At 59.7% G+C, this 55,371-nt stretch carries 54 protein-coding genes and 1 pseudogene (1 of these 55 only partly in view); 30 read left to right on the plus strand and 25 right to left on the minus strand.

The annotated features are described in order from the left end of the window. Positions 1–118: 118 nt before the first annotated feature. Positions 119–463: a GIY-YIG nuclease family protein gene (locus ACB040_RS16430; RefSeq protein ID WP_005363060.1), complete on the minus strand. Its 345-nt coding sequence runs from the start codon at positions 461–463 to the stop codon at positions 119–121. 44 nt (positions 464–507) lie between these two features. Between ACB040_RS16430 and ACB040_RS16435 the strand changes: the two genes are divergently transcribed. After that, the gene (locus tag ACB040_RS16435; RefSeq protein ID WP_371155661.1) at positions 508–1,242 is read left to right on the plus strand and encodes a substrate-binding periplasmic protein; all 735 of its coding nucleotides are present in this window, start codon (positions 508–510) and stop codon (positions 1,240–1,242) included. Here the strand turns inward: ACB040_RS16435 and rarD are convergent. After that, positions 1,224–2,114, minus strand: a complete 891-nt coding sequence (rarD, locus tag ACB040_RS16440) for an EamA family transporter RarD (RefSeq protein WP_371155659.1) — start codon at positions 2,112–2,114, stop codon at positions 1,224–1,226. The two genes, ACB040_RS16435 and rarD, sit on opposite strands and share 19 nt — an antisense overlap. Before the next feature lie 99 nt (positions 2,115–2,213). Between rarD and ACB040_RS16445 the strand changes: the two genes are divergently transcribed. Further along, complete coding sequence (locus ACB040_RS16445) at positions 2,214–2,801, plus strand: uracil-DNA glycosylase family protein (RefSeq protein WP_371155657.1); 588 nt, start codon at positions 2,214–2,216, stop codon at positions 2,799–2,801. 3 nt (positions 2,802–2,804) lie between these two features. Here the strand turns inward: ACB040_RS16445 and ACB040_RS16450 are convergent, their stop codons facing one another. Next, positions 2,805–3,662, minus strand: coding sequence for a DMT family transporter (locus ACB040_RS16450; protein ID WP_201953473.1), 858 nt, complete (start codon positions 3,660–3,662; stop codon positions 2,805–2,807). 91 nt (positions 3,663–3,753) lie between these two features. Between ACB040_RS16450 and ACB040_RS16455 the strand changes: the two genes are divergently transcribed. Next, positions 3,754–4,644 carry a LysR substrate-binding domain-containing protein gene (locus tag ACB040_RS16455; RefSeq protein ID WP_371155655.1) on the plus strand — a complete coding sequence of 297 codons (891 nt, stop codon included), beginning with the start codon at positions 3,754–3,756 and terminating at the stop codon, positions 4,642–4,644. A gap of 12 nt (positions 4,645–4,656) precedes the next feature. On the opposite strand, the gene znuB is transcribed toward ACB040_RS16455, so the two are convergent. Together znuB and znuC are read right to left on the minus strand one after the other, a co-directional pair. Then, on the minus strand, positions 4,657–5,436 hold the full coding sequence (gene znuB, locus ACB040_RS16460; protein WP_033115078.1) for a zinc ABC transporter permease subunit ZnuB: 780 nt from the start codon (positions 5,434–5,436) through the stop codon (positions 4,657–4,659). Between the two features lie 21 nt (positions 5,437–5,457). Then, positions 5,458–6,234, minus strand: a complete 777-nt coding sequence (znuC, locus tag ACB040_RS16465; protein ID WP_005363049.1) for a zinc ABC transporter ATP-binding protein ZnuC — start codon at positions 6,232–6,234, stop codon at positions 5,458–5,460. Between the two features lie 93 nt (positions 6,235–6,327). Here znuC and znuA point away from each other — a divergent pair, with 93 nt between their 5' ends. Both znuA and ACB040_RS16475 read left to right on the plus strand, forming a co-directional pair. Further along, positions 6,328–7,266 (plus strand): zinc ABC transporter substrate-binding protein ZnuA, encoded by a 939-nt coding sequence (gene znuA / locus ACB040_RS16470; RefSeq protein ID WP_323896567.1) that lies wholly within the window; start codon positions 6,328–6,330, stop codon positions 7,264–7,266. Positions 7,267–7,333: 67 nt separating this feature from the next. Continuing rightward, entirely contained in the window at positions 7,334–8,008 is a 675-nt protein-coding gene (locus ACB040_RS16475) for a transglutaminase-like cysteine peptidase (RefSeq protein WP_323896564.1), read from the plus strand. Here ACB040_RS16475 and ACB040_RS16480 read toward each other — a convergent pair. Both ACB040_RS16480 and ACB040_RS16485 read right to left on the minus strand, forming a co-directional pair. Continuing rightward, the gene (locus ACB040_RS16480) at positions 8,003–8,944 is read right to left on the minus strand and encodes a TAXI family TRAP transporter solute-binding subunit (RefSeq protein WP_338773672.1); all 942 of its coding nucleotides are present in this window, start codon (positions 8,942–8,944) and stop codon (positions 8,003–8,005) included. The genes ACB040_RS16475 and ACB040_RS16480 overlap by 6 nt on opposite strands. Then, positions 8,941–10,239, minus strand: coding sequence for a LapD/MoxY N-terminal periplasmic domain-containing protein (locus ACB040_RS16485; protein WP_338773673.1), 1,299 nt, complete (start codon positions 10,237–10,239; stop codon positions 8,941–8,943). The genes ACB040_RS16480 and ACB040_RS16485 overlap by 4 nt, the downstream gene beginning before the upstream one ends. A 260-nt stretch (positions 10,240–10,499) precedes the next feature. On the opposite strand from ACB040_RS16485, the gene mepM reads away from it, so the two are divergent. After that, a complete protein-coding gene (gene mepM / locus ACB040_RS16490; protein ID WP_005354854.1) occupies positions 10,500–11,837 on the plus strand; it encodes a murein DD-endopeptidase MepM in 1,338 nt (445 codons plus the stop codon). A gap of 71 nt (positions 11,838–11,908) precedes the next feature. On the opposite strand, the gene ACB040_RS16495 is transcribed toward mepM, so the two are convergent. Then, entirely contained in the window at positions 11,909–12,853 is a 945-nt protein-coding gene (locus ACB040_RS16495; protein WP_005363043.1) for a D-2-hydroxyacid dehydrogenase, read from the minus strand. Positions 12,854–13,015: 162 nt separating this feature from the next. Between ACB040_RS16495 and ACB040_RS16500 the strand changes: the two genes are divergently transcribed. Further along, positions 13,016–13,597, plus strand: a complete 582-nt coding sequence (locus ACB040_RS16500; RefSeq protein ID WP_021231718.1) for a YjaG family protein — start codon at positions 13,016–13,018, stop codon at positions 13,595–13,597. A gap of 71 nt (positions 13,598–13,668) precedes the next feature. On the opposite strand, the gene ACB040_RS16505 is transcribed toward ACB040_RS16500, so the two are convergent. Continuing rightward, entirely contained in the window at positions 13,669–14,148 is a 480-nt protein-coding gene (locus ACB040_RS16505) for a MarR family winged helix-turn-helix transcriptional regulator (RefSeq protein WP_368176775.1), read from the minus strand. A gap of 162 nt (positions 14,149–14,310) precedes the next feature. On the opposite strand from ACB040_RS16505, the gene ACB040_RS16510 reads away from it, so the two are divergent. Both ACB040_RS16510 and ACB040_RS16515 read left to right on the plus strand, forming a co-directional pair. Then, positions 14,311–14,838 (plus strand): hypothetical protein, encoded by a 528-nt coding sequence (locus ACB040_RS16510; RefSeq protein WP_368176776.1) that lies wholly within the window; start codon positions 14,311–14,313, stop codon positions 14,836–14,838. Between the two features lie 9 nt (positions 14,839–14,847). Then, on the plus strand, positions 14,848–16,446 hold the full coding sequence (locus ACB040_RS16515) for a BCCT family transporter (protein ID WP_371155649.1): 1,599 nt from the start codon (positions 14,848–14,850) through the stop codon (positions 16,444–16,446). Between the two features lie 118 nt (positions 16,447–16,564). Here ACB040_RS16515 and ACB040_RS16520 read toward each other — a convergent pair whose 3' ends face one another. Next, positions 16,565–17,803 carry a multifunctional CCA addition/repair protein gene (locus tag ACB040_RS16520; RefSeq protein ID WP_005335833.1) on the minus strand — a complete coding sequence of 413 codons (1,239 nt, stop codon included), beginning with the start codon at positions 17,801–17,803 and terminating at the stop codon, positions 16,565–16,567. A gap of 237 nt (positions 17,804–18,040) precedes the next feature. Between ACB040_RS16520 and mutY the strand changes: the two genes are divergently transcribed. The 3 genes from mutY (at position 18,041) to mltC (ending at position 20,595) form a co-directional block, all read left to right on the plus strand. Next, the gene (gene mutY, locus ACB040_RS16525) at positions 18,041–19,093 is read left to right on the plus strand and encodes an A/G-specific adenine glycosylase (protein WP_100652745.1); all 1,053 of its coding nucleotides are present in this window, start codon (positions 18,041–18,043) and stop codon (positions 19,091–19,093) included. A gap of 8 nt (positions 19,094–19,101) precedes the next feature. Beyond that, positions 19,102–19,374: an oxidative damage protection protein gene (locus tag ACB040_RS16530; protein ID WP_005335828.1), complete on the plus strand. Its 273-nt coding sequence runs from the start codon at positions 19,102–19,104 to the stop codon at positions 19,372–19,374. A gap of 117 nt (positions 19,375–19,491) precedes the next feature. Beyond that, entirely contained in the window at positions 19,492–20,595 is a 1,104-nt protein-coding gene (mltC, locus tag ACB040_RS16535) for a membrane-bound lytic murein transglycosylase MltC (protein WP_368176778.1), read from the plus strand. 85 nt (positions 20,596–20,680) lie between these two features. Here mltC and ACB040_RS16540 read toward each other — a convergent pair whose 3' ends face one another. Continuing rightward, positions 20,681–21,067, minus strand: coding sequence for a YgiW/YdeI family stress tolerance OB fold protein (locus ACB040_RS16540; RefSeq protein WP_005335826.1), 387 nt, complete (start codon positions 21,065–21,067; stop codon positions 20,681–20,683). A 254-nt stretch (positions 21,068–21,321) separates the two neighbouring features. Here ACB040_RS16540 and ACB040_RS16545 point away from each other — a divergent pair, with 254 nt between their 5' ends. Continuing rightward, complete coding sequence (locus ACB040_RS16545) at positions 21,322–22,359, plus strand: SGNH/GDSL hydrolase family protein (protein ID WP_069526899.1); 1,038 nt, start codon at positions 21,322–21,324, stop codon at positions 22,357–22,359. Between the two features lie 265 nt (positions 22,360–22,624). Further along, positions 22,625–23,662, plus strand: coding sequence for a porin OmpA (gene ompA / locus ACB040_RS16550; protein WP_005335824.1), 1,038 nt, complete (start codon positions 22,625–22,627; stop codon positions 23,660–23,662). Between the two features lie 130 nt (positions 23,663–23,792). On the opposite strand, the gene ACB040_RS16555 is transcribed toward ompA, so the two are convergent. Further along, complete coding sequence (locus ACB040_RS16555; RefSeq protein WP_019445736.1) at positions 23,793–24,815, minus strand: GGDEF domain-containing protein; 1,023 nt, start codon at positions 24,813–24,815, stop codon at positions 23,793–23,795. 134 nt (positions 24,816–24,949) lie between these two features. Between ACB040_RS16555 and rnr the strand changes: the two genes are divergently transcribed. From rnr to ACB040_RS16575, 4 genes are read left to right on the plus strand one after another with little or no spacing between them, the layout of a single operon-like run. Beyond that, entirely contained in the window at positions 24,950–27,343 is a 2,394-nt protein-coding gene (gene rnr, locus ACB040_RS16560; RefSeq protein WP_005354835.1) for a ribonuclease R, read from the plus strand. Then, positions 27,340–28,089: a 23S rRNA (guanosine(2251)-2'-O)-methyltransferase RlmB gene (gene rlmB / locus ACB040_RS16565; RefSeq protein ID WP_139741691.1), complete on the plus strand. Its 750-nt coding sequence runs from the start codon at positions 27,340–27,342 to the stop codon at positions 28,087–28,089. Before rnr ends, rlmB begins: the two co-directional genes overlap by 4 nt. A 2-nt stretch (positions 28,090–28,091) precedes the next feature. Then, positions 28,092–28,664 carry a Crp/Fnr family transcriptional regulator gene (locus ACB040_RS16570; RefSeq protein ID WP_371155643.1) on the plus strand — a complete coding sequence of 191 codons (573 nt, stop codon included), beginning with the start codon at positions 28,092–28,094 and terminating at the stop codon, positions 28,662–28,664. 56 nt (positions 28,665–28,720) lie between these two features. Further along, positions 28,721–29,176: a GNAT family N-acetyltransferase gene (locus ACB040_RS16575; RefSeq protein ID WP_338773678.1), complete on the plus strand. Its 456-nt coding sequence runs from the start codon at positions 28,721–28,723 to the stop codon at positions 29,174–29,176. Positions 29,177–29,248: 72 nt separating this feature from the next. On the opposite strand, the gene srmB is transcribed toward ACB040_RS16575, so the two are convergent. Continuing rightward, positions 29,249–30,472, minus strand: coding sequence for an ATP-dependent RNA helicase SrmB (gene srmB, locus ACB040_RS16580; protein ID WP_338773680.1), 1,224 nt, complete (start codon positions 30,470–30,472; stop codon positions 29,249–29,251). A gap of 119 nt (positions 30,473–30,591) precedes the next feature. On the opposite strand from srmB, the gene ACB040_RS16585 reads away from it, so the two are divergent. The 3 genes from ACB040_RS16585 (at position 30,592) to brnQ (ACB040_RS16595) (ending at position 34,527) form a co-directional block, all read left to right on the plus strand. Continuing rightward, on the plus strand, positions 30,592–31,302 hold the full coding sequence (locus ACB040_RS16585; protein ID WP_338773682.1) for a tRNA1(Val) (adenine(37)-N6)-methyltransferase: 711 nt from the start codon (positions 30,592–30,594) through the stop codon (positions 31,300–31,302). Positions 31,303–31,493: 191 nt separating this feature from the next. Beyond that, positions 31,494–32,798, plus strand: coding sequence for a branched-chain amino acid transport system II carrier protein (brnQ, locus tag ACB040_RS16590; protein ID WP_005335813.1), 1,305 nt, complete (start codon positions 31,494–31,496; stop codon positions 32,796–32,798). Positions 32,799–33,249: 451 nt separating this feature from the next. Beyond that, positions 33,250–34,527, plus strand: coding sequence for a branched-chain amino acid transport system II carrier protein (gene brnQ / locus ACB040_RS16595; RefSeq protein WP_338774958.1), 1,278 nt, complete (start codon positions 33,250–33,252; stop codon positions 34,525–34,527). Between the two features lie 73 nt (positions 34,528–34,600). On the opposite strand, the gene ACB040_RS16600 is transcribed toward brnQ (ACB040_RS16595), so the two are convergent. From ACB040_RS16600 to zur, 3 genes are read right to left on the minus strand one after another with little or no spacing between them, the layout of a single operon-like run. Then, a complete protein-coding gene (locus tag ACB040_RS16600) occupies positions 34,601–34,831 on the minus strand; it encodes a hypothetical protein (protein ID WP_005335809.1) in 231 nt (76 codons plus the stop codon). Between the two features lie 4 nt (positions 34,832–34,835). Next, the gene (locus tag ACB040_RS16605; RefSeq protein WP_005335807.1) at positions 34,836–35,297 is read right to left on the minus strand and encodes a chemotaxis protein CheX; all 462 of its coding nucleotides are present in this window, start codon (positions 35,295–35,297) and stop codon (positions 34,836–34,838) included. Further along, positions 35,287–35,745 carry a zinc uptake transcriptional repressor Zur gene (zur, locus tag ACB040_RS16610; protein ID WP_005335805.1) on the minus strand — a complete coding sequence of 153 codons (459 nt, stop codon included), beginning with the start codon at positions 35,743–35,745 and terminating at the stop codon, positions 35,287–35,289. The genes ACB040_RS16605 and zur overlap by 11 nt, the downstream gene beginning before the upstream one ends. 137 nt (positions 35,746–35,882) lie before the next feature. On the opposite strand from zur, the gene dusA reads away from it, so the two are divergent. Continuing rightward, positions 35,883–36,869, plus strand: a complete 987-nt coding sequence (gene dusA, locus ACB040_RS16615; protein WP_019445726.1) for a tRNA dihydrouridine(20/20a) synthase DusA — start codon at positions 35,883–35,885, stop codon at positions 36,867–36,869. 63 nt (positions 36,870–36,932) lie between these two features. On the opposite strand, the pseudogene ACB040_RS16620 reads toward dusA, so the two are convergent. The 3 genes and pseudogenes from ACB040_RS16620 to ACB040_RS16630 all read right to left on the minus strand — a co-directional run bounded on the left by ACB040_RS16620 (position 36,933) and on the right by ACB040_RS16630 (position 40,652). Continuing rightward, positions 36,933–38,492 (minus strand): annotated as a pseudogene (locus ACB040_RS16620) (methyl-accepting chemotaxis protein). Positions 38,493–38,629: 137 nt separating this feature from the next. After that, the gene (locus ACB040_RS16625; protein WP_005335795.1) at positions 38,630–38,929 is read right to left on the minus strand and encodes a hypothetical protein; all 300 of its coding nucleotides are present in this window, start codon (positions 38,927–38,929) and stop codon (positions 38,630–38,632) included. A gap of 118 nt (positions 38,930–39,047) precedes the next feature. Then, positions 39,048–40,652 (minus strand): ABC transporter substrate-binding protein, encoded by a 1,605-nt coding sequence (locus tag ACB040_RS16630; protein ID WP_371155638.1) that lies wholly within the window; start codon positions 40,650–40,652, stop codon positions 39,048–39,050. A gap of 184 nt (positions 40,653–40,836) precedes the next feature. Here ACB040_RS16630 and ACB040_RS16635 point away from each other — a divergent pair, with 184 nt between their 5' ends. Next, complete coding sequence (locus tag ACB040_RS16635; RefSeq protein WP_331377750.1) at positions 40,837–41,544, plus strand: ParB-like protein; 708 nt, start codon at positions 40,837–40,839, stop codon at positions 41,542–41,544. Between the two features lie 95 nt (positions 41,545–41,639). Here the strand turns inward: ACB040_RS16635 and ACB040_RS16640 are convergent, their stop codons facing one another. Beyond that, positions 41,640–42,299 (minus strand): CatB-related O-acetyltransferase, encoded by a 660-nt coding sequence (locus tag ACB040_RS16640; RefSeq protein WP_371155636.1) that lies wholly within the window; start codon positions 42,297–42,299, stop codon positions 41,640–41,642. A gap of 285 nt (positions 42,300–42,584) precedes the next feature. On the opposite strand from ACB040_RS16640, the gene ACB040_RS16645 reads away from it, so the two are divergent. Continuing rightward, the gene (locus ACB040_RS16645) at positions 42,585–43,013 is read left to right on the plus strand and encodes a DUF2753 family protein (protein ID WP_005335785.1); all 429 of its coding nucleotides are present in this window, start codon (positions 42,585–42,587) and stop codon (positions 43,011–43,013) included. Positions 43,014–43,030: 17 nt separating this feature from the next. Here ACB040_RS16645 and ACB040_RS16650 read toward each other — a convergent pair whose 3' ends face one another. Further along, positions 43,031–43,780 (minus strand): enoyl-CoA hydratase-related protein, encoded by a 750-nt coding sequence (locus ACB040_RS16650; RefSeq protein ID WP_371155634.1) that lies wholly within the window; start codon positions 43,778–43,780, stop codon positions 43,031–43,033. A 90-nt stretch (positions 43,781–43,870) separates the two neighbouring features. Between ACB040_RS16650 and ACB040_RS16655 the strand changes: the two genes are divergently transcribed. The 3 genes from ACB040_RS16655 (at position 43,871) to ACB040_RS16665 (ending at position 45,760) form a co-directional block, all read left to right on the plus strand. Beyond that, positions 43,871–44,320, plus strand: coding sequence for a copper chaperone PCu(A)C (locus tag ACB040_RS16655; RefSeq protein WP_274161126.1), 450 nt, complete (start codon positions 43,871–43,873; stop codon positions 44,318–44,320). 95 nt (positions 44,321–44,415) lie between these two features. After that, on the plus strand, positions 44,416–45,048 hold the full coding sequence (locus tag ACB040_RS16660) for a TIGR04219 family outer membrane beta-barrel protein (protein ID WP_005354809.1): 633 nt from the start codon (positions 44,416–44,418) through the stop codon (positions 45,046–45,048). 31 nt (positions 45,049–45,079) lie between these two features. Beyond that, a complete protein-coding gene (locus tag ACB040_RS16665) occupies positions 45,080–45,760 on the plus strand; it encodes an SDR family oxidoreductase (RefSeq protein WP_206901103.1) in 681 nt (226 codons plus the stop codon). Between the two features lie 90 nt (positions 45,761–45,850). Here ACB040_RS16665 and ACB040_RS16670 read toward each other — a convergent pair whose 3' ends face one another. Then, complete coding sequence (locus ACB040_RS16670; RefSeq protein ID WP_075116001.1) at positions 45,851–47,575, minus strand: proline--tRNA ligase; 1,725 nt, start codon at positions 47,573–47,575, stop codon at positions 45,851–45,853. 274 nt (positions 47,576–47,849) lie between these two features. Here ACB040_RS16670 and rlmD point away from each other — a divergent pair, with 274 nt between their 5' ends. Further along, the gene (gene rlmD / locus ACB040_RS16675; RefSeq protein WP_371155630.1) at positions 47,850–49,202 is read left to right on the plus strand and encodes a 23S rRNA (uracil(1939)-C(5))-methyltransferase RlmD; all 1,353 of its coding nucleotides are present in this window, start codon (positions 47,850–47,852) and stop codon (positions 49,200–49,202) included. 102 nt (positions 49,203–49,304) lie between these two features. Here the strand turns inward: rlmD and araA are convergent, their stop codons facing one another. Genes araA through ACB040_RS16690 form a run of 3 tightly spaced genes read right to left on the minus strand, consistent with a single transcriptional unit; the run spans position 49,305 to position 53,204 of the window. Continuing rightward, on the minus strand, positions 49,305–50,804 hold the full coding sequence (araA, locus tag ACB040_RS16680; RefSeq protein ID WP_371155628.1) for an L-arabinose isomerase: 1,500 nt from the start codon (positions 50,802–50,804) through the stop codon (positions 49,305–49,307). Positions 50,805–50,817: 13 nt separating this feature from the next. Next, the gene (locus ACB040_RS16685) at positions 50,818–51,516 is read right to left on the minus strand and encodes an L-ribulose-5-phosphate 4-epimerase (RefSeq protein WP_371155626.1); all 699 of its coding nucleotides are present in this window, start codon (positions 51,514–51,516) and stop codon (positions 50,818–50,820) included. Continuing rightward, positions 51,513–53,204 (minus strand): ribulokinase, encoded by a 1,692-nt coding sequence (locus tag ACB040_RS16690; protein ID WP_371155624.1) that lies wholly within the window; start codon positions 53,202–53,204, stop codon positions 51,513–51,515. Before ACB040_RS16690 ends, ACB040_RS16685 begins: the two co-directional genes overlap by 4 nt. Before the next feature lie 361 nt (positions 53,205–53,565). Between ACB040_RS16690 and ACB040_RS16695 the strand changes: the two genes are divergently transcribed. Then, the gene (locus tag ACB040_RS16695) at positions 53,566–54,549 is read left to right on the plus strand and encodes an arabinose ABC transporter substrate-binding protein (RefSeq protein ID WP_107682776.1); all 984 of its coding nucleotides are present in this window, start codon (positions 53,566–53,568) and stop codon (positions 54,547–54,549) included. A gap of 72 nt (positions 54,550–54,621) precedes the next feature. Beyond that, positions 54,622–55,371: the 5' end (the start) of an L-arabinose ABC transporter ATP-binding protein AraG gene (araG, locus tag ACB040_RS16700; RefSeq protein WP_371155622.1), read on the plus strand. It continues 750 nt past the right edge of the window; 750 of the gene's 1,500 nt are visible here — the first part of the coding sequence; it begins with the start codon at positions 54,622–54,624; its stop codon lies beyond the right edge, outside the window.

Genomic DNA, 55,371 nt, shown 5'->3' on the forward strand with positions numbered 1-55,371 from the left:
GGAGCGGCCGCATCATGCGTTGAAATACAGAACCCCCGATGCGGTACATAGGGGGTTCTGAGTAGAGAAATGCTAGTTGAAAATGTGTAAACCTATTTCAGGACTAGACATGTCGTCCTCAAGGCTGGGTGGCTGCGGGTAACCACTGGGGGCTCCAGCTCTGCCAGAGTGCCGGGCTTTTTATCAGCTGTTCCTTGAAGGATTTTGGCTGCTGTTTGAGGCGATATTCGATGCGCAGGGCCGCCCCCTTCTCGCCGACTTCCTGTTGCCACGCCAGCGTCAGTGGCCCCTTGCCGCGCAGGGCGCGAGCGCCCTTGCCACTCTGGTGCTGACGCAGACGGCGCAGCGGGTCTGTGCTGATCCCGGTATAGAGCAGGCCGGTGGCGGTGCGCACCATGTAGACAGACCAGCGGGAAGGGGTGGATGGTTGCTGTGCCGGTGTGGTGGTCGCGGGTTCTCTCATTCAAATTCTCTGTGCCAAACTCAGAGGCAGCTCAAGGAGGTGCGATGAGAGTCTGGTTTTGGTTGTGGTTATTGTTGTCGGTCCCAGCCCTGGGGGAGACGCTCCGTCTCTACGATTACCATCAGCATCCCCCCTTCAACACCGGAGTGGATGAAGGGCTGAGCCGCGAGCTGGTCAAGTATCTCAATGAAAAGCTGGGGGGTGAACCCAGAATAGAGCTTTGGCTGGTCAATCGCGCCCGGCTGGCGCTGGAGATGGCGGATCCCGACTTTGATGGTCTGGTGGTCTGGGTCAATCCCGCCTGGGTGGGGGATCCCCATCGCAAACGCTATCTCTGGACTTTCCCGGTGATGCGCGACACCAACGAGCTGGTCTCGAACATCGATAACCCGGTCACCTATCGCGGGCCAGACTCCCTCAAGGGGCTGGTGTTTGGCGGGGTGGAGGGTTACCGCTATCAGGGGATCGATGATGCAGCTGGCCGCGGGGAGCTGGTGCGTCAGGATGCCAAGAAGGTGAAGACCAATCTTGAGCTGCTGGTGCGCGGCCGCATCGATGTGACGTTGGTGAGTGGTTCATCGCTGGGCTTTTTCATCGATTCACAGCACTATCAGGGCAAGCTGTTTATCTCGCCCTTCCCCCAATCCAGCTATACCCGCCATATCCTGCTGCCAAAATCTCGCCCAGAGCTGCATGCCACCCTCAACGACATCGCCGAGCAGATGGACAGGGATCCCCGCTGGCACAAGGTGCTGGAGTCCTATCGCGGTACGCCATGAGGGCGGAGCTTGAGCCGGTGCAGCGGTAACAGGCTCACCAGCAGACCTGCCCAGACAAAGGCGAAACCGACTGCCTTGATGGGGTCCGGCGCCTCACCAAACCAGTAGATGGCGAGCAGGAAGGCGAGGCTGGGCTCGATATATTGCAGCAGCCCCACCGTGCTCATCCGGGTTCTCGCCACCGCGTAGCAGAACAGCCCCACCGGCAGCAGAGTAGCGGGCGCACTGCCCATCAGCAGCAGCTTGTCAGCCAGCTCCCCGTTCACGAATGCCCCTTCCCCGTGCCACGCCAGCGTGCCGATGATGATCAGCGCGACGGGCAGTTGGACCATGGCTTCCAGATAGAGGCTGGAGCCGGTGTCGTAGTGGATCTTCTTCTTGATAAGGCCGTAGCAGGCGAAGTTGGCCCCCATGATGAGGGAGAACCAGGGGAGTTGGCCGTAGCAGAAGAGCATGTAGGCGAGCCCCGCCAGCGCCAGGGCGACCGCCAGATGCTTTTGCGGGGTGAGTCGCTCTTTGAGGAAGATGACGGCGAATACGATATTGAACAGCGGGGTCATAAAGAAGGCGAGGCTGGTGGTCAGCACTTGCCCGGTAGTGAGGCACCAGGTGAACATGCACCAGCTGATGGACATGACGGGGCCCGCCAACAGAATGAGGCCGAGCTGGCGTGGCTCGCTGCGCAGTTGTGCCCAAGGCACCTTGTGGCCAAGCAGCAAAAACAGGGCTCCCAGCAGCACCACAGACCAGAGCACCCGGTGGGAGATCAGCTCCCACATGTTGACCTCGGGCATGAATTGATAATAGAGCGGCAGCATCCCCCACAGGATGAAGGAGAGGGTTGCGGTGCCGGTACCTAGCCAGTTTTTCATTATTGTCCGTTTATTAAATTAAACATCCATGGCGATAGTAGGGGGCGCGCCCTGTTTCCACAAGAGGGAAAACAGGGAAATGCTGGTACTATCAACGTCATGCAGCGAATCGATAAGTTGTTTGAGCAAATCAGGGCCTGCCGTCTGTGCGAGGCTCACCTGCCGCTGGGGCCTCGTCCGGTGATCCGCGGGGCCGAGAGTGCCCGCTTGCTGATCATCGGTCAGGCACCCGGCACCCGGGTGCATGCCAGCGGTATCCCGTGGGATGACCCCTCCGGTGACAGGCTGCGCCAGTGGCTCGGGGTCGATAAGACCACCTTTTACGACGAATCCCGCATCGCCATCATGCCGATGGGCCTCTGCTATCCCGGCAGGGGAAAATCCGGCGATCTGCCGCCCAGACCCGAGTGCGCGCCTAACTGGCACGACAAGGTATTGATGCTGCTACCCAACATCGAACTGACCCTGCTGATCGGCCAGTATGCACAAGCCCATTACCTGCGGGGGGCGGCCAAGGGGTCGCTCACCGACACGGTGCGCAGCTGGGCCGACTATGGCCCCGGCTGGCTGCCGTTGCCGCATCCCTCCCCACGCAACACCCTCTGGCTCAGGAAGAATCCCTGGTTCGAGCAGGAGATCGTTCCCCATCTGCAGCAAAGGGCCGCCCCGCTTCTGGGGAGACCCTGAGTATTAGAGCGCTGGCTCGGCCAGCGGTTTTGGCTTGCTGCGCGCCATGGCGATGAGCGGCAGGACGATGCAGATACAGCCCAGCAGCAGCGGCAGGCCCGGCTGCTCGTCAAACAGCCACACCCCGATGGCCACCGCCATCAGCAGACCGGTGTACTCCGCCGAGGCGATCTTGCTCGCCTCCGCCTTGCGATAGGCCACCACGCACAATCCCGCATAGACCATGATCAGCGCCGAGGAGCCAAAAGCGGGCCACCACATCTGCCACTGCCAGTTGCCCCCTTCCCACAATGCCAGTGCCAGAATGAAGGGCATGCTCAGCACGTTGGTGAAAAACAAGGTCTGGGCGATGGGCTGCTTGAGCGGGATCCGCTTGATCAGCAGATTGTTGAGCGCCATCGACAGCGCCACCCCAAGCGCCGCCAGCGCGGCCCAGTTCACCTCGGTCGGGCGCAGCACGATCAATACCCCGATAAACCCGATAACCGCAGTCAGCACCTTTTGGCGCGAGATCGCTTCCCCCGCCATCCACACCGCCAGCGGCACCATCATCAGGGGGGCGGCATAGAAGAGGGCATTGGCGGTAGCGAGCGGCAAGCGGGTGAGGGCCACCACCATCAGGCAGACGCCGACCGCCCAGATATGGGCCCGCAGCAGGTGCCACTTGAAGGCCACTGGCGGGTTGCGGCGCCATGACCAGAGCAGCCAGGGCATCAGCAGAATGGCGGCCGAGAGCTGGCGGAAAAAGACAAACTGGAAGATGGGCTGATCCGGCTCCAGCACCTTGACCAGCGCATCGGAAAAAACCGCCACCATATTGCCCAGCACCAGATAAAGGATGCCGATCCCTACTGCATTCATACCACCTCCCACTTCAGATGAGCGGAGGGTAGCGTGCCGGTTGATATCCAGTAAAATGATAAAAAATGACCACTCATGAGATATTTAGATAATGAAGCTTCCTCCTCTGCGTGCGGTGCAATATTTCGAGGTAGTGGCCCGGCTGCTCAGCTTCTCCCGCGCCGCCCTTGAACTGAACGTCAGCCAGAGTGCGGTCAGCCACCAGATCCGCCTGCTGGAAGATTTTCTGGGTGAGCGCTTGCTGCTGCGTCAGGGTCGGCTGCTCTCGCTGACAACCCAGGGGGAGAGCTACTTCGAGGGGATTGCCGCCGGGCTCAGCCAGATTGCCCAGAGCAGCGAACAGCTGCGTGGTGGTGGCGAGATGCGAGTCCGGCTCGCGGTCTACAGCTCGTTTGCGGTGAAGTGGCTGATCCCCCGCCTGGCCGGATTGCGCCAGCTCTATCCCGAGCTGGATTTGAGTCTGGAGATGGTGGCGGAAGATCCCGAGCTCTCTGATCGGGTGGCGGACTGCTTTATCACAGTCTCACCCAACGGACGCGGCTACTGCCACGATCTTATCTATCAGGAGCGGCTCTTTCCGGTCTGTAGTCGCCGCCTGTTGCAGCAGAGCAGCGGGGAGTGGCCCGAGGCCATCTGGCAGCTGCCGCTGCTCTCGGTGCAGTCCATTTACAAGGCGCGGGGGGAGGATTGGCTGCGCTGGGCCAAGGCAGGTGGCTTGGTGATCCCTGACGAGGCGCGGATGCACCACTTCAGCCATGTGCTGTTGGCGATGGAGGCGGCAGCCTGGGATCAGGGGGTGGCATTCGTGAATGATTACATGCTGCGGCCCGATGATCCCCAGCTGGTGGCCTTGCCGGTACACCAGCTGGAGACGGGGGATGCCTTCTACTTTACCTGCAAGCGCTCGCGGGCCCATGAGCCCGCCATCAGCCGGTTGCGCCAGTGGCTGATGATGGAGACACGCCAGAGTATGCCGCTGTAATGGCTCGGGTTATCAGGCTTTTTTGAACTGGCTCAGCACAAACAGGCTGGTGGCACAGACCACCACTGACGGGCCCGCCGGAGTATCCTGATACCAGGAGAGGGTCAGCCCGCCGAGTACGGCGAGGCAGCCGATCAGCGCGGCAAAGCCGGCCATCTGCTCCGGCGTCTGACTGAAACGGCGGGCGGTAGCGGCGGGAATGATCAGCAGGGAGGTGATGATCAGCGCCCCGACAAACTTCATCGCCACGGCAATCACCAGACCAATCAGCAGCATCAATACACAGCGCAGCACATCGACCCGGATCCCCTCTACCCGTGCCAGCTCTTCCGAGATGGTCATGGAGAGCAGGGGGTCCCACAGTCGCCACAGGGTGAGCAGCACCAGTGCGCCACCGCCGTAGATCCAGAGCAGATCCATTGGTTGTACCGAGAGCAGGTCGCCGAACAGGTAGGCCATCAGATCCACCCGCACGTTATCCATAAAACTCAAGGTAACCAGACCGAGGGACAGGGCGCTGTGGGCCAGAATGCCGAGCAGGGTATCGGTGGCCACCTGCTGGTTGCGACTCATGATCACCAGCAGCATCGCCATGGCGAGGCAGCAGACCACTACCGCCAGAGTGAGATCGACCTGCAGCAGGATGCCCAGCGCGATACCGAACAGACAGGCATGGGAGAGGGTGTCGCCAAAATAGGCCATCTTGCGCCATACCACGAAGCTGCCGAGGGGGCCAGCCAGCAGGGCGATGCCGAGACCGGCCGCGAGGGCGTATAACAGAAAGCTGTCCACTTGAATGTCCTGTTGCTTGCGCTATTTGCTGTGAGCGTTGTTGCGAGAGGGCAGGCGGATGACGGGGGCCTGCGGTTCATGATGATGGTGTTCGCCGTCGCAGTGGTGATGGTGGGTATATACTGCCAGCACCTCCTGCTCCGGTCGCCCGAACAGACGGGCAAATTCGGGGTGGCGGGCCACGCTTTCCGGCTCGCCATGACAGCAGACGTGGCGATTGAGGCAGATCACCTCGTGGGTGCTGGCCATCACCAGATGCAGGTCGTGGGAGACCATCAGCACGGCGCAATTGAATTCGGCGGCGAGCTGGCCGATCAGGGCGTAGAGCTCGATCTGGCCGGTGATATCAACCCCTTGCACCGGCTCATCCAGCACCAGCAGCTCGGGCTTGACCAGCAGGGCGCGAGCCAGCAGCACACGCTGCATCTCACCACCCGAGAGCTTCTGCATCCGGTTTTCCAGCAATCCCTCTGCGCCCACCCGGGTCAGCGCCTCCTCGATGGAGAGGCGGCTATTTTTGCCCAGTTGCAGGAAGCGGCGTACCGTCAGCGGCAGGGTGGGATCCAGATAGAGGCGCTGGGGCACATAGCCGACTCTCAGGTCGCGGCTGCGGGTGATCTTGCCCGAATCTGGTGTGAGCAGACCCAGCACCAGCTTGCTCAGGGTGCTCTTGCCCGCCCCGTTGGGGCCGACTAGCGTGGTGATTTTGCCTTTATTGAGGGTAAAGGAGACCTTGTCGAGCACAGAGCGTCCATCAAACGAGAGAGAGACCTCTTTCAGCTCTACCAGTTGGCTCATGACAACTCCGGGGTTTACAGCCAGTGAGAGTTATAATATAACAAAAAGCGGCTGTTATATTATCACATACTCACCCCCTGACGAGATTCACCAATGAGAATTATTGCGCTTTTCACTGCCCTGCTGGCGGTGAGTTTGCCTGTTCGTGCCATTGAGGTACTGACCACCATCAAGCCCCTTGGCTTCATCGCTGCGGCGATCACTGACGGCGTGAGTGAGCCCAAGGTATTGTTGCCGACCGGCGCCTCTCCCCACGATTTCTCCCTGCGCCCGTCCGATATTCGCAGCATCAACAGTGCTGGGCTGGTGGTGTGGGTTGGCCCCGAGCTGGAAGGGTTTATGGCCAAGCCGCTGGCCAATCATCCCCATGCTTTGGCCCTGACTCAGGTTGAGGGAATGCCGCTGTTCAACTACGCGACTCAGGATAGTCATGACTCCCATGACCATGATGATCACGATCATGCCGCCCACGAGCACGGTAACCATGATCATGATGAAGGGCATGAGGGACATCATCACGAAGGGGTCGATCCCCATATCTGGCTTGGCCCGACGCAGGCCAAGGTGATTGCCAAGGCGATCGCAAGTGAATTGGGCAAGCTGGATCCGGCCAATCAGGCTCGCTATGACGCCAACCTCGCGGCATTTGATGCCAAGGTAGATGCCAAGGACAAGGTGATTGCTGGCCAGATGAAGGCAGTGAATGAGAAGGGGTACTTTGTCTTCCACGAGGCGTATGGCTACTGGGAGCGCCATTACGGCATGAGTTCAAAAGGTCACTTTACCGTGAGCCCTGAGCGTCGCCCGGGCGCCAAGACGCTAGTGGATATCCGCAAGGCACTGGAAGAGAAGCAGGCGAGCTGCATTTATGCCGAGCCGCAATTCTCACCGGCTGTGATCGAATCGGTGGCACGCAATACCGGCGCCAAGGTACTGTTGCTTGATGAGGTGGGTGAACAGGTGCCACTCGGTCCGGATGGTTATCCCCAATTCATGCAGCAACTGGCAGACGCATTCGCACAGTGTCGCTGATCGCCTGCTGAGCCTCTCATCCGGAGGGACTATACTGACCTCCAGCATCTGACATGGAGTGTCCGGTATGAAATGGTTGTTGATCCCGGCCTGTACTCTGGCGCTATGTTGCGCCTGCGTGCAGGCTTCGCGTCTTTCCGAATATATTGCCAGTCCGGATCTGCGGGCCAAGCTGCAGGAAGTGTATGGTGGCCGGGCCATCCAGCGTGCCGAGGCATTCTCTCGCCTGCTCACCCCCAGAGCGGGTACAACCGACCAGCAGAAGATCGAGCTGGTGAACAACTACTTCAACAATCTCACCTACAGTGAAGACCCCAAGCTGTGGGGAGATGAGGATTACTGGGCCAATCCGCTGGAGTTCATCGGTGCCCGGGGTGGGGATTGCGAGGATTACAGCATTTCCAAGTACTACACCCTGATGGAGCTGGGGGTGGATGAGAAGAAGCTGCGACTGGCCTACGTCAAGGCGGTGCGTTACAACCAGTTCCACATGGTGACGCTCTACTTCCCGACACCCAAGGCTGACCCACTGGTGCTCGACAACATCAACAGCCGGATCCTGCCGGGCAGCAAGCGTACCGATCTCATTCCCGTTTACAGTTTCGATGCCAAAAGCATCTGGATCATGAAGTCACGGCGGGAAGGGACGCTGGCGGGGAGTGCCGATCGGTTGGCGCAGTGGACATCGATGAAGACCCGTTTCTCCAGCGAGCAACTGCGCTCTCCCCGTCGTCAGTTATAGCTTGCCCGCCGCTTTCAGCTCCTCGAAATATTTCGCCGCGCCCGGATGCTGTTCAACACTCAGCACCGGGCCGGTTTTATTGCGTGCCCGGTGAAACATATTGGCGTAGCCATAAGTCTGCTCATTGAACTTGGTCTGCTGTGTCAGCATTGCCTTGGTCAGACGATAGACAGACTCTTCCGGCATGGTGGCATTGGTGACCAGGGTGGCGGCTATGGCAAAGGTGGGCGTCGCCTTCAGATTGCCGGGGTAGATGCGGGCGGGCACCTGACTGCGTTGGTAATATTTGACCCCCTTGAGTAGCTGATCACGGGTGGCCCCATCGATGGGGAGGAAACTGACTGCGCAACGTTTGGCGGTGTCGAGCACAATCCGGTTAGGGTGTCCCATCACCAGTGCAAATGCGTCGATCTGCTTGCTGCAGAGCGCATCCGGCAGGTTGGCCATGCTCTTCAGATCGAGATCCTGCTCTTTCGCTCCCAAGATGTTGAACAGGGTCAGCGCCGTCTGGCGGGTTCCCGAGCTCTTCAACCCCATGTCGATGGGGGCGAGCTTGAGCTGTTCCAGTGAAGTGATATCGCCATCGGCACGGATCACTATGGTGAAGGGCTCGGCATGGGTGGCAAACAGGGCGCGCAGCTCAGGTTGCGGCTGCATGGCAAAAGGGCCCAAGCCCTGGCTTGCCTGATATAGCCAGTCTGACTGCACCATGGCGTAGGATGACTCGCCACTCTTCAGTCGCTTCAGGTTTTCTATTGAACCCGATGAGCTCTGCAGTGTGCACGCAAGTTGCTCGTCGACCTCATGGGCCAGACGGCAAAACTCTTTGGTTATCTGGTGATAAATCCCCTGCTCACCCCCGGTGGTGATAGTGACGGTTTCGGCCATCAGGCCGGGTTGCCACAGCAGGGGCAACAGCATGGCGAGCTTCTTCATGATTGCGCCTCCTTGGCATAACCATCGATACCCCAGGTCCGCAGTTTGTCGATGTCGCGACACTCTCCCGATTCTGCCAGCAGGGTATAACCGGCGGCATGCATGGTTTGGGAGAGCAGATTCCAGTAGAGCGGTGCATCGGTCAGCTGACAGCTGATAAAGATGGGATTGAGCGGGTCAAGTTGATTGAAGGTATCCGCATTGAGGGGAATGGCGCTGAAGGCGAGCTCACACCCCTGTTCCTGTAGCGCGGCCAATGTGGCTTGGCCGTGGGCGGGGAATGTGGCCACATCCCAGCGCCAATCCAGTGTTTTTCCTCGACCCTGGCTTAGCAGAGGGGCAATCTCGGACCATTGCGGGTGATTGAGCAGGGAGAGGGGCAGCAAGATCCCTTCTATATGAGAGTGCTGCCACTGTTGCAGGGCGCTCTGGATGGTTGCGAGCTCGCTGTCGGCACCGAGGGGTTGACTGGGCAAGAAACGCTGATAGAGCGCGATCTCCCCTTGTGTGGAGACAAATTTTTGCAGTTGCCCGCCTTCCGGCAGTGGGCTCACTCCTTGCAGCGGCTGTGGGGGCGTCAGTGGCAGCTGTTTTCCCAGCTGGGTGATTTTGAGTCGTTGTTGCAGCAGATCCCGTTTGCGTTCGGAAACCAATTGGTTGATGGAAAGTGCCACTTCTTTGAGGTCTTGCAACCAGGGAGTGGGCAAGGTGCTGTTGAACTGGTGTTTGCGGATACGGATCAGCTGCAGGTTGATCTGCTCCAGGGGCTGCAGCAGGCGTTTGCACACCAGAGAGATGATCAGGGTAAATACGACGAGGCCCGCCAGCAGCGCCAGACCGGTGCGACTGATGGCATTCCACAGATGCTGATAGGCGTAGCCGCTATGCCCCTCAAGGGTCAGAGTGCCCAGCATGCGCCAGCCATCGGTCAACTCTTGCTCAATCTTGACGGGGGGCATGCCGATAACCGAGGGAAGCCAGCCGGGGACATTTTGCTGGGTAGAGTGGAAGACCTTCTGAAACAGCAATTGGCCATCGGGATCGATCAGGGTGACCGAGCTGACGAAGCCGCCATCGAACATGGCATTGACGATGGTCTCGGCCAGCACATTGTCGTCATTGAGCAGGGTTCCTTGCAGCACCAGCCCGAGAGCGGTGATGGCGGTTTCCAGGTTGGCTGACATCTGGTCGAGGATGGATTGGCGGACCGTCGTGACTTCCAGTGCAAACAGCAGCGCTGCACCGATCAGGAACAGGACGACAATTATTCTGATTAACAGTTTTGCTAACGACATATCCACTCCATGGAAAAGTTATCGCAACATTTCAGGTTTCTATTCAGTATCGAATCCGACCCGGTTCTTAAAAATAGGAAAAAATGGTTAAAAAAGACGATCATTTCTGCCCATCCGGGCGGGTTATGCATAAAATGTGAGGTTCATGCAGATTGTGATGAACTATTTGTAACTATTTGTGTCCAACAAACAGTTTTATACGGTTTTGTCACAACTGACATCGCAACTCACACTCTTTAGATCTAAATACAGGATAGCGGATGAAACGTCTCCGTCCCTTGGTAGTACAGGCTGCCAATTGGGAACCACCGGTTCCCCGCAAACACTTTTACGCCATGCTGATGCTGACGGCCATGACCCTGTCAGCAGTGGCATTATTGCCAGCTCCGGGTGACATCCTCGAGCGGCCGCTGCGTCTTGAGTTGCCCATTGATACCGCAGGTACGGCAACCAACGAAAACAACACCGACTTTAACGAAATCCCCGATCACGAACTGGTTGATCAAAGTGCGCCGGATGACGACATCCCGGTCGACACCACCCCCCAGTGGCAGGATTACCGGGTCCGCAACGGCGAAAACCTGACCGCCATTTTTAACAATCTCGGTCTATCCACCACCACCCTCTACAAGGTGCTGGACGCCGACAACAAGAACTATCTGGCGCGCCTCAAGCCGGGCCAGAATATCGAGCTGCTGATCGATCAGGACAACATCCTGCAGCAACTTAAAATCCGCCTGAACATCAAGCAGACGCTGGTGATGGCGCGCAGCGACGATGCCTATACCGCCTCGATGATCAATGAGAAGGTCGAGTGGCAACCGCAGCGTTACAACGGCGTGATCAACGGCAGCTTCTATGTCAGTGCCCGCAATGCGGGGATTCCGGCCAACCATATCCAGAAAATTGCCAACCTGTTCCAGTGGCGAATGAATTTCGCCAAGGATCTTCAGAAGGGCGACAAGTTCAAAGTGCTGGTACGCCAGGAGACGGTGGAAGGCAAGAGCACTGGTAACAGCCAGCTGCTGGGTGTGGAAGTGACCAGCCAGGGCAAGACGGTGTCGGCCTGGCTCTCCGATGACGGCAACTATTACGACGGTCAGGGCAACAGTCTGGAGCGCGGATTCCGCCGCTACCCGACCCACAGCCGCTATCGGATCAGTTCCAATTTCAACCCGGCGCGCAAACATCCGGTAACCGGTATGGTGCGTCCTCACGAGGGCACTGACTTTGCGGTGCCGGTGGGCACGCCAGTGCTGGCGACTGGCGATGGTATCGTCCAGAAGGCAACCAGCCACCCGCTGGCGGGTACCTATATCGTCATCAAGCATGGCCGTACTCTCTCTACCCGTTATCTGCACCTGAGCAAGCTGCTGGTCAAAACCGGTCAGCGAGTGAAGATGGGCGACAAGATCGGCCTCTCCGGCAACACAGGTCGCTCGACCGGTGCTCACCTGCACTACGAGCTGCGGATCAACAATCGCCCGGTCAATGCCATGACCGCCAAGCTGCCGATGGCTGAACCCCTGAGCGGCAAGGAGCGTCGTCAGTTCCTTGCCAAGGTGAAGAGCTATCGCAAGGAGCTGGCCGCGGGTTGATTCCTGTCGTCACCGCCTGAAATGAAAGGCCCCGCCAGATTGGCGGGGCCTTTTTACATGCGCAGTGAGGGTTAGTAACCCTTGTCGAAGTCGATTTTGCCATCCAGTGGCTGGCCATCGATAAAGCGGATGTAGTTGCGCACAAAGATCTGGGCTACATCATCCGGGAAGCTGTAGGCGCTGTTGTGGGGGGTGACGATGAGGTTGGGTTGGCCCCAGAGTGGACTGTCGGCGGGCAGCGGCTCCTGCTCGAACACATCCAGCACCGCCATCGCCAGCTTGCCGGTACGCAGTGCGGTGAGCAAATCGCCCGAGTGCACGGCGCTGCCGCGGCCGACGTTGAACAGGATGGCGCCCGGTTTGCAGTGTTCGAAGCGGGCGGCATTGAACAGATGACGGGTATCGCGGGTGGCTGGCAGCACGCTGACGATGACATCGGCCTGCGCCAGCATCTTGTTGAGCGCAGGCAGTTGATAAACTTGATCAAACCCAGCCCGCTCCCGACCGCTGCGGCTGATGCCCAGCACCTTCATGCCAAAATGTTTGCCGGTGTGGGCGATATGCTGGCCAATGCTGCCGGTCCCCAGGATCAGCATGGTGCGCCCCTTGAGGCCCTGATAGGGGTGACTCTGCCACAGTCGCTGTTTCTGCTGTTCCCGATAAAGGGGAATTTGGCGCATCAGGCTGAGCAGATGACCAAAGACATACTCGCTCATCAGCGGGCCGAAGATGCCGCGGACATTGGTGAGCTGGTAGTCGCGGCGACTGTCAGGGTCGAGCAGCACATCGACTCCCGCATAGGTGGACTGGAACCAGCTCAGCTTGTTGGCTTTGGGCAGCAGCGGTTTGGCACGGGCCGGTTCGGCCATCAGAATATGGGCTTCGCCGATCAGCTTCTCGGCATCGCTCTGGTTATCGGCTCGCAGAATGCGCAGATGGGGGAGATTGGCGGCCTTGAGCAGCCGTTCGTAGTGAGCATTATCCTGGCTGAGCAAAAGAAGGGTACGTTGGCTCATACTCTTGTTCCTTATCAGAATTTGCGGCGCAACAAGATGCCGCTCTCGACCCATCTTACCTGACTTCATATCGCAACATAGCCGACCAGGGCGCTTTTTCGTTTTCGCCGCGCCCCTCGTGGGCTACAATCTGCCCCACATTTTGCAAAGGATCCGACTCCAGTGTTTGGTGACAAGTTTTATAAGCGACTGGCCGAGCTACAGCCTTGGCAACAGACCGTCTACACCCTGGCGCTGGCAGAGCGCATGTACCCCAACTATGCCCTGTTCTGTCAGGCTTCCGGCTTTGGCAATGCTGGTGCTTTCCGGCATGCGCTGGATCAGATGTGGGTCTACCTCACCGTCAAGGGATCCCGGGTCAATCTGGGTGCCATTCTCGAAGAGTTCGAGTCTCACATTCCGGATCCCCGCAAGTTTGAATCCTACGGTGCCTACCCGGCGCTTGATGCCTGTGTTGCGCTGGGCTGCGCCTATAACTCGGTGATCTGCCGGGTCGGCGAAGAGGCCAACGATGCCAGCCATGCGTCAGTCGGTACCGTGGCCGGGTTTATCGAGCTACTGGAAGAGCGGGATCTGACCGAAGAGGAGCTCTACGAGCACGAGTACATGGAAGCCGAACTGGAGTTCCAGGTTGAACTGCTCAAGCGGGTTGCCCATGAGCGCGACAGCGATCGAATCCTGGCCATCAGAGCATTCGCCTCTCAGGATGGCGTCTCCAATATCGGGATCAGCCTGGAAGAGTAATCCTCTGCGGCCCCTGATTGAAAAAAGCTCCCGTTCGGGAGCTTTTTTTATGCCTGAAATTGTTCAGCAGCTTATGCCTGCTCTTCGGTGAGGGGTCTGACGCTCAGCACCGGGGCGGCATCGATTTCGTCTGCATTCATCATGGCGGAGATGCGTTGCAGGGAAGAGAGCAGCAGGGTCTGCTCCCACGCTTCCAGTGCCTGAAAACGCTGGATGAAGCGCTCTTGCAGCGGGGTCGGGGCCTGGGCCAGCAGGGCGCGGCCTGCGTCAGTCAGTGTCGCGTGAACCTTGCGCTTGTCGGTATTGCTGCGAACGCGCTGCACCAGTTGGCGGCTCTCCAATCGGTCCATGATGGTGGTGGCGGTGGCCTGGCTCATGTTGGTGTGATCGGCCAGCTGACGCATGGAGACCTGTCCCAGCTCGTCGATCCCTTTGAGCAGCAAGAGTTGTGGGGAGGTGAGCCCGGCTTCTTTGATTAAGCGCCTGGAGTGCATGTCGATGGCACGAATAATCTGGCGCAGGGCGACCAGCACTTCATCATGTTTTTCCATGGGGTGTGCGTCATTGGAGGGCTATGGAGAGGGGAAAATTTTCCGCCTAATTCGGCACAAGGTCAATATGGTTTTTGTTGTAATAATTTCTGCTCTAATCAATTTTGTGTTAGGTTGACGGACATTTCACGGAGTTCACCCTGACATTTGAGGAGCTAAATGATGAATGACGAGCTGGATATCAAGTCTCTGGTGGCCGAGTTACGTGTGGTCAGAGTGCGCTATGAACTGCCGGATACCTCGGCTTTTGTGCGCTATCAGCCTGCTTATGATGAAGACCCGAACAACCTCAAGGTACACCACTATGATGGTGAGTTACCCCTCTCTTGCAGTGAGACAGGTACTTTCAATATAAAGGAGTTGGTGAACGAATTGCGCTACGCCTATGTGCTGGTGCACCTCTTTCCTGACGAAAGTGCCATGAACTTCTATCTGACCGGCCTCGATACCGGCCTGGCCCAGCTGGAGTTCATCGGTGGCTCTTACGACTTCAACCGCCTCTGGATCACCAGCGGTATCTCCAATCTGGGCGTCCCCATGGCCATCTTCCTTGGCAAGCGTCACGCCGTGAATGGCCAGCCCTCGGTTTCGCTGGTGGATCACCGCGAACAGACGGCCGGCAAACTGGTCTATCGCGCCATCGGCGGTGCCGGTGATCATGTGGGCGAAGACTTTTTCAACAACGACTAAGGAGGCTGGATGCGAGCAAGCAAAGGGCTATTGAAAGGCCTCAACCCGACTATGGCCATGACGGCCCTCACCGTGATCACCCTGTTTTTGCTGTTTGGCGTATTTGTTCCCGATACCGCGGCCGCCTGGTTTGTCGGTGCCAAGGATCAGATTATTGCCGGGTTCAAGTGGTACTACATTCTGGTGGTCGCCCTGTTCCTGTTCTTCGCTGTCTACCTGATGTTCAGCCGTTTTGGCAGCATCCGGCTGGGTGACGACGACCAGGTACCGGAGTTCGGCTACTTCGCCTGGTTCTCCATGCTCTTTAGCGCAGGCATGGGTATCGGTCTGGTGTTCTGGAGCATCGCCGAGCCGATGAACCATCTGCAGGGCAATCCGTTCATTACCGAAGGGATGACCCCGGAAGCGGCCCAGATCGCCATGCGCCTCACCTTTTTCCATTGGGGCCTGCACCCCTGGGCCATCTATGTGATCGTTGGCCTGTCGCTGGCCTTTTTCAGTTATCGTCGCAAGTTGCCGCTGGCTATTCGCTCCGTGCTTTACCCCATCCTCGGTGAGCGGATTTACGGTTTCTGGGGCCATGCGGCCGATGTGCTGGCCGTGTTCGGCACCGTCTTTGGGGTGGCGACCTCCCTTGGTCTGGGGGTCTCCCAGATGAATACCGGCCTCAACCAGATGTTTGGTATGGAGGTGTCGCAGTCCAACCAGCTCTGGCTGATTGGCGGTATCAGCCTGATCGCCACTCTGTCGGCGGTTTCCGGGGTCGGGCGCGGAGTGAAAATTCTCTCCGAGCTCAATATCTGGCTGAGCGTCTTCGTACTCGCACTCTTTCTGGTGCTGGGGCCGACCACCTATATCCTCAACGCCTATGTGCAGAACATCGGTGATTACCTGCAGAACATCGTCAAACTGAGCTTCTGGACCAACACCGAAGCCAACGGCACTTCGGCCTGGCAGTCGAGCTGGACGGCGTTTTACTGGGGTTGGTGGATTGCCTGGGCGCCGTTTGTCGGCATGTTTATCGCCCGTATCTCCAAGGGGCGTACCATTCGCGAGTTTGTGCTCGGTGTGCTGCTGGTACCTTCACTGCTCGGCATGTTCTGGCTCACCGTGTTTGGCGGTACGGCGATGAATCTGGAGCTGTTTGGTGGTGGCGGCGTGGTGGCGGCGGTCAATCAGGATGTGACGCTGGCGCTCTACAAGACGGTCGAGCTGCTGCACTGGGATACCTTCGGCTGGATCGCCAAGGCCGTGCTGACCCTGCTCATCTGCACCTACTTCATCACCTCCAGTGACTCGGGCACGCTGGTCATCACCACCCTGCTCTCCATTGGTGATCAGGAGCCGCCGGTGCTGCACCGCGCCGTATGGGGTCTTGGGCAGGGGCTGGTTGCCGCCATCCTGTTGGGTTCCGGCGGCCTGGCGGCCTTGCAGGCGGCCAGTATCATAGCGGCGCTGCCCTTCTCGGTGATCATGCTGGCGATGTGCTATTCGCTGATGCTGGGGCTCAAGCAGGAGAGCCAGCGCCAGTTCGAATATCGCCAGAACCTCAAGCGCCACGATGGCTCATCCCATATGAGCCTGATGGAGCGAATTGGTCCGGCATAACCGCATCAGCAGGGGTTAGCGCCCCCTCACATATCAATCTGGATGGAAAACGGCCGCCCTGGCGATGCTCTCCTTGCGGAGCTCATCATCAGGGTGGCCGTCTGTTATGGGGCCGAGGTTACTCCTCGATAAAGGTCCACTCATCCTTGACCCGGCTGATGGCATCAGTCCGCTTTTTGGCGAGCTGCTCCTTGATCTCTTCCCCTTTGAAACCGGCCGCCACTATCTCTTTCACCGGCACCGCCTGGGCGGCAGCCAGCGCTTCTGCCACATAGTCCGGCTCGGCGTAGACCCGCTCCTCGAAACCGGTACGGCCATGGAAGTCGGCGCGACAGGCATCCAGCAGCTGGGCAAAGCGCTCGGGGCGACGCCAGGCATCAGCCTTGTCGAACACTTTGAGCAGGGTGGAGGGCTTGAGCTCAAAAGCGATATGGATGTGGGTGTGCAGATCGCTCACCAGCAGCGCCAGATCCCGGCACTCATTGGGTACCCGGAACCGCTCGCACAGGGCGCGAATAAGCGGCAGCCCCTTCTGGCCATGACCGTGATGGCTTGGCCAGAACTCCTTGGGGGTGACTCCCTTGCCAAGGTCGTGGCAGAGGGCAGCAAAGCGTACCGTCAGCTCGGGGGAGATCCGGCACGCCTGCTCCAGCACCATCAGGGTGTGGATGCCGGTGTCGATCTCCGGGTGCCACTTGGCCGGGGCGGGGACGCCAAACAGCGCATCAATCTCTGGGAACAGCGCTTTCAGGGCGCCGCACTGGCGCAGCACCTCGATAAAGATCTGCGGGGTCGGCCCCAGCAGCACTTTTTCCAGCTCCTTCCAGACCCGCTCCGGCGTGAGGTGGGCCAGCTCGCCAGCGGCCGTCATCTCGCTCATCAGGGCGAGGGTCTCCGGCGCTATGGTAAAGCCCTGAGCGTGGAAGCGGGCGGCGAAGCGGGCGACCCGCAGGATGCGCAGCGGATCTTCGGCAAAGGCAGGGGAAACGTGGCGCAGCAGCCGTTTTTCCAAATCCTCGATGCCACCGTAGGGATCGTGAAGCTCTCCCTGATCATCTTCGGCGATGGCGTTGATGGTGAGGTCCCGGCGCAGCAGATCCTGCTCGAGCGTCACATCGGGGGCGGCGTGGCAGACAAAGCCGGTGTAGCCCTGACCCTGTTTGCGCTCGGTACGGGCGAGGGCATACTCCTGCTGGGTTTTGGGGTGAAGAAACACCGGAAAGTCGCGACCGACCTGGGTAAAACCCAGCGCCAGCATCTGTTCCACGGTGGCACCGACCACCAGATGATCCCTGTCGCCCTGCGGCAATCCCAGCAGGCGATCCCTCACTGCGCCCCCAACCAGATAAGTCTGCAAACCGTCTCTCCCGTCATCAATCGTGGGGCCGAGTATATCGTCTTTGTTACCGCTTTGCTGCCTGACCACCACCTGCCCGCAGCTCCAATCAGCGCGGCTTTGACTTGGGCGTGACGAGGCCTTACGCTGCCGCACCAGACAGCTGACACTGTGCTGCGGGATGACTTTATGCCCGCGCAGGCCAGATGAGCCGAAGGAACCGCAGAGTTCCCCATATATCAACGACATGAGAACAACGTGAATCAATCAACCTTCGCAAGCCGGGTTCTGGAGTGGTACGAGCTTCATGGCCGCAAAACCCTGCCCTGGCAGCAGGAGAAGACCCCTTACCGGGTCTGGGTCTCGGAGATCATGCTGCAGCAGACCCAGGTCGCCACAGTCATCCCCTATTACCAGCGTTTTATGGCGCGCTTCCCCGATGTGGTGGCGCTGGCCGATGCCCCTGTCGACGAGGTGCTGCACCACTGGACCGGGCTTGGCTACTACGCCCGGGCCCGCAACCTGCACAAGGCGGCCCAGCAGATCCGCGATCACCACCATGGTCTCTTTCCCGAGCGCTTTGACGAGGTGATGGCGCTGCCGGGCATTGGCCGCTCAACCGCCGGGGCCGTGCTGTCGCTCTCTCTGGGTCAGCCCCACGCCATCCTTGATGGCAACGTGAAGCGGGTACTCACCCGCTGGCTGGCGCTGCCGGGCTGGCCCGGTCAAAAACAGGTGGAGAACGAGCTGTGGGAGATCGCCATCCGGCTCACCCCCAAGCTGGGCGTGGCGCAATACAATCAGGCAATGATGGATATCGGGGCCACTATCTGCACCCGCAGCAAGCCTGCCTGTGATCGCTGTCCGGTGCGGGCCGATTGCCAGGGGCTGTCGCAAGGCAAGCCTACCGCTTATCCCAACAGCAAGCCCAAGAAGAGCATTCCGGCCCGTGACGGCGTCATGCTGCTGATCCGTCACGGCGATGAGCTGCTGCTGGAGAAGCGGCCGCCGCAGGGGATCTGGGGCGGGCTCTACTGCTTCCCGCAGGTGGCCTCGCTGGCGGAGGTGGATGGTCTGCTGGCGTCCCTCGGCCTGAGCCATCACGGTTATCGTGAACTGGCCGGTTTTCGCCATACCTTCAGCCACTTCCATCTCGATATTCAGCCGTTGCTGATTGACATTGATGAGGCGCAGCCGCTGCGGCTCATGGAAGCAGATAACCGACTCTGGTATAACTTACGCCATCCTGCCGAGGTGGGGCTGGCGGCCGCCACGGCCCGTCTGCTCGCCTATCCAGAGTTACAACCATAGAGGTCAACATGAGCCGTACTGTATTTTGCCAACGCCTGAAAAAAGAGGGCCCGGGTCTGGATTTCCAACTCTATCCCGGTGAGCTCGGCAAGCGGATTTTTGACAACATCAGCAAGGAAGCCTGGGCTGAGTGGCAGAAGAAGCAGGTGATGCTGATCAACGAGAAAAAGCTCAACATGATGAATCTTGAGCATCGCCAACTGCTGGAAAAAGAGATGGTCAGCTACCTGTTTGATGCAGGTGAAGTGCAGATCGAAGGTTACACCCCGCCTGCCCAGTAAGCTCTCCGGCTGTTGTACGTGTGAACAGGTGCGGGAATGGCGCCACACTGGCGTGACCGCTCCTGAAGTCGCAGCAAATGAATGATGGGCAGCTCTGCTGCCCGGTTTGAGGATCCTATGGGCCGATTTTTTTGGCTGCTGTGCACCCTGCTGTTTCTCTCTGCCTGCTCATCCTCCCCCAAGCCCAGCGGGAGTGAGGATGACGATCTGGTCAACGGCAAGGACATCCGCGGTTTTGAACACATGATCAGCGCGCTCTCCCATAACGTGAACGAGATATGGGGGCGGGAGGCGCTGTTTGCGGGCAAGTTTGACTACGTCAAATACACGGATCAGTACAAGAGCCGGGCCCACATCGACTTCTCCAGCGGTCACATCATGGTGGAGACGGTCTCGGGCATCGATCCCCGCGCTCACCTGCGTCGCGCCATCATCGAGACCCTGCTGACGCCGGACGATCCGGCCGAAGTGGATCTTTACTCCGATCGGGAAATTCTGACCGGTGGCGAGCCTTTCCTCTATGGTCAGGTGCTGGACAATCAGCGCCAGCCAATCCGCGCCTCCTGGCGCGCCGAGCGTTATGCCGATTACCTGCTCAATACGGCGATGAAGAAGCGCACTCTGGGTATTCGCACCATCTTCTTCGTTGATATTCCCATGGTGGCCAACCATGAAGATCGACGGGGCTACAAGTATGCGGGGATCATCCGGGAAGCGTCGCGCAAATACGGCGTGCCGGAGAGCCTGATCTATGCGGTGATCAAGACCGAGAGCAGCTTCAACCCCTATGCGGTGAGCCATGCCAACGCTTATGGCCTGATGCAGGTGATTCCGGCCACTGCCGGTCGTGACGTCTATGTCCGGGTCAAGGGCAAGAACGGTCAGCCGACCCGGGAGGAGCTGTTCAACCCGGCCTACAACATCGATGTTGGTACCGCCTATCTGCACCTGTTGCAGACCGTCTATCTGGCGGATATTCAGGATCCGCGCTCCCGTCGCTATGCGGTGATCTCCGCCTATAACGGTGGTGCGGGCGGGGTACTCAATACCTTCTCCAGCGATCGCAAGGCGGCGCCGGGCCGGATCAACCGGCTCTCCCCCGAGGCGGTCTATCAGGTGTTGACCGAACAGCATCCCAAAGAGGAGGCGCGCCGTTACCTCTACAAGGTCAATCAGGCCGAGAAGGGGTTCAAGAGAGCCTTTGCCAGTCGGGCCGGTTAAGCGGTGACGCTGGGTTAACCATGCAAAAGGGCGCTTGATATCAAGCGCCCTTTTAACGTCTGGCCAGTTCGTCGTTGAAGTGGCCTTATTTGGCGATAAAGCCGCCCTTGGTCTGCGGGGCCGCGCCCACTTTCTCCAGGGTTTTCACTTCCACTTCGGTCTTGTTCCAGCTGTGGTCCACTTCACCACGGATGCGGATCTGATCATCCGGGCCCACTTCGGTGCCACGCCACACATCCTGATCCACTTCGACCTCCACCTCACCGCTGGCATCGCGGAACAGATAGTTCTCGCCGCCCAGGTGCTTGACCAGTTTCCCTTCCAGGGTGGCCCAGCTGTCATCGGCCAGATCTTTCAGCTGAGCAACGGAAACCTTGTTCTGCTCCTGCGGGCCTGTGTAGGCCGCCATGGCAAAAGAGGAGACAGACATCAGGGTCAACAGTCCGATTACGCTTGCGCTTGCCTTGTTCATTTCATACTCCTGTCGTTGGTATGAGGGCATTGTGCCGGGGGGGGCGTGAAACAAGCGTGAAAGAAATAGGCTGGTGTGATTGTCTGTTTTGTGAGCGCAAGCGATTTCATCGGTGGCGGAACATGTGTGATTTCATCTGGAACTGTAATCTGTCGCCTTCACCAGGAGTCAGTGGCAGCAGACTCTTCCCATGCCTGTCGCCACTCGAGGAGAAGTCCGCAGGTCTCACCTGCTTAATCGAAGAGCATAACAATATGAAAAAATGGCTTGTTTGTTTATTGGGGTTAATGGCATTGACCGCGCAAGCGGCAGAGGGACGCCAACCTTTTTCCCGGGTTGTGATGTTTGGTGACAGCCTCTCCGACACCGGCAAGATGTACAAGAAGATGCGGGGGTATCTCCCCTCCAGCCCACCTTACTTCAACGGGCGATTCAGCAACGGCCCGGTATGGCTGGAGCAGTTGGGTGACGAGCGTTTTCCCGGTCTGGTCGTGGCCAACGAGGCTGAAGGCGGTGCAACCGCGGTGGCCTATAACCATCTGGGGGCCCTGAATGGCTGGCTCGGTTTCTGGTCCTGGGATCCCAAATATCAGGTGATCAACAACCTCGATTACGAGATCGATCAGTTCCTGAAAAAGGACAAGTTCCGCCCCGATGATCTGGTGGTGATCTGGGTCGGTGCCAACGACTATCTGGCTTATGGCTGGAACACCGAGCGGGATGCGGATCGGGTGATCGATACCATCCGGCTGGCATCCAACCGGTTGGTGCTCAACGGCGCGCAGCAGATCCTGCTGTTCAACATTCCTGATCTGGGGCAGACCCCGTCAGCCCGCAGCATGAAGGTGGTGGAGAAGGTGCGCCATGTGGCCAGTTACCACAACCAGAAGTTGCAGAACCTCACTCGAGAGCTGGCTCCCCTTGGCATCGTGAAGCTGTTCGAAGTGGACAAGCAGTTTGACGAGATGATGCGCGATCCTCAGCAGTTCGGGCTGAGTGACACAGAACACGCCTGCTACGGTGGTGGCTATACATGGAAGCCGTTCTCCGGCAGCGCCGCCGAGGTGGCTGCGACCCCGGCTTTAAGTGTCTCCGAAAGAGTGGCTATTGCCGGTAACCCGATCCTGGCGCAGGCGGTGGTGAGCGGGCAGGCAAAAGGGCGAGCAGCGACTCTTAACTGTGATGAGCATATGTTCTGGGATCAGGTGCATCCGACCAAGACGGTGCACAAGGTACTGAGCCAGCGTGTTGCTGACTTTATCGATCAGCACTACGAGTTTGTTCGTCACTGATATCGCTTCGGGCCAGCATGTTGCTGGCCTTTTTCTCCTATCCGCCCTCATTTGTGCGTCTTTTTGCGTCACATTCAGTTCAAATAACAAACGCTTGTTGCTGTTTTTGTAACGTGGTTGCGTTAGAGTGTTTTTTGTTAATTGATATCAGTGACTTGAAAATAGGCTAACGTTGATATGCTGCGATCGCTTTTGGGTGGTTGCACCTATAAGACGAGGTGATATCAATCAACCTCCTCCTACATAAAGTTGCAGAGGCTCAAACATGAAAAAATCATTGATTACCTTGCTGGTTACCGGCTTGCTGGCGGCCAATGCCCAGGCTGCCGGTCAGGACAACACCTGGTATGGCGGTGCCAAACTGGGTTGGTCCAACTTCTACGGCATTGATGAAAGCAATGCCCTGACCCTTGGCAATGAAACCAACGATGCCTTGGGTGCAGGCGTGTTTGGCGGTTATCAGATCAACAAGAATCTGGGGTTGGAGCTGGGTTACGACTATCTGGGCAATTACAAATACGATGCCACTACGGCGGCAGGCGCTTTCAGTGATGAAGTAAAAGCACAGCTGGCTCAACTGACCCTGAAACTGGGCTTCCCGGTTACCGATAATCTGGATCTGTATGGCCGTGTCGGTGGCGGTTATGGCTGGGCTGATACCAAGAGCGATGTCTACAAAGATGACAGCCGCTTTGTCATGGTCGGTGCATTGGGTGCCGAGTATGCGTTCAATCTCGACTGGGCCGCTCGCCTGGAGTACCAGTACACCACCCCGTATGGCAGTCGTGATGATACCGGTTTGAGAATGGATAACGGCCTGCTCTCACTGGCAGCGGTTTATCGCTTTGGTCAGGTTGCCCCTGTGGCGCCCGCCCCGGCTCCGGAACCAGCTCCTGCACCTGTGATGGTTGAGAAGCAGTTCACCCTGAGCTCCGATGTGCTGTTTGACTTCAACAAGGCGACTCTCAAGCCAGAGGCCAGTCAGGCACTGGATAGCCTCTATAGCCAGATTGAAGAGGCGCGACCCAAAGATGGTGTGGCAACTGTAATTGGTCACACCGACCGTATCGGTTCCGATGCCTACAACCAGAAACTCTCCGAGCAGCGTGCCCAGACCGTTGCCAACTATCTGGTTGGTAAAGGGATTCCGGCCGCCAAGATCAATGTGGAAGGGCGTGGTAAATCCTCACCGGTTACCGGCGACAGCTGCGTCAGCAAGTCCAAGCGTGAGCTGATCGTCTGCCTGGCTCCGGATCGCCGTGTTGATGTGAAAGTCGAAGGTGTCAGCGAGGTGCAGGAGTAATCCTTCACACTGAGCAGGTTTCCAATGGGGCTTGAATGAACAGCCCCTGTCGGAGCAAAAGAGACCAAAAAGCCAGTCAGTTGAGCTGACTGGCTTTTTACATTGGCATTGCGGTCGGGCAGGGGACAAATCAGGAAGGGAGTGGCATCACCCGGTTGCGCCCCAGCTCCTTGGCCTTGTAGAGCAGCTTGTCGGTACGTTCGACCAGACAGTCTGCGCTCTCCTGACCGTTGAACTCACCCACGCCAAACGAGGCAGTGATGTGGTCGATGCGGCGGCCCGATTTGCGATCCAGAATCGACATCCGCTCGATGGCGCGGCGCATGCTCTCCGCCATCTGTCTGGCCAACGCCAGCGAGCGATGGGGGACCAGCATGGCGAACTCCTCCCCACCCAGCCGATAGGCGGTGACCCCCTCCTTGCAGGCATCGCGCAGCCGTTTGCTGAAGGCGCGCAGCACCTGATCGCCGAGCAGGTGACCGTACTCGTCGTTGAAGTTCTTGAATCGATCGATATCGGCGAGGATCAGCGAGAAGGGGTGCTGGCTGCGGATCAACCCCTCCAGCTCCAGATCGAAGGCGCGGCGGTTGAGCAGGTTGGTGAGGGCATCCTCGTTGGCCAGTTTGCGTGTCTCGTTGAGCGCCGCCCGCAGCTCCTTGATCTCTTTCTCCGCATTGCTGAGCTGGTTGCGAAAGTGCATGGTGGACATGCGCACATCCCGCGATTCGCGCACCAGCTCTCGCAGGATCCCCATGGTGTCTTCTAGGCTGAAGCCCTCGTCATCAATGCGGCTGAGCTTGTCAAAACTCTTGTCGAGCATCTCCTGAAACATGCCGGTATCGGAGATGGCGTCCTGCATGGAGTGGCCGAGCTCGTTGGCCATGGCGGCGAGGCTCAGTTTCATCGCCTCCATCTGCTTCTCGTCCTGAGCGGCCAGATACTGGTGATAGAGCCGCTCGCAGGTGGTGAGCGAGCAGGTTCCCTGCATTTTGACTGCCTGATCGATCGCTTGGTTGAGCTCGGGCATGCTGGCCGAGACATAGTTGTACCACAGGTGGTAATTGTCCGGCGTTGTGGGGATCTGGTACTTGATCATCAAAGGGACCGCCTGTTTGAGATAGGCGGCGGATTGGGCAAATGTGTCCTTACTCATGAGTTCTGTGTCTCATCATGCCAGCGAACTGAAGATAGTATGACAGAGAGATTGGCCAAAAGGCAGCCGATGGATGCCATTCGCCCCCCCCTCCGATATAATGGCACCGTTACCACCTACCCTAAGGCCTGCTTATGTCTCAAAAAGATCCTTTCCTCGAACGCGAGGCCGAAAAATACGATAACCCCATCGCCAGTCGCGAGTTGATCCTGGAACTCATCAAGGGCCATGAAAAGCCCATGTCCCGTGAAGAGTTGGCCAAGGTCCTCAAGCTGAAAGATGAAGAGCCGTTGGAAGCCTTGCGTCGTCGTCTGCGCGCCATGGAGCGTGATGGACAACTGGTATTCACTCGCAACCAATGTTATGCCCTGCCGGATCGCCTGAATCTGGTCAAAGGTTATGTAATCGGCCACAAGGATGGCTTCGGTTTTCTGCGTCCGGAAGGTGGTGGTCCGGATCTGTATCTGAACAACCGAGAGATGCAACGCCTGATGCATGGCGATTACGTGCTGGTGCAGCCGACCGAGATCGACCGCAAGGGTCGTCAGGAAGCGCGTCTGGTGCGCCTGCTCAAGTCCCGTGAGGCAGACATTGTCGGCCGTTACTTCGTCGAGAATGGCGTTGGTTTCGTGGTGCCGGATGACAGCCGTATCGGCCAGGACATCATCATCCCGGAAGGGGAAAACAAAGGGGCTCGTCAGAGCCAGGTCGTGGTTGTGCGGATCAATCAGCGCGCCACCTCCCGCATCAATGCCGTCGGCACCGTACTGGAAGTGCTTGGCGAGAACATGGCGCCGGGCATGGAGATCGAAATTGCCCTGCGTACCCACGGTATCCCGCACACCTGGCCGGAAGAGGTGACCAAAGAGGTTGCCGGTCTCGGCGAGCAGGTGCCGGAGAAAGCCAAAGAGGGCCGCATCGACCTGCGCGCCCTGCCGTTGGTGACCATCGACGGGGAAGACGCCCGTGACTTCGATGACGCCGTCTTCTGTGAAGCCAAGCGTGGTGGCGGCTGGCGCCTGTGGGTGGCCATTGCTGACGTCTCCGCCTATGTGAAGCCTGGCACGGCGCTGGATGCCGAAGCGTATCAGCGCGGCAACTCCGTCTACTTCCCCGAGTTCGTGGTGCCCATGCTGCCGGAGGTGCTCTCCAACGGCCTGTGTTCCCTGAATCCGCAAGTTGACCGCCTCTGCATGGTGTGCGAGATGACCATCTCCGCCGCTGGCCGCATGTCCGGCTACAAGTTCTACGAAGCGGTAATGAACTCTCACGCCCGTCTGACCTACACCAAGGTTGCGGCGATCCTCGATGGCGATCCCAAGCTGCGCCAGCAGTATGATCCGCTGGTGGGCCATATTGAGGAGCTCAACAACCTCTACAAGGCGCTCAAGCATGCCCGCCACCAGCGTGGTGCGGTGGAGTTCGAGAGCGAAGAGACCCGCTTCATCTTCAACGCCCAGCGCAAGATCGACCGCATCGTGCCGCTGGTGCGCAACGACGCCCACAAGATCATCGAAGAGTGCATGATCCAGGCGAACGTGGCTGCTGCCCGTTACATCGAGAAGAACGAAGCCTTTGCCCTGTTCCGTGTACACGATCGTCCGGGCGAAGAGCGTCTGACCGGTTTCCGCGATTTCCTGGCCGAACTGGGTCTGGAGCTTAAAGGCGGACTCGAGCCCGAGCCGAAAGATTTTGCCGAGCTGGCCGCCAAGTTTGAAGGTCGCCCGGATGCGGAGCTGCTCTCCACCATGCTGCTGCGCTCCATGCGTCAGGCCATCTATCAGGCTGACAACATCGGTCACTTCGGTCTGGCGTTGAAGTCCTACGCGCACTTCACCTCGCCAATCCGTCGCTATCCCGACCTGATCCTGCACCGTGCGATCAAGTATCAGACCGCCAAGGAGCAACAGGGCAACCTGCGCCACAAGTGGACCCCGAGCGGTGGTTATCACTACCAGCTGGAAGAAGTGGACCCGATGGGCGAGCACTGCTCCATGACCGAGCGCCGTGCCGACGATGCGACCCGCGACGTGGCCGACTGGCTCAAGTGCGAGTACATGCTGGATCACGTGGGTGACGAGTTTGACGGCGTTATCGCCAGCGTCACCGGCTTTGGCTTCTTCGTGCGTCTGGCGGAGATCCACATCGACGGTCTGGTGCACGTCAGCACCCTCACCAACGACTACTACCAGTTTGATCCCCTGCACATGCAGCTGATCGGCGAGAACTTCCGCCGTCGCTACCGTCTGGGTGACAAGGTGCGGGTCAAGGTGATGGGCGTGAACCTGGATGATCGCAAGATCGACTTCGTGATGGTCGAAGAGCCGCTCAAGGCCACCGGCAAGAACGCCAAAGAGATGGCGCGCAAGCAGGCCGAGATCAAGAAAGAGAAGGCCAAGAGCGCCCAGCGCCACGAAAAACGTAAAGAGGGCAAGGATCACGGCAAATCCGACAAGGGTGGCCGCGCCAAACCGAGCAACAGACGACCGAGCAAAAAGGCTCGCGATAAGGCCAAGAGCACTAAATGAGTACTGAACTGATCTACGGCATTCACGCTGTCACCGCGCTGCTGGAGCGCACCCCGGAGCGTTTCATCGAGGTATGGGCGCTGAAAGGGCGGGATGACGACCGGCTGCAACCCCTGCTAGCCGAGCTGGAATCCCTCGGCCTCAAGGTGCAGAGCGTGAACCGCAAGACCCTTGATGACAAAGCGGAAGGCAACAATCACCAGGGCATCATGGCCCGGGTGAAAGAGGCGCCGAAGCTGGCCGAGCACGATCTGGCCAGCCTGCTGGACGAGCTGGCGGCACAACAGAGCCAGCCCTTCCTGCTGGTGCTGGATGGCGTGACCGACCCGCACAACCTCGGCGCCTGCCTGCGCAGCGCCGATGCCGCCGGGGCTCATGCGGTCATCGTGCCGCGGGACAAGGCCACCGGCCTGACCCCGATCGTGCGCAAAGTCGCCTGTGGCGCGGCCGAAGTGGTGCCGCTCATTCAGGTCACCAACCTGGCCCGCACCCTGCGGGAATTGCAGGAGCGCGGCGTCTGGATTGTCGGTACCGCTGGCGAGGCCGATCACGACCTCTATCAGGCCAAACTGACCGGCCCGATGGCGCTGGTGATGGGAGCTGAAGGTAAAGGCATGCGCCGTCTGACCCGCGAGCACTGCGACGAGCTGGTGAGCATCCCGATGGCGGGGGCGGTATCCAGCCTCAACGTCTCGGTGGCAACCGGCGTCTGCCTGTTTGAAGCCGTGCGCCAGCGCCGTGCTTGATCATGCTGATTGACAGACCCCCCTTCGATTGGGCGCAGGTCGCAGATAAAGAGGAGGCCGCGCGCCTCCTCTCTTTTGCCCGCCCGCTGACCCTCAGCCCGAAAAGCTGCCTCTGGCACGCCGGCGACAGCCCGGATCTGCTGGTCAGGGTGGAGCAGGGGCTGCTGCGGGCCAAGCTGGTGCTGGAGGATGGCCGCGAGTACATCAAGGAGTTCTACTGGGAGGGGGACGAGTTTCTCGACTTCCACCACCAGCTCAGTGGCGAGCCGGCCCGCTACAGCGTGGAGGCGCTGGAGCCCTGCCGTCTGCAGCTGTTCCAGTTGGCCGACTTGCGCCAGTTGCCCGGCTGGCCGCGCTGGTACCAGCACCTGCTTGAGGTGCAGCTGCGCATCAAGGAGGAGAAGGAGCAGTTGCTGCTGACCGGCAGCCCGCAGGCGCGCTATCAGTACTTTCTGGATAGCTTTCCTGCACTCGATGCCAGAGTGCCCGACCACCAGATCGCCGCCTATCTCGGTATCACTCCCATCAGTCTGAGCCGCATTCGCAAACGGCTGAAAGAACTTAACAAAGGTTAATGCAGGGCACTGGCGCCGCGATTATGCTGGCAGGCCGAACTGATAAGGAGTTGCCGATGAACTGGATCCTGAAACCCTGGTCTGAACTGACCACTGACGAGTTGTATGAGTTGCTGGCGCTGCGGGCCGAGGTGTTCGTGGTGGAGCAGACCTGCCCCTTTCAGGATCTGGACGGGCTCGATCGCCGCGAAGGGGTCTTGCACCTGCTCGGATATCAGGGCGATCTGCTGGCCGCCTATGCGCGGATCATGGCGCCCGGCATCGGCGATGAGAGCGGTGCCGCCATCGGTCGGGTGGTGACCTCACCCAAGGCGCGCGGCGGCGGTCTCGGTCACCAGCTGATCAGCGAGGCGATCAAGGCGTGCGAGGCACACTGGCCGACCCACAGCATCTGGCTTGGTGCTCAGGCCCATCTGCAGGGCTTCTATGGCCAGCACGGTTTTGTGGCGGAAGGGGAAGGCTATCTCGAAGACGATATCCCCCATATGGGGATGCGCAGAGTGGTGGCATAACCACTCGTCAGAGTGATTCAGAATGCAGAAGGGCCATCCCGTTGGATGGCCCTTCTCTTTATCGCCAGGCGATCACTTCTTCTTTTTCTTCTTGGCGGACTTCTTCTTGTCGACCGGCTTTTTCTTCTTCACCGGTACCCGCGCTTCCTTGTGTTTCGGGCGCAGCTCGTCGATCACCCGGCGCTTGAGGCGCTCTTCGGTGTAGCGTTCGATCTTGGCGACCATCGCCATGTCGTGGGCTTCTACCAGGCTGATGGCGCAGCCACGGTTGCCGGCGCGGCCGGTACGACCGATCCGGTGGACGTAAACGTCGGCGCCGTAGGGCATGTCGTAGTTGATGACATGGCTGACGTTCGGCAGGTCGATGCCGCGGGCGGCGACGTCGGTGGCGATCAGGAAGGGCACTTCCCCTTCGTGGAACTTGCGGATCGACTCGATACGCTTGCTCTGCTCCATCTCGCCACGGATCCAGGAGCAGGAGATGCCTGCCGCCTGTAGCTGGCCGGAGAGCTCCGCCAGACGCTCGCGGGTCTTGACGAAGATGATGGCTTTCTGGGTTTCCGAATCTTTCAGGATATGGGTCAGCAGCGCCAGCTTGTGGGCGGCGTCATCGGCCAGATGGATCCACTGGGTAATGGGGCGACGTTCGCTGCGGGGCGGTTCGGCGTGCAGCTCCACCGGATCCTTGAGGATCTCGTTGGCGAACTTCTCAAGGCCGGCACCTTCCAGGGTGGCGGAGAAGAGCATGGTGTGCTTGCGGTAGCGCGCCTCTTCCACGATGCGGTTCACATCCTTGATAAAGCCCATGTCCAGCATGCGGTCCGCTTCATCCAGCACCAGCACTTCGATGTCGTGGCTCTCGAACTCCTCTTTCTCGATGTACTCGAGCAGACGGCCCGGGGTGGCGACCACGATGTCGGTGGTTTTGGTCAGGGCTGGCAGCTGCTCTTCATGGCTGACGCCGCCGATGATGGTCTCGATGCTGAGGTTGGTGTGAGCCGCCAGCGCCTTGGCGTGGGCGGTCACCTGCAGGGCCAGTTCGCGGGTCGGGGTCAGGATCAGCATGCGGCAGGGGCCCGGCTTGCGGCGCGGGAAGTCCAGCAGGTGCTGGAGTGCCGGCAGCAGGAAAGAGGCTGTCTTGCCGGTACCGGTCGGTGCGGATGCCAGAATATCGCGGCCGTCCAGGGCTGGCTCCAGCACCATCTGCTGGATGGTGGTGGGGCGGGTGAATCCCATCTCGGCCAAGGCCCGGTTGAGGGCTGGGTGCAGGTCGAAATCATCAAAGGACTGGCTCATGGCAATACTCGGTCATTAAGGAAACGGCAGATTATAGGCGATTATCTCGTCGGCTCCTATTGGTGAGTGTGTCTTAGCCGCTATAATCGCCCACCATTTTTGCAGATGACGGGGGCCAGATGGGACGTAGTCGCGGATTTACCTTCAAACAGTTCCATATCAATCACGATCGCTGCGCCATGAAGGTGGGCACCGATGGCATTTTGCTCGGTGCCTGGGCGCCGGTCGAACAGGCGCGTCGAGTGCTCGATATCGGCACCGGCAGCGGCCTGATCGCCCTGATGCTGGCCCAGCGCAGCAGATCTGACTGCCGTCTTGATGCGGTTGAGCTGGATATTAATGCGGCCAGTCAGGCGCGGGAGAATGCGGCTGCTTCTCCCTGGGCCGATCGGGTGACCGTCATAGAGAGTGCCATTCAGGATTATCAGGCCGCCCCTTACGATCTTGTCGTCTCCAACCCTCCCTATTTCGTGGCAGGCCAGTCATTTAGCGATCCGGCGCGGGCGTTGGCCCGCCATACCGGCGCCCTCGACAGCCACGCATTACTGGCGGCCTGCAATCGTTTGCTGAGCCCGAAGGGGCAGGTAGCGCTGGTGCTGCCAACGGCGATGGCCGATGAAATTTTATGCATTTCGGCGAATTATGATCTGCATGGCATTTGTTATACAGCTGTTATCACCAGAGAGGGTAAAGAGGCAAATCGTGTTTTATTGCTACTTGGCAGAGGATTAAACAGGTGTGAGAGGGGTGAAATTGTGATCCATTCTGCTGATGGGGCCTATTCCGACAGATATATCCAACTGACCAACCCCTTCTATTTGAAGATGTAAATTTCGTCTTGAACTATTTTTTCACGCCATTATGCTGGTTCCAGATCGAGCGCCCGCTCCAGACCAGCTAAAACCACTGGTTGCGATGAAAAAACATGCGGGGCTCTTTTTTTATACCCCCTGAACACACCCGGTCAGCGACCGATAAAAACTATAACAAGCAATAATTTACAAGACAGACGAGGTTGAACTTGACGAAATCACTCACATTGTCCGATGTACTCGGATTAGGGTTTATGACCTTCGCCTTCTACCTGGGCGCCGGTAACATCATTTTCCCGCCGTTGGCCGGTTACATGGCTGGTGAGCACCTCTCCCTGGCGATGTTTGGCTTCCTGGTCACTGCCGTGGGCCTGCCTCTGGTGACCATTCTTGCCGTGGCGAAAGCCGGTAACGGTTGGGCTGGCATGACCAAGCTGCTGCCTGCCGGTGTCGCGACTGCGCTGGCCGTTGCCATCTATATCATCATCGGCCCGGCCTTTGCCGCGCCCCGTACCGGTCTGGTGGCCTATGAAATGGGCCTCAAGCCGTTTATCGGTGACATGGGGCAAGCGGGTCTGGCGGCCTATACCGTGATCTTCTTTGGTGTGGCCATTCTGGTCTCCATGAACCAGGGCAAGCTGATGGACGCCATCGGCAAATACCTGACTCCGGTACTGATGCTGCTGCTGCTGACTCTGGCGATCGGGGTATTTGTAGCGCCGCAAGGCTCCATGCCTGATGCGTCCGGTGACTACCAGAACAGCCCCTTCGTCAAAGGGATCCTGGAAGGCTACAACACCATGGACACCCTGGCGTCCCTGATGTTTGGCGCCCTGATCGTCGACCTGCTGCGCCAGAAAGGCATCAACGATTACAAGAGCCAGTTCAAGTATCTGGCCATTGCCGGCCTAATCTCTGCCGTTGGTCTGAGCGTGGTGTACGTCTCCCTGTTCCAGCTGGGTAACACGGCAGCCGGTGTGGCGACGGATGTCAGCAATGGTGGCGCCATCGTCAACGCCTACGTACTGAGCCTGTTTGGTCAGCCGGGTCAGTTCATTCTGGCGGCCATCATCACTCTGGCGTGTTTTACCACTGCAGTCGGTCTGATCTCCGCCTGTTCCGATTTCTTCCACAATCTGACCGGCATGGCTTACAAGAAGCTGGTGGTGTTGCTGGGCGTTATCTGTGCCGTGGTGGCCAACGTGGGCCTGAGCCAGCTGATCAGCCTCTCCATTCCGGTGCTGGTTGCCATCTATCCGGTTGCCGTGGCGCTGGTACTGGTCACCTTCCTGAAGGGTTACTTCGGCCGTCCCCGTCTGGTGTTCCGTGGCGTGTTGATGGTGGCCTTCCTGTTCGGTTGCCTGGATGGTCTGGGTGCTGCCGGTATGAAGATGGATGCGTTTGCCTTCCTGCCGCTGTTCGACAAGGGCCTCGCCTGGCTGATGCCGACCCTGCTGGCCTGCGTAGTTGGCGTGATGGTGCGTCCGACCGAGATGGCTGCCGAAGCTGCCTGATCACACCCGATGTGATATTGCCAAGAGCCTGCCCCGTGCAGGCTCTTTTGTTTTCTGTGAGCCTAGCTTCTCGCCTCGCTTTGCACTGCCGTAATTGTCACTGTACACAGATAGCATCTGAGCAGCCGTATTTTGCCGCTATAACCCGTTCCCCTCTTCTTGCCTCTCATACGCCACGTGTGACACCTCTTTATGGAGCGCCGAGTTGTTCGGCGATTAATTCCACAGCGGTAAATTGTTTCAAGATATTAATTGGTGATTGAGATCGAACTCCTCTTCTTTATGCTAAAGGTGGTGCGCCTCATCCGGTCCGCGGGCTGTGTGGGGGCGAGAGGTATTGTTACCGGTTATCTGCCAGGCAGTGGGTGCAATCAATAACAAGCTGATAAGGCAGATGAGGTTGAGTTTGACGAAATCATTGAAGTTGTCCGACGTATTCGGATTGGGGTTTATGACGTTTGCCTTCTATCTGGGGGCTGGCAATATCATTTTTCCGCCGCTGGCCGGTTTTATGGCCGGTGAGCATCTGCTGGCCGCCATGTGCGGCTTTTTGCTGACGGCGGTGGGTTTGCCGCTGATCACCCTGATTGCGGTGGCCAAGGGGAGCTCGGGGGGCGGCGCGAGTGGCTGGACCGGAATGACCCGCTATCTGCCCGCCGGGGCGGCGACGGCGCTGGCCATCGCCATCTATATCATCATGGGGCCAGCCTTTGCCATTCCCCGCACCGGTCTGGTCGCCTACGAGATGGGACTCAAGCCCTGGCTTGGCGATGCCGGTCATGCGGGACTGCTGATCTACACCCTGAGTTTCTTTGCGCTGGTGATCCTGGTGGCGCTTGATCGCGGCAAGCTGCTCGATGCGGTCGGCAAGTATCTGACCCCAGCCCTGATGGCGATGCTGCTTATTCTGGCGGTCGGGGTCTTTATGACGCCGCAGGGCACCATGCCTGATGCCAGCGGTGAGTACATAGATGCAGCCCTGACCAAGGGGATGCTGGAGGGGTACAACACCATGGATACCCTAGCCTCCCTGATGTTTGGCGCCCTGATCATCGGGTTACTGCGTCAGAAGGGGATCGAGGATTATCGCAGCCAGTTCAAATATCTGACCATTGCGGGCTTGATCTCGGCGGTCGGGTTGTCGGCGGTGTATGTCTCGCTCTTTCAGCTGGGCAACAGTGCCGGTGGGGTGGCGAGCGATATCAGCAATGGTGGGGCCATCGTCAATGCTTACGTCCTGAGTCTGCTTGGTCAACCGGGTCAGTTTATTCTGTCTGCCATCATCACCTTGGCCTGTTTTACCAGTGCGGTCGGCCTGCTCTGTGCCGGTGCCGACTACTTCCATGGCCTGACAGGTTGGGCCTATCGCAACTGGGTCATGCTGCTGGGGGCGCTCTGTGCAGTGGTGGCCAATGTGGGGCTGAGCGAGCTGATCGGCCTCTCGATTCCGGTGCTGGTGGCCATCTATCCGGTTGCCATCGCGCTGGTGCTGGTGACCTTCCTCAAGGGATGGTTTGCCCAGCCACGGCTGGCGTTTCGCGGCGTGCTGACGGTCGCCTTTCTGTTTGGTTGCCTCGATGGGCTGGGGGCTGCCGGGATGTCGATGGACGGCTTTGCCTTCCTGCCGCTGTTCGACAAGGGACTTGCCTGGCTGCTGCCGACTCTGTTGGCCTGCATCGTCGGCATCTTGATGCGACCAAGCGGTAAGCTGGCGGCCGAAGCGGCTTGATTCAGAAACAACGAGATAGCAAAGAGGCCAGCATCTGCTGGCCTCTTCTGTTTCTGCTGTAGCAGTTACAGGATCAGATTTGCGGGCCTTTTGGCTTGGGTTTTCCCTCCAGACCATACCAGTGGGTTTCTACCCGTCCGGCATGCCACTCGAAGGTGCCCCAAGGCTGCTTGGCTTCCCAGCGCGGGAAGTTGATAAGCACCCGGTTATCTTCGTACTTGTAGAGGGAGGTGCTGATCTGAATGTCCGACAGGATCAACAGCAGGGCCCAGCAGATGAAAATCCATTTCAATGCTTTCCACATAGGGTTACTCGAAGCAGATTTCGATAGTGGCGCGACCGAAATCCGATTCGAACGGCATCATGATCTTGGTGCCATCGGCACGGTGGGTAATGGTGTGGTTGGGGCCGGAGACGATGATGGGGGTCGCCATGTCAAACTCGTAGCCCTTCTCACCCAGCATCCGCTTGGCACCGCCGGTCACCATGTTGGTGATTTCACCGACCATGTCGGTCACCTCTTCGTTGATGTTGGCGGGCGCTTCCCCCAGCATGCGGCGCATGATCTCCAGCGCCAGCCCCTTCTCGAAGCTGATGGAGAGGGAACCACGGGTCTGCGGGCCGACCATGCCGATCAGGCCGGAGACGTCGCCGCGCGCCAGCTCATCCATCTTGCGTTTCGGTTTGCCCGGTTTGAGTTCCAGCTGTGCCATGGTCGAGAGCACATTGAGCAGGGATAGCAGAAACGGATTTACAAAATCAGCCTTCATGATGACTTCCTACAGTGGGCGTACAACGGGCACATTGGCCATGTGCCTCTATCGTCTTATTGGTAATAGTAAAACCATGCAAGTGGGCCTGCTCGGAAAACGCGCTATCGATCGCCGTATCGTGAAGCTCGACCACATCCCCGCACTCGTCGCAGATCAGCAACTGCATCGGGTGAGCGTGATCGAAGTGGCAGCAGAAGATAAACGCGTTGAGAGATTCCACCTTGTGAGCAAAGCCCTGTTCGAGCAAAAAATCGAGTGCCCGATAGACGGTTGGCGGCTTGGCATTGGCTTCGGTTTGTTGCAGCTGGGCCAACAAATCATAGGCGCTGATGGCGTTGCCGTGTGCCGCCAGCAGGCGAAATACCTGACGTCGGGTCGGGGTGAAGCGGATCCCTCGCTGTATACAGAGTCGCTCGGCTCGTTGTAAAAGTTGGTCTTGATTCATGATCGCGCAGATACCCTTTCTATTAGCCGGATACTATCACAGGGCCTCGCATGGCGCGGCGACAAAATTCATTTTCTGGGGCTGCTTCACGTTGTGATAAAATCCGCCCCTTTCTTTAGCCAACCCGGATGATTTTTATGCAGGCGCAGCGTTTTTCCATCGCCCCCATGCTGGACTGGACTGATCGGCATTGCCGTTACTTTCATCGACTGATGAGCCGCCAGACCTTGCTTTATACCGAAATGGTGACCACCGGTGCCATCATCCACGGCAAGGGGGATTATCTGGGTTACAGCGAGCAGGAGCACCCCATCTCCCTGCAGCTGGGTGGCAGCAATCCGGCCGATCTGGCGCGCTGTGCCAAGCTGGCCGAGGAGCGCGGCTATGACGAGGTGAACATCAACGTCGGCTGCCCCTCCGATCGGGTGCAAAACGGTCGCTTTGGTGCCTGCCTGATGGGGGAACCGGCGCTGGTGGCGGACTGCGTCAAGGCGATGCGCGATGTGGTCGATATTCCGGTGACGGTGAAGACCCGTATCGGTATCGACGATCAGGACTCTTACGAGTTTTTGCAGGCCTTTATCGAACAGGTGCGCGATGCCGGTTGCGACACCTTCATCGTCCATGCCCGCAAGGCGTGGCTGAGCGGCTTGAGTCCCAAGGAGAACCGCGAGATCCCGCCCCTCGATTATCCCCGCGTCTATCGGGTCAAGCAGGATTACCCGGAGCTCACCATAGCTCTCAACGGCGGTGTCACCTCCATGGAGCAGACCCTCGAGCATCTACAACATGTTGATGGCGTCATGATGGGGCGTGAAGCCTATCAGAACCCCTACATTCTGGCGCAGGTGGACAACCTGGTGTTCGGCCAGAACAACGCTGTGCCGAGCCGCCACGAGGTGGTGCGGATGATGCTGCCCTATATCGAGCAGGAGCTGGCCAAGGGCAACTACCTCTCCCACATGACCCGCCACATGCTGGGGCTGTTCCAGAACATGCAGGGGGCCCGCGCCTGGCGCCGTCACCTGAGCGAGAATGCCTGCAAACCGGGAGCGGATATTCAGGTGGTGCTGGATGCCATGGCCAAGGTGCCGGAGTTTGCCGCCAGCGAGCAGGGCGAATAACTCTCCTGTCAGGCAAAGCGAAAAAAGCGCGTCAGTTGACGCGCTTTTTTGATCGCTGTCGCTTCAATATCTGAACTGGTTGATCAGCCGCGAGAGATCCTGCAGCCGCTCTACCAGCAGGGTGATGCCATCTAGCGCCTGCCTGCTGTTGTCGGCGGTGTGGCTGGCCAGCTGGTGGATCTGGTGCACCCCTTCATCGAGGGTCGCCGTGACGTCGGCCTGCTGACTCACCGCCTGGGCGATCTCGTCGCTGGTGCGGGTTACCTGCCCCAGCATCCGGTTGATCTGGGTGAGCACGTCGGCGGTGGTGCCTGCGTGCTGCTGGCAGCGCACCGAAGTCTGTGCCCCTTGCGTCATCCCGTCCGACAGCTGTCGTGTAGTCTGTTGCAGCGCCTGGATCATCTCGTGGATCTCGCTGGTCGAGGCTCGGGTCTTCTGGGCCAGCGCCCTCACTTCATCCGCCACCACGGCAAAACCGCGCCCCTGTTCGCCCGCCCGGGCGGCCTCGATGGCCGCATTGAGAGCGAGCAGGTTAGTCTGGTCGGCGATTTGACTGATCACCTCCAGAATGCCGCTGATCTTCTGGCTGTCGCTGGTGAGCTGGGCCAGCACGGCGTGGTTGGCATCCAGCTCCTGATGGAGTTGGTTGACGGCAGAACGGGTGGTCGCCAATGCTTGCAGCCCCTCGTCGGATACCTGCTGTACCTCTATGACCAGATTGCTCGCCTCATGGGCACTGTGGGCCACATCGCGAATGGAGTGGCTCAACTCGGTGATGGCGGTCGCCAGCTGCTCGCTGTGGGCGCGCTGCTGCTGCAGATGAGTATCAATGGTCTGGATATTGCCCCGGTCATCTTCGGCTGCCTGCAGGATCTGCTGGTTGGTGTCGGCGCTGCGCCCGACCACGGCCTTGAGCTCGGCCTGTTTCATCCGCAGGGCCAGTTCGACGGCCGCCAGAGTGTCGCGCCGTCGGGTGTAGAGCACCTGACAGAGGCGGGTTCCCTTGTCTTGATCGGCAAGGGTGAGCAAATGAGCCAGCCGTTGCTGCAATCGCCAGCCGTGGGTTGCCTGTGCCAACAGCAACAAGGCGGTGGGCAGCAGCCATAACAGGTTGCCGGTAGCAAAGGTAGCAAGGGTGGTGAACAAGGCAGAAACGGAGAGCCAGAGGGTCAGCTGACCCGGTTCAAAGTGAAAGCGGCTCAGTCAGGGAAGCGCCTTGCCGCTGCGCAACAGGCCATAGAGCTGCTCGGCCCAGGCCACATTGCTGGCGGCGGGTTTGGTGCGCACCGACTGGAACTCGACGATCTCCTTCTGCGCATTGAGGATCGGGGTGACGTAAGCGTTTACCCAATAGAACTGACCGCTTTTGGCGCGGTTCTTGACCAGCCCCATCCAGCTTTTGCCCTGTCGCAGCCGCTGCCACATGTCGGCGAAGGCCGCTTTGGGCATGTCGGGGTGTCGCACCAGATTGTGGGGTACTCCTTCCATTTCGGTCGCTCCATATCCGGCCACATCACAGAAGTGCTGGTTGGCATAGGTAATATGGCTGGCGGGATCCGTGGTCGAGATGAGTGCGATGTTGTCGGGGAAGTGTATCTCCCCCTCCTGATGGAGTCTGGGCATGTGTCGTTCCTGAAAAAGCCAACCAACTGATAACTATGTTTTTTATTGTCGTTCTCAGTTAATCATTCTAAGGCTCTTCAGTGACCCGAACTTGGCTTGGGTCAATTAATCAACACAATCAATTGATGAAGTGAGGGTCAGCTGGCCGGTGTGAAATCGTGAACTTCGCCGCTTCTCGGTTTAAAGCGCGGATCGCTATCTTTGTAGCTGCGCACCAGCTCCATTGTCTTGCAAAAGCTGGTCTGCTTGTCGTACTCCTGACGAGCCAACTCGATGGCCCGCTCGGCCCGGCGCCGCTCCATCTTGTCAGACTTGCGATCGCTGAATTGTTGCTGCTGGTGCAGCATCCAGCCGACAAACTCTTGCTGGCATTGGGATTCGCTGTTGGCCTGTGCGGGCAGGGTCCACAACAACGAGAGCAGTATCAAATAACGCATGTCTGACTGGGTATTGAAGATTAATTGAACAGAAGGGGCGGCATTTTAGGCTGGAAATCGTGGTGTGAACAGTATCAATAGCGAGGCCCAGCGGGGCCTCGCATCGTTGTGGCCGGTCTCAGTGTTTGACGAGGTACAGCTGGCGGCTGTAGGCCACATCTTCCGGGTTGTTGATGGGGTAGCCCTTGAGCCATGGCTTGATGAGGCGGGCATTGGTGTACTGGTAGATGGGGGCGATGGGGGCTTGATCCAGCAGGATCGCCTCCGCCTCGCCAAACAGCTTGCTGCGGCTGGCGGCATCCTGAGTGCTGGCCGCCTCTGCCAGTAGTTGGTCATAACGGGCATTGGCAAAGCCAGCCATATTGCCGCTGTGACGAGAGCCCCACAGGCCAAGGAACGCTGACGGGTCGTTGTAATCGGCGACCCAGGAGGAGCGAATCACCTCGAACTGACCGCTCTGGCGACTGTCGAGATAGGTTTTCCACTCCTGGTTGGTCAGCTCGACCTCGGCGCCCAGCTTCTGCTTCCACATGCTGGCAATCGCCAGTGCCATCTTCTTGTGAATTTCCGCGGTGTTGTAGAGCAGGGTCAGCTTGAGCGGCTTGTCCGGGCCGTAACCGGCCTCCTTGAGCAGGGCCTTGGCCTTGCTGTCCAGCTCCGGTTGGCTGCTGGTGGAGAGCAGGTTGGCGACCGGGGTAAAGCTGGCGGTCACATCCGGAGTGAAGTGATAAGCCGGTTTCTCGCCGGTACCGAGCACCTTGTCGGCGATCAGGGCGCGGTCGATGGTGTAGGAGAGCGCCTTGCGCACCCGCACATCGTTCAGTGGTGCCTGACGGGTATTGAAAGCGTAGTAGTAGGTACCGAGCTGATCCGGGGTGTAGACCTCATTCGGGATCTGCTGCTTCAGCTTGTCGTACTGCTCCTTGGGGAAGGATTCGGTGATATGCAGATCGCCCGCCAGATAGCGGTTGGTCGCCGCGCTCTCCTGATTGATCGGCATGAAGATCACCTTGGTCAATACGGTATGGGCCCGATCCCAGTAATATGGGTTGGGGGTCAGCTCCAGCTTCTCGTTGACCACCCGGTTGTTCAGCACAAAGGCACCGTTGCCCACCAGTTTGCCGGGTTGGGTCCACTGGTTGCCGTACAGCTCGATGCTGGCCTGATGGAGCGGCGACAGGCTGGGGTGGCTCAGCAGGTTCAGGAAGTAGGGCACCGGTTGGGAGAGGGTCACCTGCAGGGTGCGGTCATCGAGGGCCTTGACCCCCAGCTCGCTGGCAGGCAATTTGCCAGCGACTATTTCGTCCACCTTGTCGAAACGGGCCAGCTGGGCGAACCAGGCGAAGGTGGCCGCCTCTTTCGGGTCGACCAGCTTGCGCCAGCCGTAGACGAAGTCGCCAGCCTTGACCGGATCGCCGTTGGACCAGCGCGCATCCGGGCGCAGATGGAAGGTAAAGAACTGGTTGCCCTTGTTCTCCCAGCTGGCCGCCACCCCGGCAACCGGTTTGCCATCCGGCCCCTGGGTCAGCAGCCCCTCGAACAGGTCCCGCAGTACCTGCAACTCCGGCAGGCCGACCAGCTTGAGCGGGCTCAGGCTCGCAGGTTCATCCTTGAGGTGGCGAACGACAATCTGCTCGGCGGCGAGTTGTGTTCCGGCGGGAATATCGGCAGCCTGGACAGCAGCACAGCCCAGCAGGGCCAGCAAGGGGGTCCATCCTTTCATGGGTCGGATCCTTCAAATAGTGTGAAGCGGGGAGAAAACTCGGCGAGAAAATATCGCCGACAGATGGGAAATCATGATATCCCGTTTGCTGGTCTGACCGCCAGCATTCGACTCTCACTCCCAATCGGGGTAGAAGAGCGTTCCCGGCGTCTGTGCAGTTCAATGTGGTGAGGAGTGTCAAACGATGAAAGCATGGTTATTGCTGGCCAGTGTGTTGAGCCAGGGTGCCTGGGCGTTGGCCCCGTGCCAGAGCGACACGGCGGTGGGCAACTGGTGCGAGATCGGCATCGATGCCTTGCACCCGACTCAGGGGGGCGTCGGCCAGATCCAGGTCGATGAGACCCAGGCCACATTGGCTGGCATGAGCGCAAAGCAGCTCGACAAGTTGATGAAAAAGAAAGAGATCCCCGTGGTGATTGCGCCGGATGGCAGCTACTGGCTGGTGGACCGCCACCATCTCACCAAGGCGTTGTGGCAGCAGGGCGTCAAGGATGCGCGGGTCAAGGTGATTGGCCGTCTGCAGGACAAAGCCAACTTCTGGAGCCAGATGCAGAACAACCATTGGGCCTGGCTCAAGGATGAGAAGGGGCAACCACTGACCCCGGAGCAGTTGCCGACCAGTATCGACAAGCTGCCTGATTACCCCTATCGCACCCTCGCCGGACTGCTGCAGAATGCGGGCTACTTTCGCAAGGACAAACAGGTCTATTTCGTCGAGTTTGCCTGGGCCAGCTGGCTCGGCAAGCAGATGCAGTGGATGCCGGTGGACAGCGCCAATCTGGCGGCTCGCCTGCAACAGGCCAAACGGCTCGCCTGCGGCAGCGATGCCAAGGAGCTACCCGGTTATCCCGGCAAGCAGTGCAGCCTCAACCAGTCCAAAAGCGCGCAATGAGTGGATGTGCGATGACGGCATCCAGAGCATGCCGGAGATAAAAAGAGGGCGACCCTAGGGTCGCCCTTATGCTGTCAGCTACTGGTTAGCGGTGGTCACTCATGGCGCTCCGCCCAGCGGGCAGCCGCCTGCTCAAGCAGGGCGACTTCGCCTTGCTGGATCAGCGGTAGCAGATCGTTGACCTGTTGATCCGGCCAATCCCACCAGGCGAGGGCCTGTAGCCGGGCAATCTCCTCCTCGCCAAAGCGCATCCGCACCACCTTGGCCGGGGTGCCAGCCACCATGGCATAGGGCGGCACATCCTGATTGACCAGCGAACGGGCGGCGATGATGGCGCCGTCGCCGATGGTGACGCCGGGCATGATCATCGCCTCCATGCCGATCCAGACATCGTTGCCGATGCGGGTATCGCCAGCGGGGCGGTAGCTGCGCTTGAGCGCCGCCAGATCGGCGAACGGATAGGTGCTGATGAAGGCAGTGTTGTGGGTGTGGTTGCCCCCCATGATGATCTTCACTCCGGCGGCAATCTGCACATAGTCGCCGATATGAAGCCGGTCGATATGCCAGAGCGGCTCCCAGCCGGTCTCCGGGCTGCGGCTGAAGGGATCGCCATGGAGGTAGCGCACTGCCACCTCTTCGAAGGGACCATCCCAGGCACCCGAGTAGTAGCTGTGCTGTCCCTTGAGGCAGATATTGGGGTTGGTCACCGTCAGGTGCAGGTATTCGACCTGCGACCAGTGTTGGCAGGTGCTCATATTGGTACTCCTTTGCTGAATGGATCGGATGGGTTGCGTTCGCTTGAACGCAGCTAATAGATCCAGACCAGCATGCGGGGCACGCAGAGCAGGGAGCAGCCCAGCATCTGCGGGAGGCGAGGTCGCATTGTGGTGTGCTCCAAAGAAGGGGGGAAGAGCACGATCATAAGGTCGGGCGCCGGGTTTGCCAAGGTTGCGCAGAGATCCTGCACTAACCCTCTGGTTGATATTTATTCTCAATTAGCCATGATAACACTCCCACCATGACGGACTCGGGAGAGCGAGATGACACCGCAAAGTTGGCAACGATACATGCTGGAGGCGGAGCGTGCCTGGCAGGCCGGTTCGCTGGGGGCGGCGATCTGCTTTTATCAGCAGGCGCTGGGGGATGTTTACGAGATGACCCAGGTCGAGTTGACCGAACTGGCCACCATGCGGGTCGCCACCTGTCACCGGCTGGCCGACTTCTGGCGGGCGATGGATGAGCCGACTTACGAGCTGCGCTACCTGAAACTCGCCTCCGAGCTGGTCACGGCGCTGGTGCCACAATGCCCCAACCGGGAGTGCGAGGCGCTGATCAGCGAGTTGGGTTGCTGTCGTGGTGCCCTGCTCGCCTTTCTCAAGCGCCACCCCAATCCGGAAATTGCCCGGCTGATCCAGTTGCAGGACAAGGTACAGGGCTGCGAGCTGATCGGCCGTTTTCGACTCAACTGAACGGATGTGGGCGCGGCTCAGCTCCGCCGTTTGAGTTTCTGGGCGATCCGCTGCTGCGCCTCTTCCCCTTGCAGTGCCTGGGCGAAGGCGCGCGCCTCTAGATCGATGACAAAGTGCACCGCCTGTTTGAGCTCCTGTTTCAGCAGCGCCTTGCTCTTTTGCAGCGCTCTGGGCGGCTTGGCCGCCAGCTTCAGCCCCTGCTCGCGGGCAAAGGAGAGCAATCCATCGGCCGCCACCACCTTGTTGGCGAGCCCGAGTCGCAGCGCCTCCTCGGCATCCATCGCCTCGGCCAGCAGCAACAGCTCCGCCGCCTTGAGGTGCCCCACCAGACGCGGCAGCAGCAGGCTGGAGGCAAACTCCGGCACCAGCCCCAGCTCGACGAAGGGGAGCTGCAAGCGGGCGTTATCCCCTAGATAGACCAGATCGCAGTGCAGCAGAATGGTGGTACCGATCCCCACCGCCGGGCCTGCAACGGCGGCGACCACAGGTTTGGGGAAGTCGGCCAGGGTGTGGAGGAACTGCAGGATGGGGTCGTCGGGCTCCAGCGAGCTCTTGCCCACAAAGTCGGCTAGATCATTGCCCGCGGTAAAGCAATCCTGCTGCCCCTGCAACAGCAGGACATGCACCTCCTCATCGGCTGCCGCCTCTCGCAGCGCTGCCACCAGTTGCTTATAGAGCTCGGTATTGAGGGCGTTGCGCTTGTCTGGGCGGTTGAGGGTCAGGGTGAGCAAGCCATCCTGCTGCTCGGCAATGAGAATGGGGGCCATGTCTAAATCCTTGTTATTGAAAGGTGCAAAAAAGGTTGCCGCTGGGGTAACCTTGGCGCCGTTTAACAACATCATAAAAGGATTTCAACCATGTTTAAACGTGCGTTTTATTCTCTGCTGGTTCTGGGTATGACGGCGCCTGCACTGGCCAAGGTCGAGGCCGTCGACGGCTATGTGCGCCTGTTGCCGCCGGGCTCCCCCAACACTGCCGCCTTTATGGTGCTGAAGAACGACGCCGACCAGCCGGTCAAGCTGGTGGCGGCGGCTTCTGCTGCGGCCGGGCGTGCCGAGCTGCACACCCACCTGCACGAAAATGGCGTGATGAAGATGCGTCAGGTCGAGAATATCGAGATCCCGGCCAAGGGCGAAGCGGTGCTCAAGCCGGGCAGCCTGCACATCATGCTGTTCGAGGTGGGTACGCTCTCCGAGCAGACCCCTTTCCCGCTCACCCTCACCATGGACGATGGTCAGAAGCTGGATCTGTCACTGTCGGTGAAGCCGATTGAGCCGATGGCAGAGATGAAGCATATGAAGCACTGACATTTGTCGTCGTTTGTTCAGGATTTACGCTGGGTATTTTGGCTGCACCGAGTAAAATAGTGCTCTTTTCCATGTATGCAAGAGGAAGTGACGTAATGAAAAAGACGCTGATTGCCGGTTTTGTGCTGGCTCTGTGCAGCCAGAGTGCCATGGCCGCTGACGACTGGCGTTTTGCCGCCGGTGCCGACGTATGGGCCGCCAAGGGCAGTGGTCAGGCTTATGGCACCAGTGCTGATGGCAGCTATGACGACAGCTACAACTGGAACGGCTATCTGCAACTGGAACACGGCATCATCTTCCTGCCGAACGCCAAGTTTGAAGTCTCCGATTTCAGCACCTCCGGCGGCAACTTCAAGAACGATCTGACTGCCTACGATCTGAGCCTCTACTACCGTCTGTTCAACAACGATCTGTTCAAGATCGATCTGGGTATGACCGGTCGTCACTACGATGGCGAGCAGGTCTACTTCGGCCGCAAGGGTTATGACGAAGATACCCTGATGGCCTATGCCGGCAGTGAAGTGAAGATCCCGGGCACCGGTATCGCCTTCTTCGGCGATCTGCGCACTCACGATGCGGACAACTATGACTACCGTCTGGGTGGTTCCTACAAGTTCTCCTCCATGCCGATCAAGCTGCGTGCCGGCTGGCGTGAAGCCAAGGTCGACTTCGCCAATATCGATCAGTCTGTCGATGGCTGGTTCATGGGCGGCGAATTCACTTTCTAATCTGACCGTCGACTGACGACGAGGAGCGATAATGGGCCACATCATAGTGACAGGTGCCGGTTCTGGTCTCGGCCGGGCGCTGACCATAGGTCTGGTTGAGCGGGGCCATCAGGTCTCCATGATGGGGCGCCGTTATCAGCGACTGCAGGAGCAGGAACAACTGCTCGGCAGCGCGGTGATCGGCATCGCGGCCGATCTGGCGCACCATGAAGAGGTTGACGTCGCCTTCGCTGCAGCGGTGGAGTGGGGCGGGCAGCCCGACATGGTGATCCACTGCGCCGGGGTGGGCGAGTTTGGCCCGGTCGGTGTCTACACCGCCGAGCAGATCCGCCGGGTGGTGGAGAGCAACCTTATCTCCACCATTCTGGTGGCCCAGCAGACGGTGCGGCTTGTCGGTGAGAAAGGCGGAGTGCTGGCCAATGTGCTCTCCTCCGCCGCGCAGGTGGGCAAGGCCAACGAGAGCCTCTACTGCGCCTCCAAATGGGGGATGCGCGGCTTTCTCGAATCCTTGCGCGCCGAGCTGAAAGGCTCGCCGCTGCGGCTGGTCAACCTCTACCCGAGCGGGATCCGCAGCGAATTCTGGGATAACTCGGATCACGTGGACCCGAGTGGCTTCATGACTCCGGAAGATGCGGCGGCCTATATGCTCGACGCGCTGGAAGCCAGAAGCAGCTGCCACGTGACCGACCTCTTTATCGGTCGCAATCCCTGAGGCAACCCTTCATCCGGTTGCCGTCGTCAGTACACAGAAACAAAAAGCGCGCCAAATGGCGCGCTTTTTTATATCGGGAAGAGGGCGGAATTAACGGCCCAGCTTGGCCTTGAGCATGGCGATGATGTCGCTGATGGCCACTTCCTGCTTCTCGCCGGTGCGGCGGCACTTGTACTCCACCACGCCGTTGTCCAGACCGCGATCGCCGATGACGATGGCGTGCGGGATGCCCAGCAGCTCCATGTCGGCGAACATCACGCCCGGGCGCTCTTTACGGTCGTCGAACAGCACGTCTACACCAGCGGCTTTCAGCTCGGCGTAGAACTGTTGTGCCTGCTCGGCCACGCGCTCGGATTTGTGCATGTTCATCGGCACGATGGCCACTTCGAACGGGGCGATGGCGTCCGGCCAGATGATGCCGTACTGGTCGTTGTTCTGCTCGATGGCAGCGGCCACCAGACGGGAAACCCCGATACCGTAGCAACCCATCTCCATGGTGACGGACTTGCCAGCTTCGTTCAGCACGCTCGCCTTCATCGCTTCGGAGTACTTGGTGCCCAGCTGGAAAATGTGGCCCACTTCGATACCGCGCTTGAGCAGCAGCTTGCCCTGGCCGCACGGGCTCGGGTCGCCTTCTACCACGTTGCGCAGGTCGGCAACTTCGTAAGAAGCGATGTCGCGATCCCAGTTGGCACCGGTCAGGTGGAAGCCGGTCTCGTTGGCACCGCAGACGAAGTCCGCCAGATGGGCGGCGCTGCGATCGACGATGATGCGACCGGCAAAGCCGACCGGGCCGATGGAGCCTGCATCGCAACCGGCGGCAGCTTTAATCTGCTCGTCGTTGGCGAAGGTGAGCGGGTTGGCCACGCCAGCCAGCTTCTCGGCCTTGATCTCGTTCAGCTCGTGGTCGCCACGCAGTACCAGCGCAATGACGGCCTGCTTGCCGTGCTCATCTTCCTCTGCCAGTACCAGCAGGGTCTTGGCGATGGCGGTCGGAGCCACGTTCAGGAAAGCGGCCACTTCGTCAATTGTGTGTACGTTCGGGGTGGCAACCTTGGTCAGGGCTGCGGTGGCGGCAGCGCGCTCACCAGCCGGTGCCAGCGCTTCGGCCATCTCGATGTTGGCGGCGTAATCGGAGCTGTCGGAGAAGGCGATCAGATCTTCACCGCTCTCGGCCAGCACCTGGAATTCGTGGGAACCGGTACCACCGATGGAGCCGGTATCGGCCTGCACCGGACGGAAGTTCAGGCCCATGCGGGTGAAGGCCTTGCAGTAGGCGGCGTGCATCTTCTCGTAGGTATCGACCAGAGATTCCTTGTCGATGTGGAAGGAGTAGGCATCCTTCATCAGGAATTCGCGGCCACGCATCACGCCGAAACGGGGGCGTACTTCGTCGCGGAACTTGGTCTGGATCTGGTAGAGGTTGAGCGGCAGCTGCTTGTAGCTGTTCACTTCGTAACGCACCAGCGCAGTGATCACCTCTTCGTGGGTCGGGCCCAGCACGAAGGGACGGTTGTGGCGGTCGGTCAGACGGCACAGCTCGGGACCGTAGTCGTCCCAGCGGCCGGACTCCTGCCACAGCTCGGCGGGTTGTACCACCGGCATGGAGACTTCGACGGCACCAGCATTGTTCATCTCTTCGCGAACAATGTTCTCGATTTTCTTCAGTACCCGCAGACCGGTTGGCAACCAGGCATACATGCCGGAGGCCAGTTTACGGATCATCCCGGCGCGCAGCATCAGCTGGTGGCTGACAACTTCAGCGTCGGAGGGGGTTTCCTTGAGAGTGGAAAGCAGATATTGGCTGGTACGCATCGCGGTAGACCTTAGCTAGAACGGGCGCGGGGCCCAGGATAATTTCAAGGGCGGAATTTTAACAGGCTGGGCGTTATGGCCCAAGGGCTAAATTTGCTGCAACCCGAAAGGTGGCAAGACCCGGCAGATGGCCAGGGGCAATGACCATTGCAACAAGCAGGCTTTTTATGCCTGCAATTTGGCCGGATCTCCGCTAAACTCTGCCACCTTTTCTCGATGGGCATGGCTCTGCCGCGTTCATCACCCCCCATTTTTAGTACTTTTGGAGCCGCTCATGCCGTTAGTGGGACATCAACACCAGATCGAGATCCTGGAACTGACCGACAAAGGAGATGGCAAAGGACGCCTGTTCGATCGCCCCCTGTTTGTCGAAGGTCTGCTGCCCGGTGAGCAGGCGCTGGTGGAGTTGACCGAGGTCAAGCCGAACTATCTGCACGGCAAGGTTGCCGAGCTGCTCCAGCCCTCTGCCGATCGGGTTGCCGATTTCTGCCCCAACACCGAGTGTGGTGGCTGTCAGGTACGTCCGCTGGCCTATCCGGCCCAGCTCAAGCTCAAGCAGGCACTGGTGCAGAGCGCACTGGAGCAGGCCGGGCTGGGTGACACCCCGGTCAAGGATATCCTTGGCATGGAAAGCCCGTTCGCCTATCGCAACAAGGCGCAATATGCGGTGCGTGGCTGTGACGCCGGTGCCGAGATCGGTTTTTATCGCAAGCACTCCCACGATCTCATCACCGCCGATGACTGTGCGGTGCAGGATCCGCTGCACGTCGAGCTCAACGCCCGGGTGCGCAACTGGATGCGCGCGCATGACATCGCCGCCTATGACGAAGTAAACCACAGCGGCTGCGTGCGCAACCTGATGACCCGCAAGGGCTTCAAGAGCGGCGAGCTGATGGTGGTGCTGGTGACCCTGAGCGAGGAGCTGCCGTTCGAAGCCGAGCTGTTGGCGAGCTTAAGCGATCTGCCGGTCACCACCCTGGTGCAGAACATCAACGATGAGCGTACCAACCGCATTCTGGGCGCGACCAACCGGGTGCTGCTCGGCGAAGGGGTGATCCGCGACAAGATCCATGAGCTCGAGTTTGAGATCTCGCCGCTCTCCTTCTTCCAGAACAACCCGACCCAGACCGATGTGCTCTACTCCAGCGCCCTCGAGTATGCCGAGCTGACCGGTAACGAGACGGTGTTCGACATCTATTGCGGTATCGGCACCATCTCCCTGTTCCTGGCTGGCAAGGCCGCCAAGGTCGTCGGGATCGAGTCGGTGGAGAGCGCCATCAGCGATGCCCGCCGCAACGCCGCCCTCAACGGCATCGAGCACACCGAATTCCACGTCGGCAAGGCCGAGCAGCTGATGCCCGAGCTGCACGCCCAAGGCGTGACCGCTGACGTGGTAGTGATGGACCCGCCCCGCAAAGGCTGTGACAAGGCGGTGCTGCAGACCCTGGTCGCCATGGCGCCCCGTCGTCTGGTCTATGTCTCCTGCAACCCGCAGACTTTGGCTCGCGATCTTGCCTGGCTGGTCAAGCAGGGCTTCGTGCTGGACGAGGTGCAACCGGTCGATATGTTCCCGCACTCCATGCATGTGGAAGCGGTTGCCCGCCTGAGCCTGCCTGCCAAGGCATAAGTCGCCCCCGACTCTTGCCCATAAAAAAACGACGCCAGCTGGCGTCGTTTTTTATATGGGCAGAGATCCACCGTGGCAAATCGTGAGTCATCCACTGGTTAATTAGTTGCACACTTTGTAGTACACCTCATTCCACAGCAGCGTCTGCTTGAGCTCGGGGATGCGGGTGTGCTCGTCGATCACCACTAACTCTATGCCCATGAGGTCGGCGAAGGTGCGCAGCTGCTCGATATCCACCGACTGGGTGAACACCGAGTGGTGGGCGGCCCCGGCTAGGATCCAGGCCTCGGCGCTGGTCTGCAGGTCCGGCATGGGCTGCCACAGGGCGCTCGCCACCGGCAGTTTCGGCATGGCCTCTGGCAGGTCCACCACCTCGAGCTGATTGACCACCAACCGGAAGCGGTTGCCCAGATCGATCAGGCTGGCGTTGACCGCCTTGCCGGCGGGGGCCGCAAACAACAGGCGGGCCGGGTCGGCCTTCTTGCCTATCCCTAAATGCTGGGCATCCAGCACGGGTTTATCGGCAGCGATGGAGGGGCACACCTCCAGCATATGGGCTCCCAGCACCAGGTTGTTGCCCGCCTCCAGGTGGTAGGTGTAGTCCTCCATGAAGGAGGTGCCGCCCGCAAGACCGGCCCCCATTACCTTGAGGGTGCGCAGTAGGGCTGCCGTCTTCCAGTCCCCTTCCGCACCGAAACCGAAGCCTTGCTGCATCAGGCGCTGACAGGCGAGCCCCGGCAGTTGGTGCAGGCCGTGAAGGTCTTCAAAGGTGGTGGTGAAGGCACCAAAGCCGCCGTCGGTGAGGAATTTCTTCATCCCCAGCTCCTGGCGCGCCGCTTCATAAAGGGAGGCGCGAAGCACCCCGCCCGCCTGCACCGCCTCGGTCAGGGTGTAGGTTTCTTCGTATTCGACCAGCAGCGCCTCGATGTCGCTTGTGGGCACGGCGTCGATCACCTTCACCAGGTCCCCGACCGGGTGGTAGTTCACCTGATAGCCGAACTGGATCTGGGCCTCAATCTTGTCGCCCTCGGTAACCGCCACGTTGCGCATGTTGTCGCCAAAGCGGGCGATCTTCAGGTGGCGACTGTCGTGAATGGCGGCGGCGACCCGCATCCAGTTGCCCAGTTTGCGGTGGGCCTCTTCATCCTGCCAGTGGCCGACCACCACGGTGCGTGGCAGTCGCAGCCGAGCCCCCATGAAACCGAACTCACGGCCGCCGTGGGCGGTCTGGTTCAGGTTCATGAAGTCCATGTCGATCTCGCTCCACGGCAGATCCCGGTTGAACTGGGTGTGGAACTGCAGCAGGGGTTTTTGCAACTGACTCAGCGCTGGGATCCACATCTTGGCGGGGGAGAAGGTGTGCATCCACACCATGAGCCCGATGCAGCGCTCATCGTGGTTGGCATCGCGGGCCACCGCGCTTATTTCATCGAGAGTGGTGCCGGTGGGCTTGAGCACTATCTTGACCGGCAGACCGGCGCGCTCGTTGAGCTGGCTGGTGATGGTGTGGGCGTGATCGGCCACCTGCTTCAGGGTGGCGGCGCCATACAGGTGCTGGCTGCCGACCAGGAACCACACTTCCAGCTGTTTCATCAATTCCATCTTGGTGTCCTCTTTATGCTTTTGTCTGGCCGTAATAGGCGTGTTTGCCATGTTTGCGCTGGTAGTGCTTCTCCAGCAGATAATCGGGCAGGGGGCGGGCTGCGGGGTTGATCTGGCCGGTGAGCCAGGCCATGCGGGCCACCTCCTCCAGCACCACGGCGTTGTGTACCGCGTCCTCGGCGCTCTTGCCCCAGCTGAAGGGGCCGTGGTTGGCCACCAGCACCCCCGGCATGGTGAGAATGGGGGTCTGCTTGAGGGTCTCGACGATGAGATGACCGGTCAGCCCCTCGTAATCCTCCTCCACTTCACCCGGGGTGAGCAGGCGTGAGCAGGGGATCTCGCCGTGGAAGTAGTCGGCCTGGGTGGTGCCGAAAATGGGGATGGCACGCCCCGCCTGGGCCCAGGCGGTGGCGTGGGTGGAGTGGGTGTGTACCACGCCGCCAAGCTCCGGATAGGCGCGATAGAGCACTAGGTGGGTGGCGGTGTCGGAGGAGGGGCGCAAGGCGCCTTCCACCTGCTTGCCCGCCAGATCCAGCACCACCATGTCCTCGAGCCGCATCCGCTCGTAACTGACGCCGCTTGGCTTTATCACCACCAGATTGCGCTCTCGGTCGATGCCGCTCACGTTGCCCCAGGTGAAGGTCACCAGCTCGTGGCGCGGCAGATCCAGGTTGGCGACGAGCACCTGCTCCTTGAGCATCTTGAGGTTCATGCCGGTACTCCCCGGTTGTAGAGCGGCTCGGCGGCGGCGCCCCAGGCGAGGTAGCGCTGGTAAAGGCGCTCGTATTCGGCGACCCGCTCAGGGTGTGGCTGGTGGGTGCGCTCCACGGCGCTCGCCATGTGGTGCTGGGCCTTGGCCACATCGCCATGGATACCGGCCGCCACGGCGGCAAAGATGGCCGCCCCTAGGGCGCAGCACTGATCCGAGGCCACCACCTGGATGGGCCTGTTCATCACGTCGGCGCAGGTCTGCATCACGGTGGTCGACTTGCGGGCGATGCCGCCAAGGGCGATCACCTGCTCCACCGGCACCTGCTGACTGGTCATGCACTCCATGATGCTGCGGGCCCCGAAGGCGGTGGAGGCCACCAGGGCACCGAACAGGTCTGGTGCATCGGTGCCGAGGTTGAGCCCGGTGACGGTGCCCTGCAGGCGCTGGTTGGCGTATGGGGTGCGGCGACCGTTGAACCAGTCGAGCACCACCGGCAAGTGGGCCAGATCCCGCTGCCGCTCCCAAGCCGCGGCGAGGCTTGGCAGCAGCTCCCGCTTGTGGGCCTCGATGGCTGTGCGCAGCTCCGGATACTGGGCAGCGAGGCTCTCCAGCGGCCAGCCGAGCTGGCGCTGATACCAGGCATAGATGTCGCCGAACGCCGATTGTCCCGCTTCCAGCCCCACCATGCCCGGCACCACGCTGCCATCAACCTGGCCACAGATCCCGGCAATGGCGCGATCACCTATGGTGGCCTCGTCGGCGATCAGGATGTCGCAGGTGGAGGTGCCTATCACCTTGACCAGCGCATTGTTGCCGGCCCCGGCCCCCACCGCCCCCATGTGGCAGTCAAAGGCGCCGCCGGCAATCACCACCTCGCAGGAGAGGTGCAGCCGCTCCGCCCACTCGGGGGTCAGGGTGCCGACCGGCAGATCGGCAGTCCAGCTGTCGGTAAAGAGCGGGTAGTCGAGATCCTCGGTCAACAGCGGATCCAGCGCGTTAAGAAACTCGGCGGGGGGCAGGCCGCCCCAGCTCGGGTGCCAGAGGGACTTGTGGCCGGCGGAGCAGCGCCCGCGCCGGATGTCGGCCGGGGCCTGGGTACCGCTCAGGATGGCGGGAACCCAGTCGCACAGCTCGATCCAGTTGCAGGCGGCGGCGCGCACCGCTGCGTCACTGCGGGAGACGTGCAGGATCTTGGCCCAGAACCACTCGGAGGAGTAGACCCCGCCGATGTAGCGACTGTAGTCGGGGAACTGGCCACCGTGGCAAAGGGCGGTGATGGCCTCGGCCTCCTCGATGGCGGTGTGATCCTTCCACAGCACGAACATGGCGTTGGGGTTGTCGGCAAACTCCGGACGCAGGGCCAGCACACGCCCCTCTGCATCGATGGGGGCTGGCGTCGAGCCGGTGCTGTCCACCCCGATGCCACGCACTGCGGCGCGCTGACTCGGGGTGAGCTGGCTCACCACAGCCACCACCGCCTGCTCCATGGATTCCAGATAGTCGAGGGGGTGGTGGCGAAACTGGTTGGTGACCGGCTGACAGTAATGACCGGCCTGCCAGCGCGGGTAATAGACGACCTGGGTTGCCAGCTCGGCGCCGTCGTGGCAGCGCACGGCGAGTGCCCTGACCGAATCGCTGCCGAAATCGAGTCCGATGGTGATCTGCTCGGACCTGGTGTGCTCAGACATAAGTGCTCCTGACCATCAATGAGGGGGGACTGGTGAGGAACCATAGGAGATGGACCGGACGGGCGGTTAGCCATTGGCTGCTGGAAATATGGATTTAAACGCTATGCCGACAAGAGGGTGACGGCCATCGAAGATCGGCTATGTGATTATTTTGCTGAAAACATAGACAAAACGGCTGCAATTTCATGGCGTGATCCTGCTCTCCATTTTTCCATGTGAAAACGATTACAACTTGGTTTGCTCAACTAGCAACAACAATAACGTCCTGTTTAAGCATGTTTTTATATGGCTGCGACTTGATTGACTCAACGAGCAGCACTGCGTGGATACATGGATTGATAGAACACCTGGAGACACTCGCATGAACAAAATCGTTAACAGCATGATCGCAATGGGGTTTGCCCTTGGTATGGCAAATTCTGCTTTCTCGGCCGAGGCGCTGAAGCTGGGTTATCTGGTCAAGCAGCCGGAGGAGCCCTGGTTCCAGACCGAATGGAACTTCGCCGACAAGGCGGGTAAGGATCTCGGCTTCGAGGTGATCAAGATAGCCGTCCCCGATGGCGAGAAGACCCTCAATGCCATCGACAGCCTGGCGGCCAACGGCGCCAAGGGCTTCGTCATCTGTACCCCGGATCCCAAGCTTGGGGCCGCCATCATGGCCAAGGCCAACAGCATGGATCTGAAGGTCATCACGGTGGACGACCAGTTCGTCAACGCCAAGGGCCAGCCCATGGAGCAGGTGCCGCTGGTGATGATGGCCGCCACCAAGATTGGTGAACGCCAGGGCCAGGAGCTCTACAAGGAGATGCAAAAACGCCAGTGGGACGTGAAGGCGACCGGGGTGCTCGCCATCACCGCCGACGAGCTCGACACGGCCCGTCGCCGGGTCGAAGGCTCCTTGAGCGCGCTCAAGGCCGCCGGTTTCCCCGAGGGGCAGATCTACCGCTCGCCGACCAAGGCCAACGACATTCCGGGGGCGCTGGATGCCGCCAACTCCATGCTGGTGCAGCATCCCGAGGTGAAGAACTGGCTCATCGTCGGCATGAATGACAACACAGTGCTCGGCGGCGTACGTGCCACCGAAGGGCAGGGCTTCAAGGCCGAGAACGTCATCGGCATCGGTATCAACGGGGTGGATGCGGTGAACGAGCTCTCCAAGTCCAGTGCCACCGGCTTCCTCGGCTCCCTGCTGCCAAGCCCGGACGTGCACGGCTACAAGAGCATCCAGATGCTGCATGACTGGGTGATCAACGGCGCCGAACCGGCCAAGTTCACCGAGGTGACCGACGTGGTGCTCATCACCCGCGACAACTTCAAGGTCGAGCTGCAGAAGAAAGGTCTGTGATTGACGCCATCTAAACCCTGACACCGAGACCGGCATGGCGCAGTGCGCCATGCCGGTCGGCTGGAGTGAAACATGAATCAGTCAGTTCCTTATCTGGAGTTTTGCGGCATCAGCAAGGAGTTTCCCGGCGTCAAGGCGCTGAAGAACGTCTCCTTCTGCTGCCAGCAGGGCACGGTGCACGCGCTGATGGGGGAGAACGGCGCGGGCAAATCCACCCTGCTCAAGATCCTGAGCGGTTTTCAGTCGCCCACCACCGGGGTGGTGAAGCTGGCCGGCCAGGAGCGGGTCTTTCAGAGCACGGTCGATGCGCTGGAGTGCGGGATCGCCATCATCTATCAGGAGTTGCACCTGGTGCCCGAGATGACGGTGGCCGAGAACATCTACCTCGGTCAGCTGCCGACCCGGCGCGGGGTCATTGATCGGGAGAAGCTCTATCAGGATGCGGCCAGGCAACTGGCGCGCCTCGGCATGGACGTCTCCCCCGAGACGCCGCTCAAGTATCTGTCGCTGGGGCAGTGGCAGATGGTGGAGATCGCCAAGGCGCTGACCCGGGATGCCAGCGTCATCGCCTTCGACGAGCCGACCAGTAGCCTATCGTCCCGCGAGATCGAGCAGCTGTTTCGGGTCATCCGTCAGCTGCGTGACGAGGGCAAGGTCATTCTCTACGTCTCCCACCGCATGGACGAGATCTTCGCCCTGTGCGACGCCATCACCGTATTCAAGGATGGCCAGTTCGTGCGCACCTTCGGCTCCATGGCCGAGGTGGACCGGGATCTGCTGGTCAAGACCATGGTGGGGCGCGAGCTGACCGACATCTATGGC

The sequence above is a fragment of the Aeromonas sp. S11(2024) genome (assembly GCF_041402345.1).
GTDB classification, from domain to species: Bacteria; Pseudomonadota; Gammaproteobacteria; order Enterobacterales; family Aeromonadaceae; genus Aeromonas; species Aeromonas veronii.

Excerpts from the sequence above, each read along its gene's own strand:
- ACB040_RS16430 (WP_005363060.1), bottom strand. The coding sequence starts at position 463 with ATGAGAGAACCCGCGACCACCACACCGGCACAGCAACCATCCACCCCT.
- ACB040_RS16435 (WP_371155661.1), top strand. The coding sequence starts at position 508 with ATGAGAGTCTGGTTTTGGTTGTGGTTATTGTTGTCGGTCCCAGCCCTG.
- rarD (WP_371155659.1), bottom strand. The coding sequence starts at position 2,114 with ATGAAAAACTGGCTAGGTACCGGCACCGCAACCCTCTCCTTCATCCTG.
- ACB040_RS16445 (WP_371155657.1), top strand. The coding sequence starts at position 2,214 with ATGCAGCGAATCGATAAGTTGTTTGAGCAAATCAGGGCCTGCCGTCTG.
- ACB040_RS16450 (WP_201953473.1), bottom strand. The coding sequence starts at position 3,662 with ATGAATGCAGTAGGGATCGGCATCCTTTATCTGGTGCTGGGCAATATG.
- ACB040_RS16455 (WP_371155655.1), top strand. The coding sequence starts at position 3,754 with ATGAAGCTTCCTCCTCTGCGTGCGGTGCAATATTTCGAGGTAGTGGCC.
- znuC (WP_005363049.1), bottom strand. The coding sequence starts at position 6,234 with ATGAGCCAACTGGTAGAGCTGAAAGAGGTCTCTCTCTCGTTTGATGGA.
- znuA (WP_323896567.1), top strand. The coding sequence starts at position 6,328 with ATGAGAATTATTGCGCTTTTCACTGCCCTGCTGGCGGTGAGTTTGCCT.
- ACB040_RS16475 (WP_323896564.1), top strand. The coding sequence starts at position 7,334 with ATGAAATGGTTGTTGATCCCGGCCTGTACTCTGGCGCTATGTTGCGCC.
- ACB040_RS16480 (WP_338773672.1), bottom strand. The coding sequence starts at position 8,944 with ATGAAGAAGCTCGCCATGCTGTTGCCCCTGCTGTGGCAACCCGGCCTG.
- ACB040_RS16485 (WP_338773673.1), bottom strand. The coding sequence starts at position 10,239 with ATGTCGTTAGCAAAACTGTTAATCAGAATAATTGTCGTCCTGTTCCTG.
- mepM (WP_005354854.1), top strand. The coding sequence starts at position 10,500 with ATGAAACGTCTCCGTCCCTTGGTAGTACAGGCTGCCAATTGGGAACCA.
- ACB040_RS16495 (WP_005363043.1), bottom strand. The coding sequence starts at position 12,853 with ATGAGCCAACGTACCCTTCTTTTGCTCAGCCAGGATAATGCTCACTAC.
- ACB040_RS16505 (WP_368176775.1), bottom strand. The coding sequence starts at position 14,148 with ATGGAAAAACATGATGAAGTGCTGGTCGCCCTGCGCCAGATTATTCGT.
- ACB040_RS16510 (WP_368176776.1), top strand. The coding sequence starts at position 14,311 with ATGAATGACGAGCTGGATATCAAGTCTCTGGTGGCCGAGTTACGTGTG.
- ACB040_RS16515 (WP_371155649.1), top strand. The coding sequence starts at position 14,848 with ATGCGAGCAAGCAAAGGGCTATTGAAAGGCCTCAACCCGACTATGGCC.
- ACB040_RS16530 (WP_005335828.1), top strand. The coding sequence starts at position 19,102 with ATGAGCCGTACTGTATTTTGCCAACGCCTGAAAAAAGAGGGCCCGGGT.
- mltC (WP_368176778.1), top strand. The coding sequence starts at position 19,492 with ATGGGCCGATTTTTTTGGCTGCTGTGCACCCTGCTGTTTCTCTCTGCC.
- ACB040_RS16540 (WP_005335826.1), bottom strand. The coding sequence starts at position 21,067 with ATGAACAAGGCAAGCGCAAGCGTAATCGGACTGTTGACCCTGATGTCT.
- ACB040_RS16545 (WP_069526899.1), top strand. The coding sequence starts at position 21,322 with ATGAAAAAATGGCTTGTTTGTTTATTGGGGTTAATGGCATTGACCGCG.
- ompA (WP_005335824.1), top strand. The coding sequence starts at position 22,625 with ATGAAAAAATCATTGATTACCTTGCTGGTTACCGGCTTGCTGGCGGCC.
- ACB040_RS16555 (WP_019445736.1), bottom strand. The coding sequence starts at position 24,815 with ATGAGTAAGGACACATTTGCCCAATCCGCCGCCTATCTCAAACAGGCG.
- rnr (WP_005354835.1), top strand. The coding sequence starts at position 24,950 with ATGTCTCAAAAAGATCCTTTCCTCGAACGCGAGGCCGAAAAATACGAT.
- rlmB (WP_139741691.1), top strand. The coding sequence starts at position 27,340 with ATGAGTACTGAACTGATCTACGGCATTCACGCTGTCACCGCGCTGCTG.
- ACB040_RS16570 (WP_371155643.1), top strand. The coding sequence starts at position 28,092 with ATGCTGATTGACAGACCCCCCTTCGATTGGGCGCAGGTCGCAGATAAA.
- ACB040_RS16575 (WP_338773678.1), top strand. The coding sequence starts at position 28,721 with ATGAACTGGATCCTGAAACCCTGGTCTGAACTGACCACTGACGAGTTG.
- srmB (WP_338773680.1), bottom strand. The coding sequence starts at position 30,472 with ATGAGCCAGTCCTTTGATGATTTCGACCTGCACCCAGCCCTCAACCGG.
- ACB040_RS16585 (WP_338773682.1), top strand. The coding sequence starts at position 30,592 with ATGGGACGTAGTCGCGGATTTACCTTCAAACAGTTCCATATCAATCAC.
- brnQ (WP_338774958.1), top strand. The coding sequence starts at position 33,250 with ATGACGTTTGCCTTCTATCTGGGGGCTGGCAATATCATTTTTCCGCCG.
- ACB040_RS16600 (WP_005335809.1), bottom strand. The coding sequence starts at position 34,831 with ATGTGGAAAGCATTGAAATGGATTTTCATCTGCTGGGCCCTGCTGTTG.
- ACB040_RS16605 (WP_005335807.1), bottom strand. The coding sequence starts at position 35,297 with ATGAAGGCTGATTTTGTAAATCCGTTTCTGCTATCCCTGCTCAATGTG.
- zur (WP_005335805.1), bottom strand. The coding sequence starts at position 35,745 with ATGAATCAAGACCAACTTTTACAACGAGCCGAGCGACTCTGTATACAG.
- dusA (WP_019445726.1), top strand. The coding sequence starts at position 35,883 with ATGCAGGCGCAGCGTTTTTCCATCGCCCCCATGCTGGACTGGACTGAT.
- ACB040_RS16625 (WP_005335795.1), bottom strand. The coding sequence starts at position 38,929 with ATGCGTTATTTGATACTGCTCTCGTTGTTGTGGACCCTGCCCGCACAG.
- ACB040_RS16630 (WP_371155638.1), bottom strand. The coding sequence starts at position 40,652 with ATGAAAGGATGGACCCCCTTGCTGGCCCTGCTGGGCTGTGCTGCTGTC.
- ACB040_RS16635 (WP_331377750.1), top strand. The coding sequence starts at position 40,837 with ATGAAAGCATGGTTATTGCTGGCCAGTGTGTTGAGCCAGGGTGCCTGG.
- ACB040_RS16640 (WP_371155636.1), bottom strand. The coding sequence starts at position 42,299 with ATGAGCACCTGCCAACACTGGTCGCAGGTCGAATACCTGCACCTGACG.
- ACB040_RS16645 (WP_005335785.1), top strand. The coding sequence starts at position 42,585 with ATGACACCGCAAAGTTGGCAACGATACATGCTGGAGGCGGAGCGTGCC.
- ACB040_RS16650 (WP_371155634.1), bottom strand. The coding sequence starts at position 43,780 with ATGGCCCCCATTCTCATTGCCGAGCAGCAGGATGGCTTGCTCACCCTG.
- ACB040_RS16655 (WP_274161126.1), top strand. The coding sequence starts at position 43,871 with ATGTTTAAACGTGCGTTTTATTCTCTGCTGGTTCTGGGTATGACGGCG.
- ACB040_RS16660 (WP_005354809.1), top strand. The coding sequence starts at position 44,416 with ATGAAAAAGACGCTGATTGCCGGTTTTGTGCTGGCTCTGTGCAGCCAG.
- ACB040_RS16665 (WP_206901103.1), top strand. The coding sequence starts at position 45,080 with ATGGGCCACATCATAGTGACAGGTGCCGGTTCTGGTCTCGGCCGGGCG.
- ACB040_RS16670 (WP_075116001.1), bottom strand. The coding sequence starts at position 47,575 with ATGCGTACCAGCCAATATCTGCTTTCCACTCTCAAGGAAACCCCCTCC.
- rlmD (WP_371155630.1), top strand. The coding sequence starts at position 47,850 with ATGCCGTTAGTGGGACATCAACACCAGATCGAGATCCTGGAACTGACC.
- araA (WP_371155628.1), bottom strand. The coding sequence starts at position 50,804 with ATGGAATTGATGAAACAGCTGGAAGTGTGGTTCCTGGTCGGCAGCCAG.
- ACB040_RS16685 (WP_371155626.1), bottom strand. The coding sequence starts at position 51,516 with ATGAACCTCAAGATGCTCAAGGAGCAGGTGCTCGTCGCCAACCTGGAT.
- ACB040_RS16690 (WP_371155624.1), bottom strand. The coding sequence starts at position 53,204 with ATGTCTGAGCACACCAGGTCCGAGCAGATCACCATCGGACTCGATTTC.
- ACB040_RS16695 (WP_107682776.1), top strand. The coding sequence starts at position 53,566 with ATGAACAAAATCGTTAACAGCATGATCGCAATGGGGTTTGCCCTTGGT.